Below are 56,950 nucleotides of genomic sequence, written 5' to 3'. Positions count from 1 at the left end.
GGCGCTCCTCACGGAGCTCGACTACCTCCGGGGCAACGAGGTCACGGAGAACGGCAAGCGCCTCGCCCGGCTCTACGGCGAGCTCGATCTGCTGGCCAGCGAATGCCTTCGTGACGAGGTCTGGGAGGGCCTCACCCCGCCCGAACTCGCCGCCTGCGCCTCCGCGCTGGTCTTCGAGGCGCGCCAGTCCGACGACGCCGTCGCACCGAAGCTGCCCAGCGGCGCGGCCAAGACGGCGCTCGGTGAGATGGTGCGGATCTGGGGCAGGCTCGACGCCCTCGAAGAGGAGTTCAAGATCAACCAGGCGGAGGGGGTCGGCCAGCGAGAGCCCGACCTCGGCTTCGCCTGGGCCGCCCACCAGTGGGCCTCCGACAAGAGCCTCGACGAGGTGCTGCGCGAGGCGGAGATGCCCGCCGGTGACTTCGTCCGCTGGTGCAAGCAGGTCATCGACGTCCTCGGCCAGATCGCGGCGGCGGCGCCCAGGGAGAACAGCACCGTCGCCAAGAACGCCCGCAAGGCGGTCGACTCCCTGCTGAGGGGTGTCGTGGCCTACAGCTCCGTGGGCTGACGGACCCTCTGGCCCCTGCCCTCCGCTCGGGGGCGGGCTCTCTGCCTCCTGGCCCGGGGGAGGGGTTTCCGTCTCCCGGGCCGGGGCGGGTCCTCCGTCTCCTGTCCGTGATCTGGTGCCCGTGGCGCATTCGCCACGGGCACCAGGCGTTTCATCGGCGTGGGCTGCTTCCTCCGTACGGGTGGGTTTCGGTGACGTTGTCCACAGGCCGTTGTCCACAGGGGTGGCGGGCGGAGGACGGTTCCGCTTGCATGGACTCACCGGCAGGAACGGCGAGTTGGGGAGGGGACGTTCATGACCACGCAGGCAGGCCATCCGCAGGCCGGGGCACCGGGCGAGGGGCGAGGGCAGGGGGAGGCCGCCGGATCGGCTCCGGAGGGCGCGGCGGAGGCGAAGGGCAGGGTGGTTCCGGGAGAGGGAACGGCTCTGGGAGACCGGGCATTACTGGGGGAGACGGCAGCGCTGGGGGAGAGGGCGGTGCTTCTGGACGACGGGGTGGCGTCGAAGGCGCTCCCGGTCGTCGTCGACGGGCCGCGCGGTGTCCCCTTCCTCGGGAACCTCCCGGCCTTCGGCAAGAATCCGCTCCTCTTCTTCGAACGGCTCCGGGACCGGGGCGACTTCGTCCGCTGGCAGTTCGGCGGCAAGCCCTGTCTCTTCATCGCTCACCCCGACGCCGTCGGCGAACTCCTCACCGAGGTCGAGCGCACCTTCGACCAGGCGGACCTAGGCATCGCCTTCCGCACCCTCCTCGGCGACGGTGTCATCGTCTCCAGAGGGGCCGACTGGCGGCGCAAGCGGTCCCTGGTGCAGCCCTCCGTCCGGCCCAAGCAGGTCCGTTCCTACGCGGCGACCATGACCGAGTGCGCCGTCGCCCTCGCGGACCGCTGGACCGACGGACAGCGGGTGGACATCAAGAAGGAGATGGCCGCTCTCACTCAACTCATCGCCGTCCGCACCATCTTCGGGGTCGACACCGCCGCGGACGCCGATGCCATCAGCCGTGCCATGGACATCGCGCAGAAGGAGATCGGGGCCGAGTTCAGCGGCATCGGAGCGGTGCTCCCCGACTGGTTCCCCACTCCGGGACGCGCCCGGATCAAGCGGGCGGCTGCTGTGATCGACGCCGAGGTCTCCCGTGTCCTCTCGCAGCAACGCGACGCCAGGAGCGAGCGGGACGACCTGCTCAGCCGTCTCCTGGCGGCCACCGACGAGACCGGTTCCTCCCTCTCGGACCAGGAGATCCGCGACGAGACCGTCACGCTCTACGTCGCCGGTCACGAGACCACCAGCTCCACCCTGGTCTGGGCCTGGTACCTGCTCTCCCGCAACCCCCGCGTCCGGGACGCGCTCACCGAGGAGCTCGACCGGGTCCTCGCCGACCATGAACCGGGGTACGAGGACTACGCGTCCCTGCCCTACGCCCAGGCGGTCATCAAGGAGACCCTCCGGCTCTATCCCACGATCTGGCTGATCACGGGCCTGGCGAAGGAGGGCGCCACCCTGGGCGGTATGCCCGTCCCGGTCGGCACCCGCGTCTGGTCGAGCCAGTGGGTGACCCAGCGCGACCCCCGCTGGTACCGCGACGCCGAGACGTTCCGCCCCGAGCGCTGGCTGGAGAAGGAGGGCGGGCCGGCCGAGGAGATACACGAGTACGCCTGGTTCCCCTTCGGCGGTGGTCCGCGCGTCTGCCTCGGCACCCGATTCGCCCTGGTGGAAGCGGTCCTGATCCTCGCGGTCCTGTCCCGCCGCTACCACCTGGACGTCACGGCCGACGAGATCAACCCCGTCCCGAGCCTCACTCTCCAGCCGGACAGAGACGTACGGGCGAGGGTGCGGGCACGGGAGTGACGGCCTGGAGGGGAGACGGCCTGGAGGCTAGGGCTCGGGAGTGACGGCCTGAGGCGAGGGCTTGAGGCGAGGGCTTGAGGTGGGGGCCCGGGAATGAGGGGCGCGGCGCCGGGCTGGGGCGGTCGGGTGGTGTCCGGGGGCGGTGGCCTCGGTCCGGCACCGCCGCTCAGCAGGGTGACGTGGACGCCAGAGCCGTCGCGAGGGCCCGGAGGTCGTCCGCGCGCAGCACCCGGCCGTCGAAGCCGGGCAGCGGGACATGGAGGGAGGAGGTCCAGCGGGCGGGGATCGCCGATGCTCCGTACACGGCGCCCGCCAGCGTCCCGGTGACGGCGGCCACGGTGTCGGTGTCACCGCCCAGGTCGACCGCCGCCACCAGGGCCTCTTCCAAGGAGGCGGTGGTGCGGAGCGCCCAGACGGCCGAGCCCAGGCAGGGCCACACCGCGCCGTTGAACTCGGTGGCGCGGTCCGGGTGCCAGTCGGGGGCGAGGACCGTCGCCCAGCGTTCCCGGTGGGCCGGTGCCACTTCGGCGAGGGTGGCGGGCAGGGCGGTGAGCGGGTCCTCGCCGAGCAGGGAGACACGGACCAGTTCGTGGAGGACGGCCGTTCCCTCCCAAGCGGCGCCGTCACCATGGGTCAGGGCACTGATCCGGCGCCCCGCGTCCATCGTGACCGCGCGGCCGTGGGCCGCGAAGCGCACGGCGGAGGTGGAGGCCCGCATCAGGGCGCCGTTGCCCGCGCCCCGGCCGTTGACCTGGAAGTGCAGGTCGGCCGCCAGGTCCCAGGGGGCCTCGCCGAGGAGCACCTGTTCGGTGAGGAGGCCGATGTCCTTGGGGTCGGCCGCCGCCCAGCGGCGGAACCGGGCGAAGAGGTCCGGCAGATCGAGGCCGCCCCGTTCGAGCAAGGACTCGGCGACGAGGACCGCCATCTGCGTGTCGTCCGTCGCCTCGCCGGGGTCCCAGCCACCGCCTCCGCACAACTCCCCGACGCCGTCGGGGAAACGCTCCCGGAAGACACCGGGGAGGCCGAATTCGAAGGGGGCGCCGAGAGCGTCGCCCACAGCCGAGCCGAGGACGGCGCCCACGGCGCGGTCGGTGTCGAGCATCCCGTCAGCGTAGAGGAACCGTCGACGGACGCACGGTGGATTTCCTGGTCGTCCGTACCGCGCGGACGATCAGGAAGAGAGGGAGGCCGAGGGGCGAGAGGAAGATCGTCAGGAGGAGCAGCGGGGACATGAGGAGGGGAGGAACGGCGAGGCGGCGCGCCTCGCGGTACATCCACTGGCCGATCAGCAGGTCCCAGGCGAGGATCTGCGCCCAGATCGCCCCGGCGCCGTTCCCGAGGGCGGCCAGGTCACGGAAGGTGTCGAGGTCCGGGCTGCTGACCGCCGACCACAGTTCGGGCAGGACGGGTACGGCGAGGACCGCCCAGAGGATCAGGATCGGTACGACGGTGAGGGGTGAGGCCGCGACGCGTTCGGTGATCCGCCAGGTCGGTGCGAAGAGCATCAGCAGCCAGACGGGCGCCACCAGGTAGAAGGCCAGGCTGAAGAGGGAGCTGGTCATGCCGAGACCTCCTCGGTGCGGGCGGGCGCCGGGGCGGGCACGGGAGTGCCGGTCGGCAGTCGGAGCGAGAGGGCGGTGACGGTGGCGCCGAGCAGTGTGATCGTGCCCGCGGCCACCAGTGTCGTGGCGTCGGGGGAGAGCAGGGCCTGGCCGCGCAGTGCCTGCCAGGTCAGCAGGAGGAAGGTCGCGGTGTAGGCGCCCGCCGCCGTGAGGGTGAGCCGGAGCCGGACCCGCTCGTCGGCGAGGCGGGCGAAGCGCGGGGCGAGGGCGGCGAGGACGAGCAGGAGCAGCGGGAGCAGTTGGAGCGCGTGCATCCCGAAGAAGTGCGCCACCCGCAGGTCGCCGCCGGTGTCGGCCCAGCCGGTCAGAGGCATGGAGGGGCCGCCGTCCGGGACGCCGACGGAGTGGGCGCCCACGATGGGGGAGTCGGGCCTGGTCAGTTGTTCCGGGGTGGGTTCCAGCATCAGGAAGCCCACGGCGGCACCGGCCAGGGCTATCAGGGAGGAGAGGCGGACGGACCAGGCCATGGCCCGGTCGAGTATGCGGGCCCGGAGCAGCAGGACCGCGATGGCCAGGGCGCCCAGCCACAGTAAGGCGACGGTGGCGCCCATGAACTGGAAGACGGCGCTGTCGAAGGGGGTGGCCTGGTTGAAGTGGCTCTGGGTGCCCCGGATCACCTGGAGGGTGATGAGGACCATCTCGGCCGTGCCGGCGACGACCACCACCGTCCCGGCCCACCAACCGATCCGTCGGCCCCGGGGGAGCAGCGACAGCATCCAGGCCAGCGAGAACCCGTAGGCGACGAAGGAGACGGAGAACTTGAAGGGTTTGGTCCAGATCGGCACCCCGACCAGGACGCGGTCGTCGACGAGGATGCCGGCGGCGGAGACGAGGGCGAAGACGCCCATCGAGGTGGCGAACCAGGTCAGTGGCCGATGCAGCCGGGTGACCGGGATGAGCGAAGGCATAGGGATTCCCCCCATGGGAAACTATGGATAGTGGAACTAGCCACTATCTGATAGCGCCACTATCTATGATGGGGGTGCCGGTCGGCAAGGCCGGAGCACGACCTGAAAGGTGAACACGCTTTGCGCATCGGAGAGTTGAGTCGTAGAGCCGGGGTTTCGGTGCCGACGATCAAGTTCTATGTACGGGAAGGCCTGCTGCCGGCCGGGGAACTGACGAGCCCGAACCAGGCCTCGTACGGAGAGACGCACCTACAGCGCCTCCGTCTGATCCGGGCGCTCCTCGATGTGGGCGGCCTTTCGGTCGCGGCCATCAGGGAGGTGATCGTCGCCGTCGACGACGTCGAGAAACCGGTGCACAAACTGCTCGGCACGGCGGCCAGTCGCATGGTGCCGCGTTACGACCGTGAGCCGGGAACCGGCATGGACGAGGCGCGGAAGTCGGTCGCCGACCTTATCGAAGCGCGCGGCTGGCGTGCCCACCCGGGCAGCCCGGCGGCCGAGTCGCTGGCGACGGCCCTCGCGGCCCTCGAAGAGGTCGGGCACGGAGCCTTCGCCGAGGTCCTGGGCGCCTACGCCGCCGCCGCGGAAGGCGTGGCGCGGGCCGATGTCGACTATGTGGCCCACCAGGTCGCACGCGAGGAACTCGTCGAGAGCGTGGTCGTCGGCACGGTCATCGGCGACGCGATCTTCTCGGCCCTGCGCCGTCTGGCCCAGATGGACGCCTCCAACCGCGCCTTCGGTCCGGCGACTTAGCGGCGGGGAGAGGGGCGGAGGGGTGTGGGTGATCCGGGGGTGAATGGGGGCTGAGGAGGGGCCTCGGGGGCGGGGAGGGTGACCCCCGGAGGAGGGAGGGAGCGACCGGGGCCCCGGGCCCGGGAGTTGGCGAAGCCCTGAGTGGGGGGTGGGCTACGGACCTCGGGGGCGCGGTGCGGTGGCGGCGTGGTCGGGGATGGGGCGCGAGGGTGACGTGCCCCAAGGGGTGGGGGCTGCCCGGGGAGTGGTGAAGCGCTGCGGGCTGGGCGGCCTGGGATCGCCTGGGAGCGGCCCGGGGCGGGCGGGCGTCTGAGGTGGGGGCGCCTGGGGCGCGCGAGCCTTGTGGGTGTGGGTGTGGGTGTGGGTGTGGGTGGGCGGGGAGGGGGAGGGGGAGGGGGGGAGGGGAGGGGGGGGAGGGGGCCCCTCCCCCTCGTCAGCTTTCCTGCTCCTGCTCCACCTGGTCGTTCCACTCGCGCTTGATCGCTCGCCAGGCCTCGTCCGACTTGCCCAGGCGCCAGTAGCCCGAGATGGACAGGCGGTCGCGGGGGATCTCGCGTTCCAGGCGCAGGTGGTGGCGGAGTTCCTTCACGAGTCCGGCTTCGCCGTGGACGAAGGCGTGGACGTCGCCCGCCGGGAAGTCCAGGGCCCGTACCGCCTCGACGAGTGCCTGGCCCGCGGGGCGCTCGCCCCGGTGCAGCCAAGTGACGTGGATGCCGTGCTCCGTGGCGAACTTCTGCTCCTCGGCGGGGTCCGAGATCTCCACGAGCGCGTGGACCCGCGCACCGGCGGGCATCGCCTCCAGGGCCACCCCGATCGCCGGGAGCGCGCTCTCGTCGCCCACGAGGAGGTGCCAGTCGGCCGCCGGGTCCGGGGCGTAGCCGCCGCCGGGACCGAGGAAGCGCACCGTCTCGCCCGCCGTCGCCCGCGCGGCCCATGGACCTGCGAGGCCCTCGTCGCCGTGCACGACGAAGTCGATGGTCAGTTCCCGGTGGACCTGGTCCCAGGTGCGCACGGTGTACGTCCGCGTGGTCGGCCACTGGTCCCGGGGGAACTCCGCCCGGATCCGCTCCATGTCGAACGGCTCCGGGTAGGAGACCCCCTCGGGGGCGAACAGCAGTTTCACGTAATGGTCGGTGTGGGCGCCGATCTCGAACGCGTCGAGTCCGGGGCCGCCGAGGACGACCCGCACCATGTGCGGCGTGATCCGTTCGGTGCGCACCACGTGCGCTTCGGTGGCCTTCGGTGCCTTGCGGGGCTGCTCCGCCACGGGGGCCTCCTGACTCGACTCACTTAGGTATGCCTAAGACTTAGGTATGCCTAAGCTAGCATCTCCAGGCTACGTCGCCACAGTGCGCCCCGCGCGGCTCAGTGCTCCAGCACCGGCAGCAGGCGTCCCACCGCCCCGCCGAGCCCCCAGCGCTTCACCAGAGCGTCCAGTGCGGCCGGGTCGTGCGGGGCGGCGGGCAGGGCCGGGTCGAACGCGGGCAGCGGTACGTCCTGGGCGACCCGCACCACCGTCGGTGCCACGTCCAGATAGGCGGCGGCCTCCACGATCCCGCGCCGCTTGGCCGGGGTCAGCTTCGACGTGCGGTCCTCGGCGGCGGCCCGGACGCCCGCCAGATCCCCGTACTCCGTGATCAGCTGGGCCGCGGTCTTCTCACCGATGCCCTTCACGCCGGGCAGGCCGTCGCTGGCGTCGCCGCGCAGGGCGGCGAAGTCCGCGTACCGGTCGGGTTCCACCCCGTACTTCTCCCGGATCAGCTCCGCGTCGACCAGGTCGCAGTCGCCGACCCCCTTGCGCGGGTACAGCACGCGTACGCCCCTGGCGTCGTCCACGAGCTGGAACAGGTCCCGGTCGCCGGTGACGATGTCCACGGGCCCCCCGGCGCGCGCGGTCAGGGTGCCGATCACGTCGTCCGCCTCGTACCCGGGCGCCCCGATCCGGGCGATGCCCAGTGCCGCGAGGACCTCCTCGATCACCGGCACCTGCGGGGACAGGGTGTCCGGGACCTCCTCCTCGTCCGGGCCGGTCTCCGTCTCGACGGCGACCCGGTGCGCCTTGTACGAGGGGATCAGGTCCACCCGCCACTGCGGGCGCCAGTCGTCGTCCCAGCAGGCCACCAGGTCGTCCGGGCGGTGGTCCTGGACGAGCCGGGTGATGAAGTCGAGCAGCCCGCGCACGGCGTTGACGGGAGTGCCGTCGGGGGCGCGGACCGAGTCCGGCACGCCGAAGTAGGCGCGGAAGTAGAGGCTTGCGGTGTCGAGGAGCATGAGGCGTCGAGTCACCTCCCCTATTTTATGGCGCGGTCCGACAGCGGGCGCCGGAGCCGTGCCGCCGCGAGCCCCGCGCGGCGGCGGGCGGGGCCGTGTCACCACGGGCGCCGCAGCCGCCACAAGCCCCCTGCCGCAGGCCCCGTGCCCGTCGCGGCCCGTGCCGCCGTGGCCCCCTGGCCGCCCACAGGCCCCGCGCCGCAGTGGGCGGCCCCCATGCCTCGCAGGTTTCGTACTGCCAAGGGAGCCCCTGTCGCCACGGGGGCACTGCCCCGCGCCACGACAAAGCCCCCTCGCCGCCACGGAGTCCCCACCTGCGGCCCTCTGCTCCCCTCGGTGGCCGTCCCCCTGGAATCCCCCAGAGTGACCCACGTCACCTTTGCGTTTGCACCCTGTGAAGGCGGGCAGGCGCGAGCCCGGAGCGGAACCCGGTACGGGATTCAACCAAGGAATCCTCGTACGTGACGGGCCCGCGGGCCGATCCCGCCCGCTCCACGGCCCGGCCGCGCGGGGGTGGCGGGCCGTTCTCGTCGCTACCCGTGAGGTTTATGTGTCCAGGCTCCAGGCCGATCACCTGTTCAAGGTGTTCGGCAGACGACCCGACGAAGCCGTCCGCAGGCTCGTCGACGGTGCCGACCGCGAGGAGCTGCGCGCCGAGGGGACGACAGCAGCCGTCGTGGACGCCGGTTTCACCGTCGAGCCCGGCCAGATCTTCGTCGTGATGGGGCTGTCCGGATCGGGCAAGTCCACCCTGCTCCGTATGCTCAACGGCCTGCTCGAACCCACCGCGGGCCGGGTCCTCTTCGACGGACGTGATCTGACCGCGCTGTCCCCCCGCGACCTCCGTGCGGTCCGCTCCACCAAGATCAGCATGGTCTTCCAGCACTTCGCTCTGTTCCCGCACCGGAACGTTCTGGAGAACGCCGCCTACGGCCTGGAGGTGCAGGGCGTCCCGCGCGCCGAGCGCGAGCCCCGCGCCGCCGAGGCCCTGGAGCTGTGCGGTCTGGCCGGCTGGGAGAAGTCCTGGCCCGACGAACTCTCCGGCGGGATGCAGCAGCGGGTCGGTCTGGCCCGCGCGCTCGCCACCGACGCCGACCTGCTCCTGATGGACGAGTCCTTCAGCGCGCTCGACCCGCTCATCCGGCGGGACATGCAGGACCAGCTGCTCGTCCTCCAGCAGCGGCTGAAGAAGACCATCGTCTTCATCACCCACGACCTCAACGAGGCCATGCGCCTTGGTGACCGCATCGCCGTCATGCGGGACGGCCGGATCGTGCAGCTCGGCACCGCGGAGGACATCCTCGTCCGCCCCGCCGACGACTACGTGGCCTCCTTCATCCAGGACGTCGACCGCTCCCGGGTGCTCACCGCCGCCGCCGTCATGACCGACGGCGCGGTCCCCGCGGAGTGCCCCGCCGACTGCCCCTGCCGTCCCGTCGGACCGGACACGCTCGTCGCCGACCTGTGCGCCGTGGCCGCCCGCACCCCGCATCCCGTGACCGTCGTGGACGCCGACGGCGCCGTTCTGGGAGTCGTCCCCACCGAACGCCTCCTCGGCGTCATGGGCGGCCTCGGCGCCGCCGACACCCCTACGGGTCCCCGTACGGGTCCCCTTACACGTACGAGCACGGGCGCGGATACGAGTGCGCCCCCGCGCCCGGCACGCACGAGCCCCACCGGCCCGGCGAGGAAAGCGGACACCGCGAAGAACACCGGCCCCACAGGAGACACCAGCCCCACCGAAGGCATCAGCCCCACAGAGAACACCGGTCCCACCGACGGCACCGGCCCCGCGAAGAGCGCCCGCGACACGTCCGGTGCCCGGCGGACCACGACCGCCGGGGACGCCCGGGAGCAGGAGGAGGTGACCGCCCGTGCCTAGGCTCCCCCTCGGAGAGTGGGTCGACAGCTCGGTCGACTGGCTCCAGGCCCAGTTCTCCTGGCTGTTCGACGCCATCAGCTCCGGCGTCACCGGCCTCTACGACGGCATCGACGCCGTCCTGTCCGCGCCGCACCCGCTGCTCTTCGCGGGCGTCCTGGCCGTCGTCGCCTGGTGGCTGCGCGGCCTCGCCGCCGGTGTCCTCGCCTTCGCGGGCTTCGTGCTCGTCGACTCGGTCCAGCTCTGGGACGAGGCCATGGCGACGCTCTCCCTGGTGCTCGTCGCCACCCTGGTGACCCTGGTCATCGCCGTGCCGCTCGGCATCTGGGCGGCCCGTTCGAAGACCGTCAGCGCCGTCATGCGGCCCGTCCTCGACTTCATGCAGACCATGCCCGCGATGGTCTACCTCATCCCCGGCATCATCTTCTTCGGCGTCGGCGTCGTCCCCGGCATCATCGCCACCATCGTCTTCGCGCTGCCCCCGGGCGTGCGCATGACCGAGCTGGGCATCCGTCAGGTCGACGGCGAACTCGTCGAGGCCGCCGAAGCCTTCGGCACCACCCCGCGCAACACGCTGCTGCGGGTGCAGCTCCCGCTCGCCCTCCCGACGATCATGGCCGGTGTCAACCAGGTCATCATGCTGGGCCTCTCCATGGTCGTCATCGCGGGCATGGTCGGCGGCGGCGGACTCGGCGGCGCCGTCTACCGGGCCATCGGCAACGTCGACATCGGCCTCGGCTTCGAGGCGGGCGTCTCCATCGTCGTCCTCGCCATGTACCTGGACCGGATGACCGGCGCGCTCGGCCGTCAGGTCTCCCCGCTGGGCCGCCGCGCCGCCGCCAAGGCCCGCGCGGCGGCGAGCGCCAAGCGCCCCGGCGCGAAGCTCTGGGCCCACCGCCCGCAGCCCGTCACCGCGCTCGTCGGTGTCGTCGTCCTCGCCCTGGTCGCCGGTGGTACGAGCCTCTTCGGCGGCCCCGCGGGCACCACGGGACCGAACGGCGCCCACGGCAAGAAGATCAGCATCGGATACATCCCCTGGGACGAGGGCATCGCCTCCACGTACCTCTGGAAGGAACTCCTGGAGCGCAAGGGCTACGAGGTCGACACCAAGCAGCTGGAGGCGGGCGCCCTCTACACGGGTCTGGCCGGTGGCCAGCTCGACTTCCAGACCGACGCCTGGCTGCCCGTCACCCACGCGCAGTACTGGGAGAAGTACCAGGACAAGCTGGAGGACCTCGGTTCCTGGTACGGGCCCACGTCGCTGGAGCTGGCCGTCCCCTCGTACGTCGAAGGCGTCGACTCCCTCGCCGACCTCAAGGGTCAGGGCGACCGGTTCAAGGGCCGGATCGTCGGCATCGAGCCCAGCGCCGGAATGATGGGCATCCTGAAGGACAAGGTGCTCAAGGAGTACGGACTCGAGGGCGAGTACGAGGTCGTCGACGGCTCCACGCCCGGGATGCTCGCCGAGCTCAAGCGCGCGTACGAGCGCAAGGAACCGGTCGTCGTCACCCTCTGGTCCCCGCACTGGGCCTACTCCGCCCACGACCTGAAGAAGCTCGACGACCCCCGGGGCACCTGGGGCGAGGGCGACGGCGTCCACACCCTCGCCCGTAAGGGATTCACCGGGGACAACCCGGAGGTCGCGGCCTGGCTCAAGGGCTTCGAGCTGACGGAGAAGCAGCTCACCGACCTCGAAGCGGTCATCCAGAAGACCGGCAAGAGCAAGGAGCAGGAGGCCGTCCGCACCTGGCTCGACAGCGAACCGGGCCTCGCGGAGAAGCTCACCCCGTAGCGCCCCCGGGCCGGACCGCTCGCCGTACCGCGGAGCGGTTCCTGTCCGAAAAGGGGTGGTCGCCGAGCGTGTCCGGCGACCACCCCTTTCCGGCACGACGCGAAACCCCGCCCCAAAGCTGCGTAAGGTTCAGGTAACCGCCCGGTACGGGACGCGCGAGGCACGAGGGAGGGAGCCGACATGGACGAGAAGGAATCACCCCGGGTGGGCGCGGCCGTCAAGAGGCGACGCAGAGCGCTCCAGCTCACCCTGGCCGTCGTCTCCTCCCGCAGCGGCCTGTCCGTGCCCTTCCTCAGCCAGGTCGAGAACGACCGGGCCCGGCCGAGCCGCCGCTCCCTCGAACTCGTCGCCGGAGCCCTGGAGACCACGTCCGGCGCACTCCTCGCCGCCGCCGAGGCCGCCCGCACCGTCGACGTCGTACGGGCCGACGAGCGCTCCGCCGCACTACCGCCCGGCGTCCGGTCCCTGGTCAGGGGCCGCCACCAGCTGCACGCGATGGAGTTCACCGGGGAGCAGGACGCGGGCCGCGAGTTCCAGCACCGCAACGACGAACTGCTCTACGTGGCCGACGGCGCCGCCGAGGTCGAGGCCGAGGGCCGCGCCCACCGGCTGGGGCGCGGCGACACCCTCTACCTCTCCGGCGGGGTCCGCCACCGCTGGCGCGCCACCGAACCGGGCACCCGGCTGCTCGTCGTGGCGATCGCCGAACACGTCGAGGCCGAGGAGGAGTGAGCCGGGGCCTGGGCCGGGGCGGGAACCGGGACCGGGTGAAGGTCCCGGCGGCCGGACCGGACCGCCGGGAGGCACCACGGGACACCATGAGGGGCGTCGGGGCCGTTCCCCTGGTGCGGGCACCACAGGGGGACACGCTGAAGGTCGTCTCCCCCTCAGGGGCACCACGGGGGACACCATGAGGGTCGTCTCCCTCGTGCCCTCGCTGACCGAGACCGTCGCCGTCACCGTGCCCGGAGTCCTCGTCGGGGCCACCGACTGGTGCGTCCGGCCCGCCGGGCTCGACGTCGCCCGGATCGGCGGCACCAAGAACCCCGACGTCCCCGCGATCCTCGCCCTCCGCCCCGACCTGGTCCTCGCCAACGAGGAGGAGAACCGCGCCCCCGACCTCGCCGCACTGCGGGCGGCGGGCGCCGATGTCCTCGTCACCGGGATCCGGACCCTCGACCAGGCCCTGGACGAACTCGCCCGCGTCCTCGCCGTCTGCGGCTCCCCCCGGCGGCCCCGCTGGCTGGACGAGGCCGCCGCCGCCTGGGCCGCGGTCGTCCCGGAGGAGCCGCGCACCGCCGTCGTCCCGGTCTGGCGCCGCCCCTGGATGGTCCTCGGCCGTGACACCTTCGCCGGTGACCTGCTCGCCCGGCTCGGGGTGCGGAACCTGTACGCCGACCACCCCGAGCGCTATCCGCGCGTCCCGCTCGACGCGCTCCGCGCCACCGCGCCCGACCTCGTCGTCCTGCCCGACGAGCCCTACCGCTTCACCCGCGAGGACGGCCCCGAGGCCTTCCCCGGGACCGCCGCCGCGCTCGTGGACGGACGGATGCTCACCTGGTACGGGCCGTCGCTGGCCGAGGCTCCGGGAGAGCTGGCGCGGGCCCTGCGGGCAGCGCGCCGCTGACGAGCCCGCGCAGGGTGTGCGTCCCGGCCAGCAGCCACGCTGCGACGAGGAGCACGTACAGGCCGACCGCCAGCCACCGGAAGACGGCGAGCCCGGTGTGCTGGGCGAGTCCCTCGGCACCGGTCACACAGGTCCCGACGGGGAAGGTGAACGCCCAGAACGTCATCGCGAAGCCCATGCCCTGCCGCCGCGCCCGCAGCACCATCGCCGAGGACAGCGCGAGCCACAGCAGCGCGAAGCCCATCACGGGCACGCCGTAGAGGACGGCGAAGGAGGCGAAGCCCTGCGCGTACGGGGCGGGCAGCACGCCCGGGGCGACGTCGGCGAACTTGTTCGCGGCGGTCGTCGACTGGCCCAGGGGACCCAGCACCAGGAAGAGCGTGGGGGTCAGCGCGAGCGGCAGCGGCCCGCCGGTCACCAGACGGCCGAACACCAGCGGCAGCATGACGAGGGTCGCGAGCAGACTGACGCCGAACATCGCCCAGCAGGCGATCAGCAGGGTCTGCTGGGCCTGCCCGGCGGGCAGATGGGGCACGAGCAGCGGGCCGAGGGCGGCGGAGACCATCGGCGCGACGACCGGCAGCAGCCACACCGGGGACGCGCTCTCGATCCGGTGGTGCACCACCATCAGGTACGGCACCGCCACCGCCGCCGCCAGCCCGACGGCCGTCCCCGCGGTGAACAGGACGGTGTCCAGCGCCACAGCCGCCGGGAGCCCGATCCAGTCCCGGCCCACGATCATCGCGCCGCCGCCGACCGCGAGCAGCGCCATCGAGAGACAGCCGTAGAAGGGGGCCATCGCCGGGTCGAGGAGGTGGGCGCGGGCCTGGTCGCGGTGGCGGGCCCAGTGGGTCGCGCGGGCGGCGAGCAGGACGAGCAGCATCGCGAGGGAGAGCGCCCAGACCGCCGCGCAGGCCGTACGGAGACCGGGTCCGGCGGCCGGGAGCCCGGCGCCCGCGTTGGCCACGACGGCCGTGCCCATCACGGAGGCGTACCAGTTCGGGCCGAGATGCCGGACGGAACGGACGGGGGACGCGGTGGGCCGGGCGCCGTGGACGGCGGGGAGGGCGGGACGGGGAGGTGCGAGGCTTGCCATGCCTCCACCGTCGCCCCCTTCCGCCGCCCCCACCAGGGATCATGCGGCTATGACGCCATAAGCTGGCTTTATGAGTGCGAACGGGGAGACGCGGAGCGACGGAACGCACGACGGCGGGACACCCCTCACGGGGACGCCCACCACGGGGACACCCGGCACGGGGACACCCGGCACCGGGACCCCCGGCGCAGGGGCGTCCGCCGCCGGGGTGCGGGCCGCCGCCCGGCGGGCCGGGACGTACGGCGGAGCCCACGACGAGGGGGCCGGGCCGCAGCTCCACCACCGGGTCCCGGACCTCGGCGCGCTCGAACTGCTCCTCGCCGTCGCCCGGCACGGGAGCCTCGGCGCCGCGGCCCGCGAGGTCGGCATCACCCAGCCCGCCGCGAGCAGCCGCATCCGCTCGATGGAACGGCAGCTCGGCGTCGCCCTGGTGGACCGCTCGCCGCGCGGCTCGCGGCTCACCGACGCGGGCGCGCTCGTCACGGACTGGGCGCGCCGGATCGTCGAGGCGGCGGAGGCCTTCGACGCGGGCGCCCAGGCCCTGCGCGGGCGCCGGGACTCCCGGCTGCGGGTGGCCGCGTCCATGACGATCGCGGAGTACCTGCTGCCGGGCTGGCTGATCGCGCTGCGCGCCGAGCGGCCCGACACGGCGGTGTCGCTCCAGGCCGGGAACTCGGCGGTGGTCGCGGAACGGCTCCTCGGGAACGAGGCGGACATCGGCTTCGTCGAGGGGCTCGCCGTCCCCGAGGGCCTGGACGGGGTGGTCGTCGCCCACGACCGGCTCGCGGTGGTGACCGCCCCCTCGCACCCGTGGGCCCGTCGGCGCGGTCCGCTGCTCCCGGCGGAGCTGGCCGCGACCCCGCTGGTCCTGCGGGAGCGCGGCTCGGGCACCCGGCAGGTCCTGGACGCGGCGCTGTCCGCGTACGGCGGTCTGGCGCGCCCGCTCCTGGAACTGGCCTCCACCACGGCGGTGAAGGCGGCGGCGGTCAGCGGTGCGGGGCCCGCCGTCCTCAGCGAACTCGCGGTCGCCGAGGAGCTGGCCTCCCGCCGTCTGGTCGCCGTCCCCGTCGAGGGGGTCCGGCTGAGCCGCGACCTCCGCGCGGTCTGGCCGACGGGCCACCGCCCCACAGGACCGGCCCGTGACCTCCTGTCCCTGACCCGGGCCAGGCCGACGGGCTGAGGGGCTGCGGGCCCCTTTCCGGGAGACGGGGGACTCCCGGGGAGACCGAGGGGCCTCCCCGGGAGGGGACCACAGCCCCACCGGGCGCGCGCGGTCCGGCGAGGCCCTCTCAGATCTCCCGCGCCCGGTGCGTGATCCGGCCGTCCAGGACCGTGAGCAGCACCGGCAGGTCCGGCAGGTCCGTGGCCGCCGTGGTCAGCGGGCTGTCCGCGAAGACCGTGAGGTCGGCGCGGTGGCCCACCGCGAGCCCGCCCGCCGTCGCCTCCTCGCCCGCCGCGTACGCCGGTGCCGTCGTCATGCCCCGCAGCGCCTCCAGGGGCGTCAGCGCCTGCTCGGGGCCGTGCGGCGCCTGGCTGAGGTCGCGGCTCGGGCGCCGGTGCCGGGCCCCGGCCATCACGGCCAGCGGCGGGAACGGCGCGATGGGCCAGTCCGAGCCGAGGACCACGGTGGCCCCGGAGTCGGCCAGGTCACGGCAGCGCCACGCGTGCGAGGCCCGCTCCTCGCCGAGGCGGCGGGACCAGTTGTCGGTGTGGTCGGCGCGGGTGAAGTCGCAGCAGTGGGTGGGCTGCATGGAGGCGAGGACGCCCAGTTCGGCGAAGCGGCGCAGGGTGTCGTCGGGCACGGTCTCGATGTGCTCGATCCGGTGCCGTACCGTCCCGCCGTCGTTCGCGCGGGCCCGCTCCACGGCGTCCAGGGCGTGCCGGACGGCCGCGTCGCCGATGGCGTGGGTCGCGGTCGGTACGCCCGCCCGGTGCAGCTCCCCGATGACACGGGTGTACGCGGCCGGGTCGGGCCAGAACGCGTGCGTGGACTCGCCGTGGCAGTCGGGGCGCTCCAGCCACGCGGTGCCGTTGTCGATGGTCCCGTCCATGAAGAGCTTCACGCCCGTGACCCGCCACAGGTCCCCGCCGGTGCCCTGCCGCTCGATGAGGGCCCGTACGCCCTCGGTGTCCGTGCCGGGCTGGCACCAGGGCGCCACCCGGAGCCGCAGCGGCAGCTCACCGGCCGCGTCGAGCTGTCCGTACAGTGCGAGGCTCTCGCCGTTGGCGTCCATGGCGTGGCCGCCGGTGAGTCCGGCCGCCGCCATGGACCGCAGGGCCGCCGCGAGGCGTTCCCGGCTCTCCTCGGGGGTGGGGCGCGGAGCGATCCGTTCGACGAGTTCGCAGGCCGCGTCCTCCTGGAGCAGTCCGGTGGGGCGCCCGTCGGCGTCGCAGACGACCTCGGCGGACGCCTGGTCGAAGGTGCGGGGGCCGTCGACCCCGGCGAGTTCGAGGGCGCGGCGGCTGGCGAGCGCCGAGTGGGCGTCGAAGAGGAGCAGGAAGGCCGGTACGCCGTCGAGGACGGAGTCGAAGGGGGCGGTGCCGACGGGCCGGCCGCCGAAGACGTTCGGGTCGAGGCCCCAGCCGAAGAGCCAGTCGCCCCGGCCGAGGTTCCGCACCTCCCGGGCGAGGGCCTCGCGGACGTCGTCCAGGTCGGCGCAGTACGACAGGTCCAGGCCGTGGGTGAGTTCGGCGCCCGTCACCGGGTGGAGGTGGCCGTCGACGAGCCCGGGGGTGACCACGGCTCCCCCGAGGTCGACGACGGTGGTCGCGGGGTCCGCGAGCGCGCGGATCTCCCGGTCGTCGCCGAGGGCGGTGATCCGGCCGTCGTCGGAGACGGCGAGCGCGGTCTCCGGCAGGACCGCCCCGGTGCCGGGGTCGAGCAGACGGGCGGAGAGCAGGACGAGTCGGGTGCGCACGAGTACTCCAGGAGGGGGACGCGGGGGAGGTTCTCAGAGGATCGGGGCGGGCCGGAGGGAGGGAGATCGGGCGGATCGGGAGGAGAAGGACCGGGCGGATCGGAAGGAGGAGGAGCGGGCGATCGGGAGACCGCCCGCCCGGCTGCGGGAAGGCTTGCGGGGGAAGGGGAAGGGGAAAGGGCAGGTCAGGCGGCCGGGGGCTCGTCCGGCAGCGCCAGGTTCGTGAGCGTGCCGTACGGCAGGCCCAGCGCCTGTTCCGCCGTGGTGACGGGCAGTCGGGTCACGGCGTCCGGACGGTCGGTCCGGTCGGTGTTGGCGTGGGCGCCGAGGCCGTCGAGCACCACCAGGATCTTGATGGCGGCGGTGCGCGGGTCGTCGGTGCGGAACTCGCCGAGCGCGACGCCCTCGCGGATGAGCTGTTCGAGCCGGTCGTCGGAGGCGAGTTCCTGTTCGGTGACCCGGGTGCGCAGGACCGGCCGGTAGCGGCTGAGGTGCCGGGCGTTGATCCAGAGGCGGCTGATGTCGTCGTACGCCTCGCCGCCCGAGAGGGCGAAGTAGCGCGCGAGGTACTGCGCGGGGGTCCCGTGGGGGCGTTCGGCGGGCAGCAGGGCGTTGAGCTCGCCGGTGGCGGCCACGCTGAACGCCTCGCCCACCAGCTCCTCCGCCGAGGGGAAGTAATGGCTGATCAGACCGGGCCGGACGGACAGCTCCTCGGCCGTCCGCCGCAGGGTCACGCATTCGAGCCCCTCCGTGAGGGCCACGCGTGCGGCGGTCTCCACGATCTCGGCCCGACGGGCCTCGGGAGATTTCCGAACTCTCTTCTGCGGAACGCTTGACGGCATACCCGGGATGCTATTGAGTGTGCGACCAATAAGCAACAAGGTGGGCACCACACGCACCCGGAGGGCCGCATGGCTTCCACGATCCCCGATCCGCTCCCACGCAGTCAGGGCGCTCCGGCCGATCCGTCCGCCGTCGACCGGCCCGGCCGGATCGAGGCCCACGGCATCGACCACATCCCCGACTCAGAACGCCACGGACACCCCCGCGAACTGTTCTCGGTCTGGGCGGCGGCGAACGTCAACTACCTCAGCCTCGTCATCGGCGGCACCCTCGTCCTGATGGGGCTCAGCCTCTGGCAGGCCCTCGCCGTGATCGTCGTGGGCAACCTCTTCTGGCTGCTCACGGGCCTGCTCGCCACCTCGGGCCCGGCCGCGGGCGCTCCCAGTGAGGTGATCACCCGGGCGGTCTACGGCGTCCTCGGCAACCGCGTGAACAACGCGATAGGCGGCTGGCTCGTCTCCGTCTGCTACTTCGCCCTCAACCTCGCCGCCGCGGCGACCGCCGCCTTCGCGCTGGTCGAGAAGACGGGCGTCACGGCCACCACCCCCGTGAAGGTGGCCGTGATCGGGGTCATCGCCGCGCTCACCCTCGCCATCAGCGTCTACGGGCACGCTCTGATCATCAGGTTGTACCTGCCGATCACCCTGGTCCTCGCCGGGGCGTTCACGGTCGTCGCGTTCGCGGTCCTGCGGCACGCCGACTTCTCGTACGCCCCCGCCGGACGGGTCTCCGGGACCGCCCTCTGGGCCCTGCTCCTCGCGGGTGTCACGATGATCGCCTCGGGCCCCCTCTCGTACACGACGAGCGCGGACTTCTCCCGCTATCTGCCCCGGACCGCGTCGAAGCGGGCGATCGTCGGCTGGACCGCGCTCGGCGCCTTCCTGCCCAGTGTCGTCGTCTGCTCCCTCGGCGCCCTGGCGGCCACCGTCGTCGACATGAGCGACCCGCAGACCGGACTCCAGGAGATCCTGCCCGGCTGGTTCGCCCCGGTCTTCCTGCTCGCCCTGGTCCTCGGCACCATCGCCATCAACGCCCTGACCGCGTACAGCGCGGGACTCGCCCTCCAGGCCGTCGGCCTCCGCGTCCGGCGCTCCGTCAGCGTCCTCTTCGACGGGAGCGTGGCCGTCGCCCTCACCCTGTACGGGCTGCTCGTCTCCGACTTCCTGGACACCGTCAGCAACGCCCTCCAGGTGATTACCGTGCTGAGCGGCCCCCTGATGACGGTGTACGCCGCCGACGTCCTGCTCCGCCGGGGCCGCTACGACGGTGCCGCGCTCTCCGACGAGACCCGCTCCGGCCCCTTCTGGTACACCGGCGGAGTCAACCCGGCCGGTGCCCTCGCCGTCGTCGCGGGCGTGACCACGGCGGCCCTCTGCGTCGACACCGTCTACACGGGCCCGGTCGCCGCCGCGCTCGGTGGCCTCGACCTCTCCCTGCCGGTCGGCATGACGGTCTCCGCCGCCGTCTACACCCTCCTGGCGCGGAACGAGCCCACCCTGCGCGCCGCCCGCGCGACGGCCTGAGCGGTACGGCCACGGCCACCACCCGGAGCCGTACCGGACCCGCCCCGGCCGCTACCGGCCCGCCCCCGAGGCCGCCGCGACGAGGCCCCGCATCACCCTCGGGTCCTCGCCCATCTCCGGGTGCCACTGCACACCGAGGACCCAGGCGGGGGCGGCCAGTTCCACCGCCTCCACCGTGCCGTCCTCCGCGTACGCCGAGGGCGCGAGCCCCGCGCCCAACCGGTCCACGGCCTGGTGGTGGTAGGTCGGCACCTCGGTGGTCTCCGGCACCAGCGAGCCGTACAGGCTCCCCGGCACCGGCTTCACCACGTGCCGCCCGATCACCCCGACCGCCTCCACGTGCCCGTCCAGATGCTGCGTCAGCGTGCCGCCCCGGGCCACGTTGAGGAGCTGCATCCCCCGGCAGATGCCGAGCAGCGGGGTCCCCGAGACGAGGGCCGCGTCGATCAGGGCCAGCTCCCAGGCGTCCCGCTCCCTGGCCGGGGGGCCGGTACGCGGATCGGGCTCGGCCCCGTACCGCACCGGTTCGACGTCCGCCCCGCCCGCGACCACGAGGCCGTCGAGCCGGGCCACCACCGCCGCCGCGGCCCCGGGCAGGTCCGGCGGCAGCATCACCGCCAAACCCCCGCCCTCCCGGACGAGCCGGGGATACCGCTCCGGCAGCAGCGCGGCCCGCATGTCCCACACCCCCCAACGGGCCCGGTCCAGATAGGTGGTCACGCCGATGAGCGGCTGGGACACGTGCTTCCTCCAGGGGTACGGGACGGGGCCCGGGTCAGTCGCGGCCGAGTTCGGCCTCGGCGGCGGCGAGCGCCGCGAACTCCTCCTCCGGGGCCTTGGCCACCAGACGGTGCCGACTGTAGAACGCGAAGTAGGCGAGGGCGATCACGTACACCCCGAGCGCCATGAACGCGGCCGTCCGGTCCACCAGGAAGGTCGCCACCAGGGCCGACAGCGCGAGCACGAAGGCCACCGACGAGGTCGCCGTCCCGCCGGGCGTGCGGTACGGCCGGTGCAGCCCCGGCTCGCGGCGCCGCAGCACGATGTGCGAGAGCGCCATCAGGGCGTACGAGATGGTGGCGCCGAACACGGCGATGTTCAGCATCCGGGCCCCGTCCCCGGTCCCGGCGGCCAGCGCGAAACCGATCGCGCCCGGGATCAGCAGCCCGAGGTACGGCGACTTGCGGCGGCTGGTCAGGGAGAGGAAGCGGGGCAGGTAGCCCGCCCGGGAGAGGGCGAAGAGCTGGCGCGAACCGGCGTAGATGAGGGAGAAGAACGACGCCACGAGTCCGGCGAGACCCGCGTAGTTCACGAACCGGCTGAGCGCGGTCGGCTCCCCGTCCCCCTGGAGCGCCACCACCAGCGGATTGCCCGCGTCCTGCACCGCCGCCGCGCCGCGCGCGCCCGTCGCGGCGAGGAAGGTCACGACCGCGAGCAGCACCAGGACGCCCATGGCCGTGGCGAGCGCCCTCGGCATCGACTGCACCGGGTCCTTCGCCTCCTCGGCGGCGAGCGGCACCCCCTCCACGCCCAGGAAGAACCACATGCCGAAGGGGAACGCGGCCCAGATCCCGAGGAGTCCGAACGGCAGCCAGGAGTTCGCGCCGAACGCCCCCTCCTCCACCGGGATGTCGTTCAGCCCGTCGAGACGGAAGTCGGTGAGGGCGCCGATCGCGAAGACCACCAGCGCCGTCACCGCGATGGCCGTCACGACCAGACTGAACCGCAGGGCCTCGCCCACGCCCCACAGATGGATGCCGATGAACAGGGCGAAGCACACCAGCTGGACCGGCCAGCCGGACTCCAGACCGAAGAGGCCGAGGGACTCGACGTAGTCACCGATGAAGATCGAGATCGCGGCGGGCGCCAGGATGTACTCGATGAGGATCGCGGTCCCGGTGAGGAACCCGCCCCAGGTGCCGAGTGCCCGCCGGGCGAAGCCGTAACCGCCGCCCGCGGTGGGCAGGATGGCGGAGAGCTCGGCCAGCGCGAAGACCAGACAGGCGTACATCGCGCCCATCAGGACGGTGGCGACGGCGAGACCGCCGAAACCGCCCTTCGACAGACCGATGTTCCAGCCGGAGAAGTCCCCGGACACGACATAGGCGACGCCGAGCCCGGTGAGCAGCAGCCAGCCCGCGCTGCCGCGCCGCAGCGCCCGGCGGGCCAGGTACGCGTCCTGCGGCGGTGCCGTGCTTCCGGTGGTGCTCCCGGAGGTTTCGTCGAGCGTCATGGCAGCGTCAGCTCCCCGTAACGGACCCAATGGATTGGAGGCATACCTTTGCGTCGGCCGCCGGGGGAGCGCAACCCCCGTGCGCCACTTTCGGGTGACGCGGGCCGGGCCCGTGGCGCGTCGCACCGTCCGCCCGGAGCGGGGTCCGCCCCGGGTCCCGCCCGGGTCCTGGCCGAGGCTCGGCCCGGGGTCAGGTCAGGAAGCCCCGCAGCAGCGCCGCCGTGCCCGAGCAGTGCTCCCGCATCACCTCGCGCGCCGCGTCCGCGTCCCCGTCGAGCACCGCCTCGACCGCGGCGGTGTGCTGGTGCTGGGAGTGCTCCAGGTTCCGCACCAGCAGCGGGATGCAGTCGAGCAGGTCGTTCACGGTCGCCCGGACGGCCGCGTACCGGGCGGTGAGCGTCGGCGAGCCGGACAGCTCGGCGAGCGTGAGATGGAGCAGGGTGTCCTGGCGGCGGTAGTCGGCCAGCGGCGCGTCATGGGTCGCCGCGAGCGCGGCCCGAAGTCGCCCGGCGCCCGCCGCGTCGAGCCCGTGGGCCGCGCACAGTCCCGCCGCGCCCACCTCCAGGACCTCACGGAAGCGGAGGGTGTCCTCCATGTCGACCGAGGCGATCCGGCGGCGCAGCTCGCCCTCGTCCGCCGTCCGGGCGCGCGCGAGCACGAACGTCCCGCCGTACCGGCCGCGTCTGCTCTCCACCAGCCCCTGCTCCTGGAGGACCTTCAGGACCTCGCGGAGCGTCACCCGGCTGATCCCCATCCGGTCCGCCAGTTCCCGCTCGGCGGGCAGCCGTTCCCCGCCGGGCACCAGACCGAGCCGCACCACCTGGAGGATCTGTTCCAGCGCCTCCTCGAAGCCGTTGCCCGCCCGCACCGGCCGCAGCACGGGCGTCAGCCGGTCCGCCGATTCACTCGTACTGGCCACCTTCGCGTTTCCCCTTCTCCCACACTTCCCAAGCAATGGTCTCACCCAATACCTTATGGCTTCCGGCAGGCCGAAGGAGGAGCAATCCCGTGGCAGACCGCACACCCCCGCTCGGCGTCGAGGAGCTCAGGGCCCTCGTCGCGAGCGGCGAGATCGACACCGTGGTCCTGGCCTTCCCCGACATGCAGGGACGCCTCCAGGGCAAGCGGTTCGCCGCCCCTTTCTTCCTGGGCGAGGTGCTCGACCACGGCACCGAGGGCTGCAACTACCTCCTCGCCGTCGACACCGAGATGAACACCGTCGACGGCTACGCCATGTCCTCCTGGGACCGCGGCTACGGCGACTTCGCGATGCGCCCCGACCTCACCACCCTCCGCCGCCTCCCCTGGAACGACGCCACCGCCATGGTGACCGCGGACCTCGCCTGGAGCGACGGCACCCCCGTCGTCGCCGCCCCCCGCCAGATCCTCCGCCGCCAGCTGGAGCGCCTCGCGGAACACGGACTCACCGCCCACGTCGGCACCGAACTCGAGTTCATCGTCTTCAGGGACAGCTACGAAGAGGCCTGGGACGCGAACTACCGGGGCCTCACCCCCGCGAACCAGTACAACATCGACTATTCCGTCCTCGGCACCGGCCGCGTCGAGCCCCTCCTGCGCCGCATCCGCAACGAGATGACCGGCGCCGGACTCACCGTCGAGTCCGCCAAGGGCGAGTGCAACCCCGGCCAGCACGAGATCGCCTTCAAGTACGACGAGGCCCTCGTCACCTGCGACCAGCACGCCGTCTACAAGACGGGCGCCAAGGAGATCGCCGCCCAGGAGGGCCACTCGCTCACCTTCATGGCGAAGTACAACGAGCGCGAGGGCAACTCCTGCCACATCCACCTCTCCCTCCAGGACGCCGACGGCGACAACGTCATGGCCGGGGACGACGAACACGGCATGTCCGCGACCATGCGCCACTTCCTCGCCGGACAGCTCGCCGCCCTCCGCGACTTCTCCCTCCTCTACGCCCCCAACATCAACTCCTACAAGCGGTTCCAGCCCGGCTCCTTCGCGCCCACCGCCGTCGCCTGGGGCCACGACAACCGCACCTGCTCGCTCCGGATCGTCGGCCACGGCCGCTCCACCCGTTTCGAGAACCGGCTGCCCGGCGGCGACGTCAACCCCTACCTCGCCGTCGCCGGACTGGTCGCCGCCGGACTCCACGGCATCGAGCGGCGCCTCGAACTCCCCCCGCCCTGCACCGGCAACGCCTACACCGCCGACTACGCGCACGTCCCCCGCACCCTGCGCGAGGCCGCCGAACTCTGGGAGACCAGCGAGATCGCCAAGGCCGCCTTCGGCGACGAGGTCGTCGACCACTACCGCACCATGGCCCGCGTCGAACTCGACGCCTTCGACGCCGCCGTGACCGACTGGGAACTCCGCCGCTCCTTCGAACGCCTGTGAGGAACGCACCCGTGACACCGGAGAGGAACGCAGTGCTCCAGGTACTGAACCCGGCGACCGAGGAGACGGTCGCCACCGTCCCCGCCGCCACCCCCGCCGACGTCGACGCCGCCGTCGCGCGGGCCGTCGCCGCCCAACGCGGCTGGGCCGCCGCCGCCCCCGCCGACCGCGCCCGGCTGCTCCGGCGCTTCGCCGCCGTCGTCGACGGACACGTCGAGGAACTCGCCCGCCTCGAAGTCGCCGAGGCGGGACACACCATCGGCAACGCCCGCTGGGAGGCCGGCAACGTCCGCGACCTGCTCGACTACGCCGCCGGGGGAGTGGAGCGCCTCAACGGACGCCAGATCCCGGTCGCGGGCGGCCTCGACATCACGATCCTCGAACCCCTCGGGGTCGTCGGCGTCATCGCGCCCTGGAACTTCCCCATGCCGATCGCCGCCTGGGCCACCGCCCCCGCCCTCGCCGCGGGCAACGCCGTCCTCCTCAAGCCCGCCGAGACCACCCCGCTCACCGCGCTCCGCCTCGCCGGACTCGCCCTGGAGGCGGGCCTCCCCGAAGGGCTCTTCCAGGTCCTCCCCGGCCACGGCCCCGTCACCGGCCACGCCCTCGTCACCCACCCCGGCGTCGCCAAGATCGTCTTCACCGGCTCCACCAAGGTCGGCAAGTCCCTCATGGCCGCCTGCGCCGACCAGGTGAAACGGCTCACCCTCGAACTCGGCGGCAAGAGCCCCAACATCGTCTTCGCCGACGCCGACCTGGAAGCCGCCGCCGCCGCGGCCCCGATGTCCTTCCTCGACAACAGCGGCCAGGACTGCTGCGCCCGCACCCGCATCCTGGTCGAGCGGAGCGTCCACGACCGCTTCCTCGCCCTCCTCGCCCCCGCGATCGAGGAGATCGTCGTCGGCGACCCCGCCGACGAACGCACCCAGATGGGCCCGCTCATCTCCCGCGCCCAGCTCGACCGCGTCCGCTCCTACGTCCCCGACGCCCTCCCCGGCATCCGGGGCAAGGCCCCCGAGGGCCCCGGCTTCTGGTTCCCGCCGACCGTCCTCACCGACGTGCCCGCCGACGCCCCCCACGCCGTGGAGGAGATCTTCGGACCCGTCGCCGTCGTCCTCCCCTTCGACGACGAGGCCGACGCGGTCCGCCTCGCCAACGCCACCGAGTACGGCCTCTCCGGCTCGATCTGGACCCGGGACGTCGGCCGCGCCCTGCGCGTCTCCCGCGCCGTCCGGGCCGGGAACCTCTCCGTCAACTCCCACTCCAGCGTCCGCTACTGGACCCCGTTCGGCGGCTACCAGCAGTCCGGCCTCGGCCGCGAACTCGGCCCCGACGCCCTGACCGCCTTCACCGAAACCAAGAACGTCTTCATCAGCACGGAGGCCTGACCCGCATGACCACCGAAGAGATCATCTGCCGCCGTCTGGCCGGCCGTACCGCCGTCATCACCGGCGCGGGCAGCGGCATCGGCCTGGCCACCGCCCGCCGACTCGCCTCCGAAGGCGCCCACGTCGTCTGCGGCGACATCGACGAGACGGCGGGCAAGGCCGCCGCCGAAGAGGTCGGAGGCCTCTTCGTCCAGGTCGACGTCACCGACCCCGAACAGGTCGAAGCCCTGTTCAGGACCGCCTTCGAGACCTACGGCTCCGTCGACGTCGCCTTCAACAACGCGGGCATCTCGCCCCCCGACGACGACTCCATCCTGGAGACCGGCCTGGAGGCGTGGAAGCGCGTCCAGGACGTCAACCTCACCTCCGTCTACCTCTGCTGCAAGGCGGCCCTCCCCTACATGCGCCGCCAGGGCAAGGGCTCCATCATCAACACCGCCTCCTTCGTCGCGCTCATGGGAGCGGCCACCAGCCAGATCTCCTACACCGCCTCCAAGGGCGGCGTCCTCGCCATGTCCCGCGAACTCGGCGTCCAGTTCGCCCGCGAGGGCATCCGCGTCAACGCCCTCTGCCCGGGACCCGTCAACACGCCCCTGCTCCAGGAACTGTTCGCCAAGGACCCCGAGCGCGCCGCCCGGCGCCTCGTCCACATCCCCGTCGGCCGCTTCGCCGAGCCGGAGGAGATCGCCGCCGCCGTCGCCTTCCTCGCGAGCGACGACTCCTCCTTCGTCAACGCGAGCGACTTCCTCGTGGACGGCGGCCTCTCCGGCGCGTACGTGACACCGCTCTAGCCCCACCGGACCCACCAGCCCCACCGGCCGCCGGACACCCGGCGGCCGGACCGGTCCCTGGAGGACCGGCCTCCGGACGACCGGGTCCCTAGAGGAACGTGCGGCCCTCGCCCCGGTACGTCGGAACGGTCGCCGTGACCCGGTCGCCCTCCACGAGCCGCAGACTGTCGAACCGCTCGCACAGCTCACCGGCCTTCGCGTGCCGGAACCACACCTTGTCGCCGATCCGCAGATCGTCCGCGGGCGAACCGAGCAGCGGCGTCTGCACCTCGCCCGGCCCCTCCTGCGGGTCGTAGCGCAGCCCCTCCGGCAGATACGGCACCGGCAGCCGGTCGGCCCCCGCCACCCCGGACGCCGGATAGCCGCCCCCGAGGACGGTCACCACCCCGACGCCCGGCCGCCGCACCACGGGCTGCGCGAAGAGCGCCGCCGGACGCCCGCTGAACGAGGTGTAGTTGTCGAACAGCCTCGGCACGAACAGCCCCGAACCCGCCGCGATCTCCGTCACCGCGTCCTCCGCCGCCGTGTGCTGCACACTGCCCGTGCCGCCGCCGTTCACGAACTCCAGGTCCGGCGCCACCGCCCGCACGGCCCGCACCACCGCCGCCCGGCGCTCCGCCAGCTCCCGCCGCGCCGCCGACTGCATCAGCCGGATCGCCCGCGACCGCAGCGGACGCCCCGCGACCGCGTCCCCGACGCCCGCCACATGCCCCTCGTACGCCATGATCCCGACCAGCCGGAAACCCGGCCGCCGGACCACCGAACGGGCCAGCTCCGCCAGTTCGGCGGGCTCCCGCAGCGGGGAACGACGGGCCCCGACCCTGATCCGGCCGCCCAGCAGGCTCAGCGCGGTGTCCAGCTCCAGACAGACCCGGACCTCCTCCGCGCCGCCCGCCCGGGACGCGTCGACCAGATCGAGCTGCGCCACGTCGTCGACCATCACGGTCACGGCGGCGGCCAGTTTCGGATCGCGCGCCAGCTCCCCGAAACCCGCCCGGTCCGCCGACGGGTACGCGAGCAGCACGTCCTCGAAACCGGCGCGGGCCAGCCACAGCGACTCGTCCAGGGTGAACGACATGATCCCCGCGAAACCCTCCCGCGCGAGCACCCGCTCCAGCAGCGCCCGGCACCGCACGGACTTGCTCGCCACCCGGACCGGCTTGCCACCGGCCCGTCGTACGAGGTCCTCCGCGTTCGCGTCGAAGGCCTCCAGATCGACGATCGCCACGGGCGCGTCGAGATGAGCGGTGGCCCGGTCGTAGCGGGCCCGGTCGGCGGCACGGGGAGTCATGGCCCGAGCTTGCCAGACAGGTTTACGGGTGGGTAGCCCCTGGGTTCCCGCACCAGGGGGAACAGCCCGTAGAGTGACGGGCATTGTCGACACCAGCAGGGGGACGGGCATGACCGGCGAGCACCGCCCCACGCCCTCCCGCATCACGGACGCGCTGCTCCCCGCCCCGGAACCGGCCGACCCGGAGACGACCGCCCGGCTCCGCGCGATCCGCCCCGTCGAACGCCCGACGGCCCCGGACGCCCGGACGAAGCCCCCCGGCCCCACGCGCCCGGCCCCGGGACCCGCGCGCCCCGCCCCGGCGAAGCCCCCGGCGCAGGCGGCCCCGAGCCCGTCCCCGACACGAACTGCCCCCGGCACCACCGCGACGCGGGCTCCCTCAGGCCCCGCTCCGGCGCAGACTTCCCCCGGCTCCGCCCCGACGAGGGCTGTGACCGGCTCCGTCCCGGCCCGGACCTCTCCGGGCTCGCCCCCGGCACCGGCTCCCGGGGGCGGCGCCACCACGAAGCCCCCGGCCGGTCCGCCCCCGGGACAGACGCCTCCGCCCCCCGCACCCCTGAGGGCACCGGTCGGCCCCGCCCCGGCGCGGCCCCCCGCCGTCGGTCGCCCCGCTCCGGGTGGCGGCGCCCCCGCGCCCGTACGGCCCGGCACCGGCGCGGCCGTCGAGGCGGGCGACCCGAGGGTCGGCCCCGCGCCCGTACGGCCCGTCGTCCCGCCCCGGCCCGACACCGCGCCTTTCGTCCCGCAGCCCCCCGCGCCCGCCGGGGCCTCCGGCGCCGCGCCCTCCCGGATCTCAGGGCCTTCCGGTCCCGCGCCCGCCGTGCCCCGGGCCGCGCGGCCCTCCCCGCCCTCGTCCGGTGCGATCCCGGCCCCCGCCGCGCCCCGGCCCCTGCCCGTGCCCGGTCCCGTCCTTCCCGGGCGCCCGTCCCTTTTCCCGTACGGACACGGCCAGGACGCTTCTCTCGGGACTCACAACGGCCACGGCCCCCACACAGACCACTCGGGTCGCACCAGCCACGGAACACCCACCAGCCACGGAACGCCCACCGGTCCCACCGGTCCCACCGGTCCCGAAGTCCACGCCAGCCACAGCAACCACAGCAACCACGACACTCACCCAGCTCACGGCACCCCCGTAGCCCCCAGCAGTCACGTGTCCCCCAGCACCCCCACCTACCTCGCCCCCACCCCCCTGCGGGAGCGGAAGACCGGGCGGACCGTCGCGGTCGTCGTCTGCGCGGTGCTCGGCGTCGGGCTCATCGGCGGGGCCCTCGCCGGGACCTGGCTCGCCGCCGCCGAACCCGGCGCCCCCGCCGAACCGGCCGGATACGCCGAGGCCAAGGAGCTGTGGCACAACGCCCCGGTGGACACCCTCTTCCCCCGCACCCTCACCGGACCCGGCGCCGGACCCGGCGGCTCCGCCCGTACCTGGACCAGGATCGTCGTCGCCCCGGACGCCCCCTGCTCGCCCGCCGTCCTCGCCCGGGGCCTGCTCGCCACCCTCCAGCCGCTCGGCTGCGAGCGGGTGCTGCGCGCCACCTACACCGACGCCACCGCCAGCGGCGTCATCACCGTCGGCCTCGTCTTCACCCGCGCGGAGCCCGCCGCGCAGCGCGCCCTCGGCCCCGGCCTCACCGCCCGCCTCGGCCAGGACGTCCCGCCCGCCCTCTCCGGCCCCGGCACCGTCGCGGCCCGCTTCGGCGCCGCCCAGCGCGCCAGCTGGTGGCTGAACGCCCCCGGGGACCTCCCCGTCGTCGTCACCGCCGTCTCCGGCTTCGCCGACGGCCGCCCCGTCGCCCGACCCCGGTCCGCCGCCGATGCCATGGCCCCGGGCCGCACCGACGCCACCGCCCAGTCCGGCCTCGGCCACGAGGCCAAGGGAATCGCCCTCCGCCTCGGGAAGCTGCTGCGCACCACCGCCACCGCCGCGGCGAAGGAGAACGCCCGGTGACCCGAGCCGCCCGCCTCCGCGCCCCCGCCGTCCTGCTCGCCGCCGCCTGCTGCGTCCTGCCCGCCCTGACCACGCCCGCGTACGCCGACTCCATCCGGGCCCGTCAGTGGGGGCTCGAAGCCCTCCACACCGAGGAGGCCTGGCGCACCACGAAGGGCGAGGGCATCACCGTCGCCGTCCTCGACACCGGGGTCGACGCCGAACACCCCGACCTGACCGGCTCGGTACTGCCCGGCCACGACCTGGTCGGCTTCGGCGCCTCCCGGGGCGACCGCGCCTGGGCCCGGCACGGCACCGCCATGGCGGGCATCATCGCCGGTCACGGACACGGCCCCGGCGGCGGGGACGGAGTCCTCGGCATCGCCCCCGAGGTCAGGATCCTGCCCGTACGGGTCATCCTCGAAGGCACCGACAAGGCCCGCGACAAGGCCCGCAAGACCCGGGGCACCGCCCTGGCCGAAGGCATCCGCTGGGCCGCCGACCACGGCGCCGACGTCATCAACCTCTCCCTCGGCGACGACTCCGAGTCCGCCCACGCCGACGCGGGCGAGGACGCCGCCGTGCAGTACGCCCTGGCCAAGGGCGTCTCCGTCGTCGCCTCCGCGGGCAACGGCGGCGAGAAGGGCGACCACGTCTCCTACCCGGCCGCCTACCCCGGCGTCATCGCCGTCACCGCCGTCGACCGCTACGGCACCCACGCCTCCTTCTCCACCCGCCGCTGGTACGCCACCGTCAGCGCCCCCGGCGTGGACATCGCCATCGCGGACCCCGACCAGCGCTACTACGAGGGCTGGGGCACCAGCGCCGCCGCCGCGTTCGTCTCCGGCGCCGTCGCCCTCGTCCGCGCCGCCCACCCCGACCTCACCCCGGCACAGATCAAACGCCTGCTCGTCGACACGGCCCGGGACCGGCCGAAGGGCGGCCGGAGCGACGCCAAGGGGTACGGGACCGTCGACCCGGCCGCCGCCATCACCGCGGGCGCGAAGATCGAGGGCGGCGACCCCAAGGCCGTGACCGCCGGCTATCCGGGCCGCCACTTCGGCCCGGGACCGCTGCCCGCCGCCGAGGAGGGCGACCCGGTCGGTCCGCTCGCCCCGCTGGCCGGGGGCCTCGGCGCCCTCCTGCTCCTGACCGCCGTGGTGCTGCGCCGCACCGGCCGCACGAAGACCTGAGGACATCGGCCTGAAGCCGACCACCCGAAGCCGACCACCCGAAGCCGACCACCCGAAGCCGACCACCCGAGGCCGACCACCCGAGGCCGACCGTCCGGGGACGGCGACCCGAGGACGGTGACCCGGGGTCGGCGGCCGTACCCCGGCGGGCGGGACGCCCCGCCCCGCCCGTTAGGCTCGTTCCGTGGCGCTCAAGAACATTCCGGACCCCGGTTTCTCCGACGACGACGGCACCGCCGACCCGAGGCTCACCGAGGCCCTCGCGGCCTGGGCCCAGGACAGGACCGCCCACGGCCCGGTCCTGGAAGCACTCGGGGACGCCCGGCTCCTCGTCCCCGTCGTCGCCGTCCTCGGCGAGGTCGAGACCGACGAGAACGGTCTGCGCCGCGAGAAGACCAGCGACATGGCCGTCCCCACCCTCACGGCGGGCGACCGGCGCGCGCTCCCCGCCTTCACCTCCACCGCCTCGCTCGCCCTGTGGGACCCGGCGGCCCGGCCCGTGGCCGTCCCGCTCCGCCAGGCGCTCCAGGCGCTCGCGCACGAGAAGGCGGACACCCTCGTCCTGGACCTCGCGGGACCCGTGCCCTACCAGGTGACGGGCCCGGCGCTGCTCGCGCTCGCCGAAGGGCGCTCCAGCACCGACCCGCTCGCCGACCCCGCCGTACGGGAGGCGGTCCGGGCCGTGGTCGCCGCCGAGCCCGCCGTGCTCCGCGCGCATCTGGGGCCCGGCGCCGCCGACGGGACGCTCGCCCTGGTCCTGGCCGGGGACGGCCCGCCCGCCGAGGCCGCCCAGCGGGTGGCCCGCGCCCTGGCCGCCGACGACACCCTGCGGGCCCGCCTGGTGCGGGGCCTCGACCTGGCGCTGCTGCCCGCCTCGGCCACCCCGCCGGGCGAGCCCCTCCACGTCAAGGGGCCGGAGACGCCCTGAGCGGGACGTCTCCGGCCCCGACCGGAAGGAAGACGGAGGACGACCTAGCCGTACACCGGCCCGGTGTACTTCTCGCCCGGACCCTGGCCCGGCTCGTCCGGGACCAGGGAGGCCTCGCGGAAGGCGAGCTGGAGCGACTTCAGACCGTCCCGCAGGGGAGCGGCGTGGAAGGAGGAGACCTCCGTCGCACCCGCGTCGAGCAGACCGGCGAGGGCGTGCACCAGCTTGCGGGCCTCGTCGAGGTCCTTGTACTTGTCGCCCTCCTCGGTGAGCCCGAGCTTCACCGCGGCGGCGCTCATCAGGTTGACGGCGACGGTCACGATGACCTCGACCGCGGGTACCTCCGCGATGTCACGGGTCATGGCTTCGAAGTCGGGGGAGTCCGGGGAGTCCGGGGACTCGTTCTGGGGCGTCTCGCTCATGCCTCATACGATATGCCGGTCCTCGGTTAGCGCTGACCCCCGGGTCCTGCTAACCTTGTGTAACGACCGGCCGGACACGTGTGTGCCCGGCCCACAAGTGGAGGCTCCGCTCTCCCACCTGACCACCCTCACGGGTGGCGGGTCACCGGTCAGGTGGTGCCCATCGTTCCGTACGGACGATGGAGCCGCCCGATGTGCGCCCCGCGGTTGATCGCGGCGGTGCTCCGGTTTTCCATGGAGCCCCGCTTGTGTCCCGTCCGGGGCTTTTTTCATGTTCCGGCCCGGGTGGTCTCAGAAACAGACGTTGCGTGTCCGTCCGCCAGGCGGTCGCGTGGTGCTACCGAGGAGGATCCATCAGCGCCGAGCCCCGCATCAACGACAGGATTCGCGTTCCCGAGGTGCGACTTGTCGGACCCAGCGGCGAGCAGGTCGGGATTGTTCCGCTTGCCAAGGCCCTGGAGCTCGCACAGGAGTACGACCTCGACCTGGTCGAGGTAGCGGCGACCGCCCGTCCGCCCGTGTGCAAGCTCATGGACTACGGGAAGTTCAAGTACGAGTCGGCCATGAAGGCCCGTGAGGCGCGCAAGAACCAGGCGCACACGGTCATCAAGGAGATGAAGCTCCGGCCGAAGATCGACCCGCACGACTACGACACCAAGAAGGGTCACGTCGTCCGGTTCCTCAAGCAGGGCGACAAGGTCAAGATCACGATCATGTTCCGTGGTCGTGAGCAGTCCCGCCCCGAGCTTGGATTCCGGCTGCTGCAGCGGCTGGCGTCGGACGTCGAGGAGCTTGGCTTCATCGAGTCCAACCCGAAGCAGGACGGCCGGAACATGATCATGGTTCTCGGTCCGCACAAGAAGAAGACCGAGGCCATGGCCGAGGCGCGTGAGGCCCAGGCCGCACGCAAGGCCGAGCGCCAGGGCGTCACCGCCGACGAGACGGCCTCCACCGAGGAGACGGCCCCCGCCGCCGAAGCCCCGGTCGTCGCCGAAGCCCCGGCCGAGACCTCTGTCGAGACCCCGGCCGAGACCCCCGAGGCGTGACCCGAGGGGCTGCCATCCAGGCAGCCCCGGGCCCCGCCCGGAACCACCACACGAAGAATTGACGCTCCCCGACAAAGGTGCCCGCACCGTGGGGGAGCGCCACTGACGAGGAGATACGGCGCGATGCCGAAGAACAAGACGCACTCCGGTGCCAAGAAGCGCTTCAAGGTCACCGGCTCCGGCAAGATCCTGCGCGAGCGCGCCGGCAAGCGCCACCTGCTCGAGCACAAGTCGTCCAAGCTGACGCGTCGCCTCTCCGGCAACGCCGAGATGGCCCCGGGTGACGCCGCCAAGATCAAGAAGATGCTGGGCATCTGAGTTGATCTCCCGCCCTCGGCGACGAGGGCATCCGGCCGAGACCGGGTTCCATCCGTTTTCCGGGTCGTGTGAGGACACCCACGACCCCGCTACAAGGAGTTAACAAGTGGCACGCGTCAAGCGGGCAGTCAACGCCCACAAGAAGCGCCGGGCGATCCTCGAGGCGGCCTCCGGCTACCGCGGTCAGCGCTCGCGCCTGTACCGCAAGGCCAAGGAGCAGGTCACCCACTCGCTGGTCTACAACTACAACGACCGCAAGAAGCGCAAGGGCGACTTCCGTCGGCTGTGGATCCAGCGCATCAACGCCGCCGCCCGCCAGAACGGCATGACGTACAACCGCCTCATCCAGGGTCTGAACGCCGCCAACATCGAGGTGGACCGCAAGATCCTCGCCGAGCTGGCCGTCAACGACAGCAACGCGTTCGCCGCGCTGGTCGAGGTCGCGCAGAAGGCCCTCCCGGCCGACGTCAACGCCCCGAAGGCCGCTGCCTGATCTTCCAGGCCGCAGTACTTCTGCCCGGACCCGCAGGCGCGCCCGCGCCTGCGGGTCCGGGTGCTTCCGCCCTCTGAGGGCCCCGGCCCGCCGGGAGACCTCCCCGCCGGGCCCCGTCCGCCGGGCGCCGAGCCCCGTACCAGCGGGTCCGACGCCCGTACCGCCCGCCCGGCCCGCAGCCGTCCGGCCCCGAAGAGAGAACCGCCGCACCCCATGGTCACCCCCGAGCTGATCTCCCCGCGTTCCCCGCGCGTCGTCGCCGCCCGGCGGCTCGCCAAGCGCGCCTTCCGGGGCAAGGACCGCCTCTTCATCGCCGAGGGCCCGCAGGCCGTCCGCGAGGCCGTCGAGCACCGGGGTCCCGGCGGAGAGCCCACGCTCGTCGAACTCTTCACCACCGTCGAGGCCGCCGGACGGTACGCCGCCATCGTCGACGCCGCCCACGAGGCGGGCGCCCGCGTCCACCACGCCTCCGACGCCGTCCTCGCCGAGGTCTCCCAGACCGTCACCCCGCAGGGACTCGTCGGCGTCTGCCGCTTCCTCGACTCGCCCTTCGAGGAGATCGTCGCGGCCCGCCCCAAGCTGGTCGCCGTCCTCGCCCACGTACGCGACCCCGGGAACGCGGGCACGGTGCTGCGCTGCGCCGACGCCGCCGGAGCCGACGCCGTCGTCCTCACCGACGCCTCCGTGGACCTCTACAACCCCAAGTCCGTACGGGCCTCCGTCGGCTCGCTCTTCCACCTGCCGGTCGCCGTCGGCGTCCCCGTCGAGCAGGCCGTCGCCGGACTCCGGGCCGCCGGCGTGCGCGTCCTCGCCGCCGACGGAGCGGGCCAGGACGACCTCGACGACGAACTCGACGCGGGCACCATGGGCGGCCCCACCGCCTGGATCTTCGGGAACGAGGCCTGGGGACTCCCCGAGGAGACCCGCGCCCTCGCCGACGCCGTCGTCCGCGTCCCGATCCACGGCAAGGCCGAGAGCCTCAACCTCGCCACCGCCGCCGCCGTCTGCCTCTACGCCTCCGCCCGCGCCCAGCGCCCCCGAACCTCTCCCTGAGGGCTCCGCTCCGCCTCCCGCGCCCAGTAGAGTGACCGACTCGGGGCCCACAGCGGTCGCGCGGAGGGGTGGGAAACGGGAATGACGGTCGGCACGGACGGTCCCGCACAGACACGGAGCGCCGTCCGGCACTCCCCGGAACCGCCCGGCCACCCGGACCGGCGGCCACCCGGCGACACCGGCTTCCCCGGCATCCGCCCCGACGACCTGCCCGACGGTCTCGTCGTCGCCGACGAGACCGGCCGCGTCGTCTGCTTCAACGCCGCCGCGGGCCGCATCACCGCCGTCCCCGCCCACCGGGCCCTCGGCCTCCCCCTCGACCTGGCGCTGCCCCTCGAAGACCTCAAGGGCCGCCGCTGGTGGACCCTGACCGACCCCTACGGCGGACTCGCCACCCGCAGCGGCCAGCCCGAGCGCAATCTGCTGCTGCCCGGCGGCCGTGAGGTCCTCGTCTCCGCCCGGTACGTCCGCGAGCACCCCACCGGCCCCGTCCGCCGGGTCGTGGTCTGTCTGAGGGGCACCGAGGCCCGCCGCCGCACCGAACGCAGCCACGCCGAGCTCATCGCCACCGTCGCCCACGAACTGCGCTCCCCGCTCACCTCCGTCAAGGGCTTCACCGCGACCCTCCTCGGCAAGTGGGAACGGTTCAGCGACGACCAGAAGCGTCTGATGCTGGAGACCGTCGACGCCGACGCGGGCCGCATCAAACGGCTCATCGCCGAACTCCTCGACATCTCCCGGATCGACTCCGGCCGCCTCGAAGTGCGCCGCCAGCCCGTCGACATCGCCGCCGCCGTCGGCCGCCACGTCCAGGTCCACACCACGGCGGGCCAGTCCCCGGACCGCTTCTTCGTACGGATCAGGCCCGAGCTGCCCCCGCTCTGGGCCGACCCCGACAAGATCGACCAGATCCTCGGCAACCTGCTGGAAAACGCGGTGCGCCACGGCGAGGGAACCGTCACCATCGACGTGGCACCCGCCACCGGACGCGACGACGGAGAAGAAGGGACGGAGGTCACCGTGAGCGACGAGGGCCCCGGCATCCCCGAGGAGTCGATGAACCGCGTCTTCACCCGCTTCTGGCGGGGCAGCAAGCGCGGCGGCACCGGACTCGGCCTCTACATCGTCAAAGGCGTCGTCGAGGCCCACGGCGGCACCATCACCGTCGGAAGGGGCCCCCGGGGCGGGGCCGAGTTCCGATTTATCCTGCCCGTCGGCCTCCCGGCCCACCTCGTCTGACGCGAACGGACGAGATCACGGAGCCGCCCGGCCGCCCACGGGCTCATGCGTGTCCCCCCGCCCCGTTAGACTCGTCCTTTGGCACGTTTGCGCCCTTGACGTCGAAGCGGGGCCGCCCAGCCAAGCCAACGGAAGCACGGGAAGAGATGTCCGCACCCAATAAGTCGTACGACCCGGTCGAGGTCGAGGCGCTGAAACCCGAAGAGATCGAGCGCATCCGGGACGAGGCGCTCGCCGCCTTCGCCGCCGCGGGCGACCTCGACGCGCTCGCGCAGGCGAAGACCGCGCACACCGGCGGCACCTCGCCGCTGGCGCTCGCCAACCGGGAGATCGGCGCCCTGCCCCCGCAGGCCAAGGCCGCCGCAGGAAAGATCGTGGGCCAGGCCCGCGGCGCCGTCTCCAAGGCGCTCGCCGCCCGGCAGACCGAGCTGGAGGCCGAGCGCGACGCCCGGGTCCTCGTCGAGGAGGCCGTCGACGTCACCCTGCCGTACGACCGCGTCCCGGCCGGCGCCCGCCACCCGCTGACCACCCTCATGGAGCGCGTCTCCGACGTCTTCGTCTCCATGGGGTACGAGGTCGCCGAGGGCCCCGAGGTCGAGGCGGAGTGGTTCAACTTCGACGCCCTCAACTTCGTACCGGACCACCCGGCGCGCCAGATGCAGGACACCTTCTTCGTCCAGGGCCCCGAAGGCGCCACGGGCGACGAGTCCGGTGTCGTGCTCCGCACCCACACCTCGCCGGTGCAGGCCCGTACGCTCATCGACCGGGAGCCCCCGCTCTACGTCGTGTGCCCCGGCCGCGTCTACCGCACCGACGAGCTCGACGCCACGCACACCCCGGTCTTCCACCAGATCGAGCTGCTCGCCGTCGACGAGGGCCTCACCATGGCCGACCTCAAGGGCACCCTCGACCACATGGTCCAGGCGCTCTTCGGCTCGGACATGAAGACCCGGCTCCGCCCGAACTACTTCCCGTTCACCGAGCCGTCCGCCGAGATGGACATGCTCTGCTACGTCTGCCGCGGCGAGTCCGTCGGCAACCCCGACCGCCCCTGCCGCACCTGCGGCAGCGAGGGCTGGATCGAGCTGGGCGGCTGCGGCATGGTCAACCCGAAGGTGCTCGTCGCCTGCGGAGTGGACCCCGAGAAGTACAGCGGATTCGCCTTCGGGTTCGGCATCGAGCGGATGCTGATGTTCCGCCACAACGTCGAAGACATGCGAGACATGGTCGAGGGTGACGTCCGGTTCACCCGGCCGTTCGGGATGGAGATCTGATGCGGGTCCCGCTTTCCTGGCTGCGGGAGTACGTCGACCTGCCGTCGGCCGAGACCGGCCGCGACGTACAGGCCAAACTCATTTCGGCGGGCCTCGAGGTCGAGTCCGTCGAGCGGCTCGGCGCGGGCCTCAGCGGCCCGCTGGTGGTCGGCAGGGTCCTCACCGTCGAGGAACTGACGGAGTTCAAGAAGCCCATCCGCTTCTGCACCGTCGACGTCGGCCCGGCCAACGGCACCGGCGAGCCCCAGGAGATCATCTGCGGCGCCCGGAACTTCGCCGTCGGCGACAAGGTCGTCGTGGCCCTCCCCGGCGCCGTCCTCCCCGGTGACTTCCGCATCGCCGAGCGCAAGACGTACGGCCGGGTCTCCCGCGGCATGATCTGCTCCGGCGACGAGCTCGGCATGGGCGACGACGGCACGCACGGCATCATCGTGCTGCCGCCGGAGCACGAGGTCGGCACCGACGCCACGGTCCTCCTGGAACTCTTCGACGAGGTCCTCGACATCGCCGTCACCCCGGACCGCGGCTACTGCCTCTCGATGCGCGGCGTCGCCCGCGAGGTGGCCACCGCCTACGGGCTCCCGCTGCGCGACCCGGCCCTCATCGACGTGCCCGCGCCCAACTCGTACGGCTACCCGGTCCAGATCACCGACCCCTTCGGCTGCGACCGCTTCACCGCGCGCACCGTCGTCGGCCTGGCCCCCGAGGCCCGCTCCCCGATCTGGCTCCAGCGCCGCCTCCAGAAGGCAGGGATGCGCCCGATCTCGCTGGCCGTGGACGTCACCAACTACGTGATGCTGGAGCTCGGCCAGCCGCTGCACGCCTACGACCGCGGCAGGCTCGACGGCCCCATCGGGGTCCGCCGCGCCGAGGCCGGGGAGAAGATCACCACCCTCGACGGCACCGTGCGCGTCCTGGACGCCGCCGACCTGGTCATCACCGACAACCGCGGCCCCATCGGCATCGCGGGCGTCATGGGCGGCGCCGACACCGAGATCGCCGACCCGGTGACCGACCCCGCGACCGGCGCCGTCACCGGCACCTCCGAGGTCGTCATCGAGGCCGCGCACTTCGACGCGATCTCCATCGCCCGCACGGCCCGCCGCCACCGGCTGTCCTCCGAGGCGTCCAAGCGCTTCGAGCGCGGTGTCGACCCGCAGGCCGCCGCCGCCGCCGCACAGCGCACCGTCGACCTGCTCGTGCTGCTCGCGGGCGGCACCGCGGAGGCGGGCGTCACCGAGATCAGCGCCCCGTCCGCGCCGCGCACCATCACCCTCCCGGCCGACCACCCGGACAGGGTCGCGGGCGTCGACTACGGCCGCGAGACCGTCGTCCGCCGCCTCCAGGAAGTCGGCTGCGACGTCTACGGCCAGGACCAGCTCGTCGTCACCGTGCCCTCGTGGCGCCCCGACCTCAACGAGCCGAACGACCTCGCCGAAGAGGTCATCCGGCTGGAGGGCTACGAGAACCTGCCCTCCACGCTGCCGAAGCCCCCGGCCGGCCGTGGCCTCACCGAGCGCCAGCGCTTCCACCGCCGGGTGGGCCGCGCGCTGGCGGGCGCGGGCTACGTCGAGGCGCTGAACTACCCGTTCATCGGCGAGGGAGCCCTCGACCACCTCGGCCTCGACGCGGACGACCCCCGTCGCCACGTCGTCACCCTGGTCAACCCGCTCTCCGACGAGGAGCCCGCGCTCCGCACCACGCTCCTCCCGGGCCTCTTCACCGCGCTCCGCCGCAACGACAGCAGGGGCAGCCACGACCTGGCCCTCTTCGAGACCGGCCTGGTCTTCCGCCCCGAGGGCGCGCCCGGCACCGCCGTCCGGCTGCCCGTCGACCGTCGCCCCAGCGACGAGGAGATCGCCGGGATCAACGCCGCGCTGCCCGCGCAGCCGCGCCGCGCCGCCGTCGTCCTCACCGGGGCGCGCGAGCAGGCCGGCTGGTGGGGCAAGGGCCGTCCGTCCGACTGGGCCGACGCGATCGAGGCGGCCCGCACCGTGGCCGCCGAGGCCGGGGTCGAGCTGATCATCAGCGCCGACCGGCACGCCCCCTGGCACCCGGGCCGCTGCGCCGCGCTGCACGTCGAGACCGACGGCGAGAAGGTCCTCGTCGGCCACGCGGGCGAACTCCACCCGCGCGTGGTCAAGGCCTTCGGCCTGCCGGCCCGCAGCTGCGCGATGGAGATCGACCTGGACCTCCTGGAGCGGGCGGACGGGGGGCCCGTGAAGGCTCCCCGGATCTCCCTCTTCCCGGTCGCCACCCAGGACGTCGCCCTGGTCGTCGCCGCCGACGTCCCGGCCGCCTCCGTCGAGGCCGCCCTCCACGAGGGCGCGGGCGAACTCCTGGAGTCCGTCCGGCTGTTCGACGTCTACACCGGCGACCAGCTCGACGAGGGCACCAAGTCCCTGGCGTACGCCCTGAGGTTCCGCGCCCCGGACCGCACCCTCACGGTCGAGGAGGCCACCGCCGCCCGCGACGCGGCCGTGGCCCTGGCGACGGAGCGCACCGGAGCCACCCTCCGCGGCGTCTGACCACCCCGCCACCACGGCGAAGGGCCGCCCCGACACCCCGGGGCGGCCCTTCGCCGTCTCCCCGACCGGGACCGTACGGGCATGGCGGAGTCGGGCGTACGTGCCCGTGGCGAAGCCCCGGCGGGCATCGGCGGGGAGAAGGACGATCACTCCTTCGGGTGAGATCGTCGGGGGAGGTTCCGTGGTGGGGCGCGCTGTCGGCAGAATCGACGCGGCCCGCAGGGGCGGACCTGTGGGTCGCGGGACCTCCGGGCGGTGTCGGGCTCGGGAAGGGCCGTTCATGATCCGTACGAGGTCGTTGGTCTCCGGTGGCTCCCGGCTCCGCCGGATGGCCCCCTTCGCGTTCCCCGCCGGGTGGGGCGTGATCGCCGTGGCGTGGAAGTTCGGCTGCCCGCTGGCCCGGCACCAGGGGCTGCCCATGAGGGTCACCACCGGCGTCGTCTTCCTCACCGTCGGCATCGGTCTGCTCGTCGCCGCCCGCCGCCGTCTCGTCCGGGAACTGGCGCGGGCGCGCGCCGTCGCGGTCGCCACCCAGCAGGTGCTGCTGCGCCCGCCGCCCGCACGGCTCCACGGACTCGTACTGGCCGCCGGACAGCTGTCCGCCTCCCGGGGGGCCACCGTCGGCGGCGACCTGTACGAGGCGGTCGCCACCCCCCACGGGGTACGGATGGTCATCGGGGACGTCCGGGGCCACGGCCTCGCCGCGCTCGGCGCGGTCGTCGCCGTCCTCGGCAGCTTCCGGGAGGCCGCCCACGACGAACCCGAACTCGGCGGGGTGCTGCGCCGTCTGGAACGGGCGCTCGAACGGCATCTGCGGGAGCGGGCGCGGGACGAGCACCCGGCGCGCGCCGGGACGGCGCCGGAGCATCCGGTGGCGGAGGAGTTCGTGACGCTGCTGCTCCTGGAGGTGCGGTCCGACGGGCGGCTCGCGGTGTTCAACTGCGGTCACCCGGGCCCGTACCGCCTCGGCGCGGGCGTGGAGCGGCTCCCGGTCGGCGAACCGCTGCCACCGCTCGGGGTCCTGCCGCTCCCGGCCGTCCTCACCCCGTACACCGGGGCCCGGCTGATGCCCGGCGAGACGCTGGTGCTGCACACCGACGGAGCCGAGGAGGCCCGGGACGCGCGCGGCCGGTTCTTCCGGCTCGACACGGCCCTGGCGGGGCCGCCGGGCGAGGCGCCCGCCGCTCTCGTCCGGCGCGTCCACACGGAGCTGCTGCACCACACGGGCGGCAGGCTCGGTGACGACGTCGCCCTGCTCGTCGTACGGAACGACCGCGTCCGGGTACCGGCGCAGCCCGCCGAACCCGGGCTGCGCCGTCCACGGCCCGCCCCCTCCTCCCCTCGCTGAGCGGAGGGGACCGGGGCCGCCGCACCCTCCGCCGTGGAGCGTCGGGCAGATCGGCGGGCGGGCGGCGCGGACCGGGCAGCCGCCTGTACGAGGGGGAGCCGGCGGCCCGGTCGTCGCGCCTCACGGCGAGAAGCACAGTCAACCGGTGCGGCGGCGGGCGCGGCAGAGCGCACGGACCGGAAGAACGGGTACTCGGTTCACACCCCGTGCGAAACCGTCCGGCGCGGGGACGGTCCGCCGGAGCCCGTCCCACCGGTCCGTCCCGTACGAAATCGGTCACCGCTACGCTGAGTTCACCGAGCGACCGGAGCGGTCATGCAGCCCAACACCTTGCTCGACGCCCTGCTGGACGAGGCGGGCGTCTCCCACGCCGGACTCGCCGCCCGGGTGAACCGGGCCGGCCGGGCCAGGGGCCTCGCCCTGCGCTACGAACACACCGCCGTGGCCCGCTGGCTGAAGGGCCAGCGCCCGCGGGGGCAGGTGCCGGACCTGATCTGCGAGGTGCTGGCCGCGCGGCTGGGCCGTCCGGTGACCCTGGACGGCATCGGCTTCGGGGTGCCGGGCGGTCCCCCGGACGCCACCGGTTCGCCGCTGTCCGGGTTCGTGGAGCGGGCGGCGGCGCTGTGGCGTTCGGACGAGCGGCAGCGGCCGCACATAGTGGGCGCGCCCGCCGTGACGGGGACCTCCGCGGTGATGCCGGTGTGGGAGTGGGAGAACCCGCCGGAGGACATCGACGTGTCGCGGAGCGGACGGACGGCGGTGTCACCGGCCGACATCGCCGTGCTCACGGCCGCCCGTACCCACTACGAGCAGATGTACCGGAGGGCCGGGGGCGTCGCGACCCGGGCCCGGATCGTCGGCTTCCTCACCGCCGAGACCGCGCCGCTGCTGCGGGGCTCGTACGGCGACGCGCTCGGGCGGCGGCTGCACCGGGCCACCAGCGGGCTGGTCGCGATGGCGGGGATCTGCGCGTACGACGCGGACGCGCACGGGCTCGCCCAGCGCTACTTCCACCAGGCTCTGCGGCTCGCCAAGGCGAGCGGCGACCGGGGGCTCGGCGCGTATGTGATCGCGCTGCTCGTCAACCAGTCGCTGTTCATGGGGGAGCACCGGCAGGCGGTGGCGTTCGCGGAGGCGGCGCTGCGGGCGGCGGGGCCCCGGATCACTCCGGCGCTCGCCGCGGACCTGACGGCGATGCAGGCGAAGGCGTACGCGCGGCTCGGCGACGGGTCGGCGGCCCTCGCGTGCATCGGGCGGGCGGAGGCGGCGGCGGAGCGGATCAGCCCGGGGGAGGAACCGGCCGAGACGGGCTATGTCCAGCCGGGGTTCGTCAACGTCCAGGTCTCCGGGGCGCTGCTCGGTCTGGGGGACTTCGCCGCCGCCCACGAGCACGCCTCGGTGGCGGTGCGCACGCCCTCGCACGACCGGGGCAGGGTGCACCGGCTGGCGACGCTGTGCCAGGTCGAGCTGAGCCTCGGGGAGCCGGACGCGGCGGCGCGGACGGCCGTGGAGATGACGGAGCGGGTGCGGGGGATGGAGTCGCGGCGGCTGCGGGACCGGCTGCGGCAGGTCCGGCGTGAGCTGCTCGCGAGCGGCGGGAGCGAGGCCAGGGAGGCGGCGGAGCTGATCGAGGGGACGCTGTGCGTTCCCCTGTGACCTCGAAGCGCCGCGATGTCGCCATGGCGGACACGGCCGCCGGACCGCTCCCGCTCCACCATCTGCGTCCGGGCAGGGCACGGGGTCCGGGCCGAGCACCGTCCTCGGCCCGCGCGGAGGATACGACGGAGGCGGCGGACACGGCGGACGGCCCGTACCTGTGCGGGTGTACGGGCCGTCCGTCGGCGGGCGGGCGGAGCCGCCGGGAGGATCAGGGGTACGGGTAGAAGCCCGAGCCCGACTTCCGGCCGAGCCTGCCCGCGTCCACCATGCGCTGGAGCAGCGGGGGAGCGGCGTACAGCGGCTCCTTGAACTCGGCGTACATCGAGTCGGCGATCGACGCGATCGTGTCCAGACCGATGAGGTCCGACAGCTTCAGCGGGCCCATCGGGTGGGCGCAGCCGAACTCCATGCCGTTGTCGATGTCGTCACGGCTGGCGATGCCCGACTCGAACATCCGGATCGCGGACAGCAGATACGGCACGAGCAGCGCGTTGACCACGAAACCGGAGCGGTCCTGCGCCCGGATCGCGTGCTTGCCGAGGGTCTTCTCCGCGAAGGCCTGCGCCCGGCTGATCGTGCCCTCGGAGGTGGTGAGGGCCGGGATCAGCTCGACGAGCTTCTGCACCGGGGCGGGATTGAAGAAGTGGATGCCGATGACCTGGTCGGGGCGGGAGGTCGCCACGGCCAGCCGCACCAGCGGGATGGAGGAGGTGTTCGAGGCCAGAATGGCGTCCGGGCGGGTCATCACCTGGTCGAGGATCTGGAAGATCTCGGTCTTGACCTGCTCGTTCTCCACGACCGCCTCGATGACGAGATCGCGGTCGGCGAACTCTCCCAGGTCGGTGGTGAAGCTGAGCCGCGCGAGCGCCGAGTCCCGCTCGTCCTCGGTGATCTTGCCGCGTTCGGCGGCCTTCGCCAGCGAGTTGGTGAGCCGCGTGCGCCCGATCTCCAGCGCCTCGCCGGTGGTCTCGGCGACCTTCACCTCAAGGCCGCTCCGGGCACACACCTCTGCGATGCCCGCGCCCATCTGGCCGCAGCCCACCACTCCGACGCGCTCAATGTCGGCCATGGAGTCCGTCACCTCGTGCCTTTCGCTCTTCTCTGGCGGCGGGGCCCGTGTGATTCCGGTGCGTCCGCCTCGACCCCACGACGTTACCGCTCATTAACCGATGATCGATCGCCCAGGGCGGTCATGCTGTCCGGGTGCGTGTGACGTATCCGACACGGAAGGGGTACAAGTGAGGCCTATCGGCAGAAGAGGATTCGTGGCCGGGGCGGCCGGGGCGGCGCTGGCGGCCACCGCCGCGGGAACGCTCGCGAGCGCGGGAACCGGGACGGCGTCCGCCACCGGGGCGGGGCCGGGGCCGGGGCCAGGGCCGGGGAGCGGGACCGGAGCCGGTGCGCCGGACGGGACGGCGCCGGGGAAGCGGACCGGCCGCGCTCCGCGACCGGGGCGCCGCCGCCAGTTCCGGGGTGTGTGGATCGCCACCGTCACCAACCGCGACTGGCCGTCCCGCGCGGGTCTGAGCGCCGGTGAACAGCGCGCCCAGCTCCTCGCCCACCTGGACACCGCCGTCGAGCGCCGACTGAACGCGGTCGTCCTCCAGGTGCGGCCCACCGCCGACGCCTTCTGGCCCTCGCCGTACGAGCCGTGGGCGCAGTGCCTCACCGGGACCCAGGGCCGCGACCCCGGCTGGGATCCCCTCGGCACGGCCGTCGAGGAGGCCCACGCCCGGGGACTGCAACTGCACGCCTGGTTCAACCCGTACCGGGTCGCCAACCACACCGACCCCACCCGGCTCGTGGCGGACCACCCGGCCCGGCTCCATCCGGAGTGGGTGCTGCCCTACGGCGGCAAGCTCTACTACAACCCCGGGCTGCCCGAGGTCCGGCGGTTCACCCAGGACGCGATGCTGGACGCGGTACGGCGCTACGACATCGACGCCGTCCACTGGGACGACTACTTCTACCCGTATCCGGTGGCCGGACAGGTCTTCGCCGACGACGAGGCGTACGCGCGGTACGGCGGCGACTTCCCCGACAGGGCGTCCTGGCGCCGCCACAACACCGACCTGCTGGTCTCCTCGACCGCTGCCCGGATCAAGGAGATCGACCGGCGGGTGGACTTCGGCATCAGTCCCTTCGGGGTCTGGCGGAACATCGCCACCGACCCGGAGGGCTCGGACACCCGCGCGGGCGTCCAGACCTACGACGACCTGTACGCCGACACCCGCAAGTGGATCCGGGAGGGCTGGATCGACTACGTCGTCCCCCAGCTGTACTGGAACATCGGCCTGCCCGCCGCCGACTACGCCAAGCTGCTGCCCTGGTGGGACGCGGTCGTCCGGGGCACCGGCGTCCGCCTCCACATCGGCGAGGCGCTCTACAAGGCGGGCGACCCCGCCCAGCCCGCCGCCTGGCAGGACCCGGGGGAGCTCTCCCGGCACCTGGACCTCGCCGCCCGGTACCCGACGGTCTCCGGCCACTGCTACTTCGCGGCCAAGGAGGTCGCGGGGGACCCGATCGGGGCGATGGCCGCCGTGGTGGCCGACCACTACCCGACCAGGAGCCGCCCGCCGCGATGACGGGGCCGCGACGACGGGGCCGGGAGGCGGGCGGGAGGTCGGCGGGCGCGGGGGCCGACGGTCCGGGCCGGCTCAGAAGACCGGGCCGGCTCAGAAGATCGGGCCGGCTTCCGTCCCGGGACGGTGGCGTACGACGGTGTCGGGGCCCGGCGACATCAGCGCCTCGTGACCGTCGTCCTCGAACTTCACGCGGTACGGGGGCAGTCCGTTCTCGCCCAGCACCTGGAGGACCGAGGCCGTACGGTCGTGGTGACCGACGGTCCGGCCGTGCACCAGCAGTGTGTCGCCCACGTTCGCCTGCATCGGGAGACCTCCCTCGTGAGCGGGCCTTTCCTCATCAGAGCCTACGCCTGTCCCGGTGCCGCGTCGCGCCCCGGAGCGGCACGCGGACCGACGTCCCCGGCCCGGCGGCGCACGGGCCAGGGGGCTCGTGCCAGGGGGCTCGGGCCCCGGCGTCCGGGCCCCCGGCGTCCGGGCCCCGGTCAGCTCTTGGCCCGCTGGGTCACCGCGATGCAGACCAGGACGGCTCCCGCCGCGAGCGGGGCGGCCAGCGGCAGCTCCTCGCCGAGCAGGGACACCGACCAGAGGAGCGTCAGCAGCGGCTGCGCGAGCTGCAACTGGCTCGCCTTGGGAATCCCGATCGACGCCATGCCCCGGTACCAGACGTACAGGCCGAAGAAGGTGGAGCCCGCGGCCACCCACACCAGCCCGACGACGCCGTGGACGCTCAGCCGTACTGGTTCCAGGGTGAGGGCGACGGCCGAACCGGCCACCATCAGCGGCAGGCACAGGATCAGCGCCCACCCGATGACCTGCCAGCCGGGCATCAGCCGCGCGAGCCGTCCGCCCTCCGTGTAACCGGCGGCGCACACGAGCAGCGCCCCGAACAGGTACAGGTCGCCCCGCGACACGGCCCCGCCGCTCTGCTGGAGCGTGAAGGCGATCACCACCACCGCACCGGCCACGGCGGCGCCCCAGAACGTACGGGACGGGCGGCGCCCCGTCCGCAGCGCGGCGAAGGCGGCGGTGGTCAGCGGCAGCAGGCCCACGACCACGGCGGCGTGCGAGGTGGTGGACGTCCGCAGGGCCAGGGTCGTCAGGAGCGGGAAGCCGACGACGACGCCCCCGGCCACCACGGCGAGGCCCGCCCAGTGCCGCCGGTCCGGCAGCGGCACCCGGCCCACCAGGAGGAACACGCCCGCGATGAGGGCGGCGAGCGTCGAACGCACCGCCACCAGCGACCAGGGGCCGAAACTCTCCAGCCCCCACACGGTCGAGGGGAAGGTGAGGGAGAAGGAGACGACGCCCAGGACGGCGAGCAGGGTGCCCCGGCGGACCGGGTCGACGCTCAGCGGACCGCTCCCGGGAGTGCTCGCGGAAGTACTGGCGGAAGTGCTCGCGGAAGAAGCATCTTCGGCGCCGGTCATGGTGGTCGCGGCCGGAGCGCTGTTGCCGGAAGCTCTCGTAGCTCTCGCCGAGGCGGCACCCCCGGCCGAGGCGGCGGCCGAGGCGCTCGCGGTGGCCGGGGGAGCGGCCGGGGCCGTGGGGAGGGAGGCGGCCGGGTCCGCGCCGGTGGTGCTTTCGCCGCCGACCGTGACCGCTATCGTCGAAAGGCCAGTAGCGCTATTCTTTGCTCTCATGAATGAGCGTAGCAGCGTAGCGGAATTGGCACAGTCCCTGCGTTCCGAACTCAACCGCTACTCACCCGGTGGAAAGCTGCCGTCGAGTCGCGCACTGGTCGAGCGCCACCGGGTCTCCCCGGTGACCGTCACCCGCGCCCTCGCCCAGCTCGCCGCCGAGGGGCTCGTCGTCACCCGTCCCGGCGCGGGTGCCTTCCGCGCCGAACCCCGTACAGCGACCCCCGCCGCCGGGGACACCTCCTGGCAGGAGGTCGCCCTCAGCGCCGACACCGCCACCGAGCTCGTCCCCCGGGCCGTCGACGCCTCCGGAGTCCTCGTCACCCTCGCCGCGCCGCCGCCCGGCGTGATCGAGTTCAACGGCGGCTACCTCCACCCCTCCCTCCAGCCCGAGCACGCCCTCGCCGCCGCCCTCGCCCGCGCCGGACGCCGTCCCGGAGCCTGGGGCCGCCCCCCGACCGACGGCCTGCCCGAACTGCGCGAATGGTTCGCCCGCGAGATCGGCGGCGGCGTCACCGCCGCCGGGATCCTCATCACCGCGGGCGGCCAGTCCGCCATCACCACCGCCCTGCGCGCCCTCGCGCCGCCCGGCACCCCCGTCCTGGTCGAGTCGCCGACCTACCCTGGGATGCTCGCCGTCGCCCGCGCCGCCGGGCTCCGGCCCGTCCCGGTCCCCGTCGACGCCGACGGAGTCCGCCCCGAACTCCTCGAAGCCGCGTTCCGCGCCACCGGAGCCCGGGTCTTCGTCTGTCAGCCCCTCTTCCAGAACCCCACCGGCGTGGTCCTCGCCCCGGAACGGCGCCACGAGGTCGTCCGCATCGCCCGCGCCGCCGGAGCCTTCGTCGTCGAGGACGACTTCGCCCGCCGCCTCGTCCACGCGGACGCGCCCCCGCTGCCCGCCCCGCTCGCCGCCGACGACCCGGACGGCGTCGTCGTCCACGTCTGCTCCCTGACGAAGATCACCTCGCCCAGTCTCCGGGTCGGTGCCCTCGCCGCCCGTGGACCCGTCCTGGAACGCCTGCGCGCCATCCAGGTCGTCGACAGCTTCTTCGTGCCCCGGCCCCTCCAGGAGACCGCGCTCGAACTCGTCGGCGCCCCCGCCTGGCACCGGCACCTGCGGGCCGTCTCCCAGGAGCTCGGGAGCCGCCGGGACGTGCTCACCGCCGAGGTCGCCCGGAGCCTGCCCGCCCTCGTCCTGCCCCGGGTGCCCCACGGCGGCCAGCATCTCTGGCTCCGCCTCCCCGACACCCTGGCCGAGCCCGCGCTGCTCGCCGCCGCCCTGCGGACCGGTGTCTCCGCGGCCCCCGGCCGCCCCTACTTCTGCGCCGAACCGCCCGCAGGCCACATCCGGCTGAGTTTCGCGGGTGTCGCGGGCCCCGCCGAGATCGCCGAAGGCGTCCGCCGCCTGCGCGCGGCGATCGAGGAACTCACCCCCTGACCGCCGGTGCCTCCGGCCGTATCCGCCCCTCCCCGGGCCTCTCCCCGTCCCGCCCCCGCAAATTCACCTGACAAGTCGCTCCGGCGCTGGGAGCCTTCGGCCATGAGCGACTGCGCGACCACGGGTTCCTCCGTCATGCACGGGGTGTACGAGATCTCGACCGACACCGGGAGGATCGACGCCGAGCGGGTCCACCGCTGGCTGTCGACGGACGCCTACTGGGCCCTCGGGCGGCCGAGGGAGACACAGGACCGGGCCATCGCGGGCTCGCTCAACTTCGGCGCCTACCACCACGGGACCGGTGAGATGGCGGCGTACGCCCGGATCGTCACCGACTACGCCACCTTCGCCTGGCTCTGCGACGTCTACGTGGACCGGGCCGCCCGTGGCACCGGTCTGGGCACCGCGCTCGTCGGCGCGGTCCGCGACCACCTCGCGCCGTACGGGCTGCGCCGGATCATGCTCGCCACGGCCGACGCCCACGGCGTGTACGAGAAGGTCGGTTTCACGCCACTCCAGAATCCGGACAAGTGGATGGCTCTCGGGCAGCAGTGACCCGAAGCCCCACCGTCCCCGGGTGACGACCCCTTGACCTGTGATGCCCCCGGCCTCACGATCGCGCCCATGAGTCTCAGGGTGACGCTCGTCACGGCGGCACGCAGCTCCTCCCTGCTCGCCGAACGCTTCGACGACGACCGGCCTCTCGACCAGGCCGGCTGGTACGACGTCCAGCTCGCCGCGCCCGCGCTCATCCCGCTCGGCGCGGCCGAACTGCGCTACTGCTCGCCGACCCCGCGCAGCCGCGCCACCGGCACCGCCCTCGGCTACGCGCCCCTCGCCCAGCCCGCCCTGCGCGACTGCGACATGGGCCGCTGGCGCGGACTGACCCTCGCCGAGGTCGCCGCCCTCGAACCGGGCGCCGTCGACGCCTGGCTCACCGACGCCCGTACCGCCCCGCACGGCGGCGAACCCCTCCTCGCCTTCATCACCCGGATAGGGAACTGGCTCGACACCCGTCCCGCCGACGACTGCGCGGTCGTCGCCGTCGCCGAGCCCTCCGTCGTACGCGCCGCCCTCGTCTACGCCCTGAAAGCACCTCCCGCCACCTACTGGAACGTCGACGTCCACCCCCTCTCCACCGTCACCCTCATCGGCCGGCCCGGCCTCTGGCAGCTCCACCTCGACGCCGCCCTGCGCTGACGGAACGCCGCGACCGGCTAGCCTGAGAGCACGATGAACCGTCTGACCACGCCATGGGGAGCCTTCACGCTCACCCGTCACCCCGAGGACCCGCGCGACCAGCTCCGAGCCTGGGACGCGTCCGACGAGTACCTCCTCGACCATCTGGCCGAGAGCGGCACCGACCTGTCCGGCTCCGTCGCCGTCCTCGGCGACCGCTGGGGAGCCCTCGTCACCGCTCTCCACGCCGCCGGTCCCGGCGAACTCGTCCAGATCTCCGACTCCTACCTCGGCCGCCGCGCCACCCGGACCAATCTGGCGCGCGCCGGAGCCCCCCGGGACTCCGTCCGGCTGCTCACCACCCAGGACCCGCCGCCCGAGCGGATCGACGTCCTCCTCGTCCGCGTCCCCAAGAGCCTCGCTCTCCTGGAGGACCAGCTGCACCGGCTCGCGCCCGCCGTGCACGAGGACACCGTGATCATCGGCACCGGCATGGTCAAGGAGATCCACACCTCCACCCTCCGGCTCTTCGAGCGGATCATCGGCCCCACCCGCACCTCCCTCGCGGTGAAGAAGGCCCGGCTGATCCACACCACCCCGGACCCGGCGCTCACCCCCCGCCCCAACCCCTGGCCGCACCGGTACGACCTCCCGGCCGACACCCCCGCGCCCGGCCTCCCCGGCCTCACGGTCACCAACCACGCCGGTGTCTTCTGCGCCGACCGCCTCGACGTCGGCACCCGCTTCCTCCTGGCGAACCTGCCCGGGAACGTGGGCAGCGCCAAGGTCGCCGACCTGGGCTGCGGCAACGGCGTCGTCGGCCTGGCCGTCGCCCTCCACGAACCCGATGCGGAACTGGTCTTCACCGACGAGTCGTACCAGGCGGTCGCCTCCGCCGAGGAGAACTTCCGCACCCACATCGGTGAGGGACGCAAGGCCGAGTTCCTCGTCGGCGACGGCCTCGCCGACGTCCCCAGCGGCTCCGTGGACCTGGTGCTCAACAACCCGCCGTTCCACACCCACCAGGCCACCACCGACCGCACGGCCCGCCGTATGTTCGCGGACGCGCGGCGCGCCCTGCGGCCCGGCGGCGAACTGTGGGTCATCGGCAACCGGCACCTCGGCTATCACGTCACCCTGCGGCGGATCTTCGGCAACAGCGAACTCGTCGCGAGCGACGCCAAGTTCGTCGTCCTCCGCGCCGTGCGCAACCGGTAGTCCCGTCGCCCGGGAGCGGGGCGCGCGCGGAGGGTCCGACCCCCGCACGCGCCCCGCACCCGTATGTTCCGGACGCGGAAGCACCGGACGGGCCGGATCCCGTACGGCCGTGGGTACGGCGCGGAGGTCAGCCCCGTACCAGCTCGCGGGCGACGGTCCGCCGGGCTCCGGACAGTTCCGCGTCGACCTCGGCCGCGCGCTGCGGGGTGAGGACCACCAGGGCCTCCGCCCGCTCGTCGCACATCAGCCTCCGGTGCCGCAGGTGCGTGGGCGGATGGGTGGAGTCCACCTGGTGCCCGCGCCGCTCCGCCGCCCGGCGCAGCCGTTCGTACTCGTGCTCGGGGACCGCCGCCGCATGGGCGGCGAGGCGCTCCCACAGTCCCTCGGCCGGGTCCTCGCGGCGCGCCCCGCCGAACCGGGTCCGCGCCGCCACCGACTCCCGGCGCAGCTCGCCCGTGACGCCGTCCGAGACGAGGAGCCGGTCCATCAGACCGGCCGCCGCCTCCGTACCCGCCACCCGGGCCGCCGCCGCGTCCGCCCGGTACTCGGCGCGCTGCGCGTCGCGCAGGGTCAGGTGCTCCAGGAGGGCGAGCACGCCGTCGACGAGGAGCCGGGGCGGCGCGGTCACCAGGTTCACGAACAGGTCCATCAGACCGTCGGGCCGCTCCGGGGCCAGCGTGTGGCGCCAGGTGTCGAGCGAGTGCAGCGCGTTGCCGACGACGAACGAGCGGCGGGTGTCGCCGTGGCTGTAGTGCCCGAACTCGTGGCCGAGGAGCGCCAGACGTTCCTGCGGGGACAGGATCTCCCACAGTCCGAGCCCGAGGTGGAGGACGCGGTGCCCGCGCGGGCCGTACGTGGTGACCCCGGCGTTGGTGTCGGCGTCCACGACCACGGCGGACGCCCCCGTGGTGCCGACGCTCCCCGCGACCTCGTCGAGCAGGGCGAACAGGCGGGGCGCGTCCGCCCGCCGCAGGACGACCTTGTGTTCCGTCGCCTTCGAGAGGCTCCCGAACCGGGGCCGGAGGAGGACGGCGGTGCCGATCGCCAGGGCCCCGAACACGGGCAGGGCGCCACGGCCCCAGCAGGCGACGAGCAGCCACAGGCCGCCCGCGAACAGGGCGAGGGTCACGCCGTGCACCAGGGACGCCAGCCCGAGGGCGAGCTTCCTGGCCGCGCCGGACCGCGTGCCGCCCTGCCCGCCCCGCCGCGCACCGGTTCCGGTGCCGCTCTCCGGGCCCGCCGTACCCGGAACGGCTCCTTCCGCCGCCCCGCCCGGAGCGGGCACCGCACCCGTCGGCACCGCACCCGGCGCGAGCCCCGGGCCCGCCGTGGCTTCCGGGCCCGGCACGGGTCCCGTACCCGCCGTGAGTTCCCTGAACAGCTGCTCCCCCGCGTGGCGCGCGATCCGCCGCCGCAGGCGTTCGATCCGCCCCGGCGCCTCCTCGTCCCGCGCCTCGGGGTCCACGTTCCAGTCACAGGCGGCGCACCACGAGACGTACTGCCCGCCGCCCACCACGGTGGTGCCGCAGTCGGGGCAGCTCCGCTCCGCGACGGGCACCGTCCGTGCCGTCCCTGCCGTCTCCGTCATTCCGTACTCCCTCCCCGGCGGGCGGAGCGGGCTTCCTCGGCTCCGTCCCGCCCGATCCACACGCTCCCGCCGACATCGACGGGAGCGCTCGCGCATTGTGGACGACGGCCCGGTCCGCCCGGCGCACCGCCCCCTCGGTTCCGGCGCGGAGCCCTTCGGACGGCCTTCCGCCCGCCCGCCGCCCGGCCGCCGTCCGGCCTGGAAAGGCCGGAGGCCGACCCGACACGGGGGGTGTCGGGTCGGCCTCCGGCTTCCGGTTCCGCGGGTCGGGGCCCGTCGGATCAGTCGTTGCCGAGTTCCATCGCGGCGCGGTCGAGCAGCTCGTCGTCGTCGGAGACCTCGCCACGGGAGGCGATGGCCTCCGCGCCGCCCTCCGGCATGTTGCCGATCAGACCGGTCGCGGCGGCCTGGGCGGCGCCGATGGCCGGGTTGGAGGTGCCGATCAGGCCGAGGCCCGCGTACTGCTCCAGCTTGGCGCGGGAGTCGGCGATGTCCAGGTTCCGCATGGTGAGCTGGCCGATCCGGTCGGACGGGCCGAAGGCCGAGTCCTCGGTGCGCTCCATGGACAGCTTGTCCGGGTGGTAGCTGAACGCCGGGCCCCGGGTGTCGAGGATCGAGTAGTCCTCGCCGCGCCGCAGCCGCAGCGTCACCTCGCCGGTGACGGCCGCGCCGACCCAGCGCTGGAGGGACTCGCGGACCATGAGCGCCTGCGGGTCCAGCCACCGGCCCTCGTACATGAGGCGGCCGAGACGCCGTCCCTCGTTGTGGTACTGGGCGAGGGTGTCCTCGTTGTGGATCGCGTTGACCAGCCGCTCGTAGGCGGCGTGCAGCAGGGCCATGCCGGGGGCCTCGTAGATGCCGCGGCTCTTGGCCTCGATGATCCGGTTCTCGATCTGGTCGGACATGCCCAGGCCGTGACGGCCGCCGATGGCGTTGGCCTCCATGACGAGGTCCACGGCGGAGCCGAACTCCTTGCCGTCGATCGTCACCGGGCGGCCCTGGTCGAAGCCGATCGTGACGTCCTCGGTGGGGATCTCGACCGAGGGGTCCCAGAAGCGGACGCCCATGATCGGCTCGACGGTCTCCACGCCGGTGTCGAGGTGCTCCAGGGTCTTGGCCTCGTGGGTGGCGCCCCAGATGTTGGCGTCGGTGGAGTACGCCTTCTCGGTGCTGTCGCGGTACGGCAGGCCGTGGGCGACCAGCCACTCCGACATCTCCTTGCGACCGCCCAGCTCGGTCACGAAGTCCGTGTCCAGCCAGGGCTTGTAGATCCGCAGGTGCGGGTTGGCGAGGAGACCGTAGCGGTAGAACCGCTCGATGTCGTTGCCCTTGTAGGTGGAGCCGTCGCCCCAGATCTGGACGTCGTCCTCCATCATCGCCCGGACGAGGAGCGTGCCGGTGACGGCCCGGCCGAGGGGCGTGGTGTTGAAGTAGGCGCGGCCACCGGAGCGGATGTGGAACGCCCCGCAGGTGAGTGCGGCAAGGCCCTCCTCGACCAGCGCCGCGCGGCAGTCGACCAGGCGCGCGATCTCGGCGCCGTAGGCCTGGGCGCGACCGGGAACGGAGGCGATGTCGGGCTCGTCGTACTGGCCGATGTCGGCGGTGTAGGTGCACGGGACGGCGCCCTTGTCGCGCATCCATGCGACGGCGACGGAGGTGTCGAGGCCGCCGGAGAAGGCGATGCCGACGCGCTCGCCGGCGGGCAGGGAAGTGAGGACCTTGGACATGGGAAGAGTATGCATCATCTCGCATGGTCATGCAAAGGCCGATTCGTGTGCGGTGCTCGACACGGTGAAGGACACGGCCTCGCCCGGGGCTCCGGCCTCGCGTACGCCCGCGAGCGCGGGGAACGTTCCGGCGCGGGTGGCCCTCCGGAGCGACCGCGACGCGCGCCGGGTGAATGTCCGCCCCCGCGCGGCCGGAGCCTCGGTGGTGTTGCTGATGGGTGAGACCCGGACGTGACCGTGAGCCCGGTCATGACGGAGGCGGGCACTCCTGATTGCATAAATCTGCAAGCACACGTATAGTCATGCCATCCATGAGGAGGGTACTTCGATGACGGTACGAGTGGCAGTGGCGGGTGCGAGCGGATACGCGGGCGGAGAGCTCCTGCGTCTTCTGCTCGTCCATCCTCAGGTGGAGATCGGCGCGCTGACCGGCCACTCCAACGCGGGTCAGCGACTCGGGGCCCTCCAGCCCCATCTGCTGCCGCTCGCCGACCGCGTCCTCGTGCCCACCACCGCCGACGAGCTGGCCGGGCACGACGTCGTCTTCCTCGCCCTGCCGCACGGACAGTCCGCCGCCGTCGCCGAACAGCTCGGCCCGGACGTCCTCGTCGTCGACATGGGCGCCGACTTCCGGTTGCGCGACCCCGCCGACTGGGAGACGTACTACGGTTCCCCGCACGCCGGGACCTGGCCGTACGGCCTCCCCGAACTGCCCGGTGCCCGCGCCGCGCTGGAGGGGTCCAAGCGGGTCGCGGTGCCCGGCTGCTACCCCACCGCCGTCTCGCTCGCCCTCTTCCCCGCGTACGAGAACGGGCTCGCCGAACCCGAAGCCGTGATCGTCGCCGCCTCCGGCACCTCCGGCGCGGGCAAGGCGGCCAAGCCGCACCTCCTCGGCAGCGAGGTCATGGGCAGCATGTCCCCGTACGGCGTCGGCGGCGGCCACCGGCACACCCCCGAGATGATCCAGAACCTCAGCGGTCCGGCCGGGGAGCGGGTCACCGTCTCCTTCACGCCCACCCTGGCGCCGATGTCCCGGGGCATCCTCGCCACCTGCACCGCCACCGCGAAGCCGGGCGTCACCGCCGAGACCGTGCGCGCCGCGTACGAGAAGGCCTACGCCGACGAGCCCTTCGTCCACCTGCTGCCCGAGGGCCAGTGGCCCGCGACGGCGTCCGTCCTCGGTTCCAACGCCGTCCAGATCCAGGTCGCGCACGACCCGGCGGCGAACCGGATCATCGCGATCAGCGCCATCGACAACCTGACCAAGGGCACCGCGGGCGGCGCCGTGCAGAGCATGAACATCGCCCTCGGGCTCCCCGAGGACACCGGACTCCCCACGACGGGCCTCGCCCCGTGAGCGACCTCCGCGGGGCCACCGGCCCACGGACGACGACGAAGCCAGCCCCCGCGCACCGCGCGGGCGGAGAAGCGATCGGAGAAGAAGAGTGAGCGTCACCGCAGCGAAGGGATTCACGGCGGCGGGCATCGCCGCCGGGATCAAGCAGAACGGCAACCCGGACCTGGCCCTCGTGGTCAACACCGGGCCGCGCCGCGCCGCCGCGGGCGTCTTCACCTCCAACCGCGTCAAGGCCGCCCCCGTCGTCTGGTCCCAGCAGGTCCTCGCCGACGGCGAACTGACCGCCGTCGTCCTCAACTCCGGCGGAGCCAACGCCTGCACCGGCCCCCAGGGCTTCCAGGACACCCACGCCACCGCCGAGAAGGTCGCCGAGGTCCTCACCGCCCGGGGCACCGAGACCGGTGCGGGCGAGGTCGCCGTCGCCTCCACCGGCCTCATCGGCCTCCTGCTCCCCATGGACAAGCTCCTCCCCGGCGTCGAGAAGGCCGCGGCCGGACTCTCCGAGCACGGCGGCGAGAAGGCCGCCATCGCCATCAAGACCACCGACACCGTCCACAAGACCTCCGTCGTGACACGGGACGGCTGGACCGTCGGCGGCATGGCGAAGGGCGCGGGGATGCTCGCCCCCGGCCTCGCCACCATGCTCGTCGTCCTCACCACCGACGCCGACGTCGACGCCGCCGGTCTCGACGCCGCCCTCCGGAGCGCCACCCGCACCACCTTCGACCGGGTCGACTCGGACGGCTGCATGTCCACCAACGACACCGTCCTCCTCCTCGCCTCCGGCGCCTCCGGCGCCACCCCCGGGCAGGACGACTTCGCCGAGGCCGTCCGGACCGTCTGCGACGACCTCGCCCGCCAGCTCATCGGCGACGCCGAGGGCGCCAGCAAGGACATCCGGATCGAGGTCGTCAACGCGGCCACCGAGGACGACGCCGTCGAGGTCGGCCGCTCCATCGCCCGCAACAACCTCCTCAAGTGCGCCATCCACGGCGAGGACCCCAACTGGGGCCGGGTGCTCTCCGCCATCGGCACCACGGCCGCCGCCTTCGAGCCCGACGAGCTG

At 73.5% G+C, this 56,950-nt stretch carries 48 protein-coding genes and 1 pseudogene (2 of these 49 cut by a window edge); 31 read left to right on the top strand and 18 right to left on the bottom strand.

Translation table 11 applies throughout. From position 1 onward, the window contains the following. Both ACFXGN_RS16570 and ACFXGN_RS16565 read left to right on the top strand, forming a co-directional pair. Positions 1-568, top strand: partial view of a DEAD/DEAH box helicase gene (locus ACFXGN_RS16570; RefSeq protein WP_384859118.1) — the final stretch only. It extends 2,261 nt beyond the left edge of the window; only the last 568 of its 2,829 coding nucleotides appear in the window; its start codon lies beyond the left edge, outside the window; its stop codon occupies positions 566-568. 477 nt (positions 569-1,045) lie between these two features. After that, on the top strand, positions 1,046-2,416 hold the full coding sequence (locus ACFXGN_RS16565; protein ID WP_384859115.1) for a cytochrome P450: 1,371 nt from the start codon (positions 1,046-1,048) through the stop codon (positions 2,414-2,416). 166 nt (positions 2,417-2,582) lie between these two features. Here the strand turns inward: ACFXGN_RS16565 and ACFXGN_RS16560 are convergent, their stop codons facing one another. Genes ACFXGN_RS16560 through ACFXGN_RS16550 form a run of 3 tightly spaced genes read right to left on the bottom strand, consistent with a single transcriptional unit; the run spans position 2,583 to position 4,946 of the window. After that, positions 2,583-3,518, bottom strand: coding sequence for an ADP-ribosylglycohydrolase family protein (locus ACFXGN_RS16560; RefSeq protein ID WP_384859112.1), 936 nt, complete (start codon positions 3,516-3,518; stop codon positions 2,583-2,585). A gap of 4 nt (positions 3,519-3,522) precedes the next feature. Then, the gene (locus ACFXGN_RS16555) at positions 3,523-3,978 is read right to left on the bottom strand and encodes an ABA4-like family protein (RefSeq protein WP_384859109.1); all 456 of its coding nucleotides are present in this window, start codon (positions 3,976-3,978) and stop codon (positions 3,523-3,525) included. Further along, positions 3,975-4,946 (bottom strand): hypothetical protein, encoded by a 972-nt coding sequence (locus ACFXGN_RS16550; RefSeq protein ID WP_384859106.1) that lies wholly within the window; start codon positions 4,944-4,946, stop codon positions 3,975-3,977. Before ACFXGN_RS16550 ends, ACFXGN_RS16555 begins: the two co-directional genes overlap by 4 nt. Positions 4,947-5,066: 120 nt before the next feature. On the opposite strand from ACFXGN_RS16550, the gene ACFXGN_RS16545 reads away from it, so the two are divergent. Further along, a complete protein-coding gene (locus ACFXGN_RS16545; RefSeq protein WP_384859104.1) occupies positions 5,067-5,699 on the top strand; it encodes a MerR family transcriptional regulator in 633 nt (210 codons plus the stop codon). Positions 5,700-6,132: 433 nt separating this feature from the next. On the opposite strand, the gene ACFXGN_RS16540 is transcribed toward ACFXGN_RS16545, so the two are convergent. Together ACFXGN_RS16540 and ACFXGN_RS16535 are read right to left on the bottom strand one after the other, a co-directional pair. Further along, positions 6,133-6,966, bottom strand: coding sequence for a siderophore-interacting protein (locus ACFXGN_RS16540; RefSeq protein WP_384859101.1), 834 nt, complete (start codon positions 6,964-6,966; stop codon positions 6,133-6,135). A 98-nt stretch (positions 6,967-7,064) separates the two neighbouring features. After that, positions 7,065-7,970, bottom strand: coding sequence for a 5'-3' exonuclease H3TH domain-containing protein (locus ACFXGN_RS16535; RefSeq protein WP_384859188.1), 906 nt, complete (start codon positions 7,968-7,970; stop codon positions 7,065-7,067). Positions 7,971-8,520: 550 nt separating this feature from the next. Here ACFXGN_RS16535 and ACFXGN_RS16530 point away from each other — a divergent pair. The 4 genes and pseudogenes from ACFXGN_RS16530 to ACFXGN_RS16515 all read left to right on the top strand — a co-directional run. Further along, positions 8,521-9,564: pseudogene (locus ACFXGN_RS16530) on the top strand (glycine betaine/L-proline ABC transporter ATP-binding protein); the annotation flags it as partial. A 280-nt stretch (positions 9,565-9,844) separates the two neighbouring features. After that, entirely contained in the window at positions 9,845-11,641 is a 1,797-nt protein-coding gene (locus ACFXGN_RS16525; protein WP_384859098.1) for an ABC transporter permease/substrate binding protein, read from the top strand. A gap of 180 nt (positions 11,642-11,821) precedes the next feature. Then, on the top strand, positions 11,822-12,373 hold the full coding sequence (locus ACFXGN_RS16520) for a helix-turn-helix domain-containing protein (protein ID WP_384859095.1): 552 nt from the start codon (positions 11,822-11,824) through the stop codon (positions 12,371-12,373). Positions 12,374-12,551: 178 nt separating this feature from the next. Next, positions 12,552-13,268, top strand: a complete 717-nt coding sequence (locus tag ACFXGN_RS16515; RefSeq protein WP_384859093.1) for a helical backbone metal receptor — start codon at positions 12,552-12,554, stop codon at positions 13,266-13,268. Here the strand turns inward: ACFXGN_RS16515 and ACFXGN_RS16510 are convergent. Further along, positions 13,195-14,364, bottom strand: coding sequence for a TDT family transporter (locus tag ACFXGN_RS16510; RefSeq protein ID WP_384859090.1), 1,170 nt, complete (start codon positions 14,362-14,364; stop codon positions 13,195-13,197). The two genes, ACFXGN_RS16515 and ACFXGN_RS16510, sit on opposite strands and share 74 nt — an antisense overlap. Positions 14,365-14,434: 70 nt before the next feature. On the opposite strand from ACFXGN_RS16510, the gene ACFXGN_RS16505 reads away from it, so the two are divergent. Continuing rightward, complete coding sequence (locus ACFXGN_RS16505; RefSeq protein ID WP_384859089.1) at positions 14,435-15,544, top strand: LysR family transcriptional regulator; 1,110 nt, start codon at positions 14,435-14,437, stop codon at positions 15,542-15,544. A gap of 109 nt (positions 15,545-15,653) precedes the next feature. Here ACFXGN_RS16505 and ACFXGN_RS16500 read toward each other — a convergent pair whose 3' ends face one another. Then, positions 15,654-17,282 carry an amidohydrolase gene (locus ACFXGN_RS16500; RefSeq protein ID WP_384859087.1) on the bottom strand — a complete coding sequence of 543 codons (1,629 nt, stop codon included), beginning with the start codon at positions 17,280-17,282 and terminating at the stop codon, positions 15,654-15,656. A gap of 185 nt (positions 17,283-17,467) precedes the next feature. Beyond that, positions 17,468-18,124 carry a TetR/AcrR family transcriptional regulator gene (locus ACFXGN_RS16495; protein WP_384859084.1) on the bottom strand — a complete coding sequence of 219 codons (657 nt, stop codon included), beginning with the start codon at positions 18,122-18,124 and terminating at the stop codon, positions 17,468-17,470. Between the two features lie 69 nt (positions 18,125-18,193). Here ACFXGN_RS16495 and ACFXGN_RS16490 point away from each other — a divergent pair, with 69 nt between their 5' ends. Continuing rightward, on the top strand, positions 18,194-19,648 hold the full coding sequence (locus ACFXGN_RS16490; RefSeq protein WP_384859082.1) for a purine-cytosine permease family protein: 1,455 nt from the start codon (positions 18,194-18,196) through the stop codon (positions 19,646-19,648). A gap of 51 nt (positions 19,649-19,699) precedes the next feature. Here ACFXGN_RS16490 and ACFXGN_RS16485 read toward each other — a convergent pair whose 3' ends face one another. The 3 genes from ACFXGN_RS16485 to ACFXGN_RS16475 all read right to left on the bottom strand — a co-directional run bounded on the left by ACFXGN_RS16485 (position 19,700) and on the right by ACFXGN_RS16475 (position 22,800). Beyond that, entirely contained in the window at positions 19,700-20,389 is a 690-nt protein-coding gene (locus tag ACFXGN_RS16485) for a gamma-glutamyl-gamma-aminobutyrate hydrolase family protein (protein ID WP_384859080.1), read from the bottom strand. Between the two features lie 34 nt (positions 20,390-20,423). Next, the gene (eat, locus tag ACFXGN_RS16480; RefSeq protein WP_384859077.1) at positions 20,424-21,881 is read right to left on the bottom strand and encodes an ethanolamine permease; all 1,458 of its coding nucleotides are present in this window, start codon (positions 21,879-21,881) and stop codon (positions 20,424-20,426) included. A 190-nt stretch (positions 21,882-22,071) separates the two neighbouring features. Continuing rightward, entirely contained in the window at positions 22,072-22,800 is a 729-nt protein-coding gene (locus tag ACFXGN_RS16475; RefSeq protein ID WP_366442384.1) for an FCD domain-containing protein, read from the bottom strand. Positions 22,801-22,889: 89 nt separating this feature from the next. On the opposite strand from ACFXGN_RS16475, the gene ACFXGN_RS16470 reads away from it, so the two are divergent. Genes ACFXGN_RS16470 through ACFXGN_RS16460 form a run of 3 tightly spaced genes read left to right on the top strand, consistent with a single transcriptional unit; the run spans position 22,890 to position 26,433 of the window. Beyond that, entirely contained in the window at positions 22,890-24,254 is a 1,365-nt protein-coding gene (locus tag ACFXGN_RS16470; RefSeq protein ID WP_384859074.1) for a glutamine synthetase family protein, read from the top strand. A gap of 32 nt (positions 24,255-24,286) precedes the next feature. Beyond that, complete coding sequence (locus ACFXGN_RS16465; RefSeq protein ID WP_384859071.1) at positions 24,287-25,642, top strand: aldehyde dehydrogenase family protein; 1,356 nt, start codon at positions 24,287-24,289, stop codon at positions 25,640-25,642. 5 nt (positions 25,643-25,647) lie between these two features. After that, positions 25,648-26,433, top strand: a complete 786-nt coding sequence (locus tag ACFXGN_RS16460; protein WP_384859069.1) for a 3-oxoacyl-ACP reductase — start codon at positions 25,648-25,650, stop codon at positions 26,431-26,433. An 88-nt stretch (positions 26,434-26,521) separates the two neighbouring features. Here ACFXGN_RS16460 and ACFXGN_RS16455 read toward each other — a convergent pair whose 3' ends face one another. Then, on the bottom strand, positions 26,522-27,724 hold the full coding sequence (locus tag ACFXGN_RS16455; protein WP_351792171.1) for an amino acid deaminase/aldolase: 1,203 nt from the start codon (positions 27,722-27,724) through the stop codon (positions 26,522-26,524). Between the two features lie 1,153 nt (positions 27,725-28,877). On the opposite strand from ACFXGN_RS16455, the gene ACFXGN_RS16450 reads away from it, so the two are divergent. From ACFXGN_RS16450 to ACFXGN_RS16440, 3 genes are all read left to right on the top strand, one after another. Further along, positions 28,878-29,675: a hypothetical protein gene (locus ACFXGN_RS16450; protein WP_384859067.1), complete on the top strand. Its 798-nt coding sequence runs from the start codon at positions 28,878-28,880 to the stop codon at positions 29,673-29,675. Further along, positions 29,672-30,847: a type VII secretion-associated serine protease mycosin gene (gene mycP / locus ACFXGN_RS16445; RefSeq protein ID WP_384859064.1), complete on the top strand. Its 1,176-nt coding sequence runs from the start codon at positions 29,672-29,674 to the stop codon at positions 30,845-30,847. Before ACFXGN_RS16450 ends, mycP begins: the two co-directional genes overlap by 4 nt. Positions 30,848-31,031: 184 nt before the next feature. After that, positions 31,032-31,775 carry an SseB family protein gene (locus ACFXGN_RS16440; protein WP_384859062.1) on the top strand — a complete coding sequence of 248 codons (744 nt, stop codon included), beginning with the start codon at positions 31,032-31,034 and terminating at the stop codon, positions 31,773-31,775. Between the two features lie 44 nt (positions 31,776-31,819). On the opposite strand, the gene ACFXGN_RS16435 is transcribed toward ACFXGN_RS16440, so the two are convergent. Further along, on the bottom strand, positions 31,820-32,197 hold the full coding sequence (locus tag ACFXGN_RS16435; RefSeq protein WP_384859060.1) for a DUF1844 domain-containing protein: 378 nt from the start codon (positions 32,195-32,197) through the stop codon (positions 31,820-31,822). Between the two features lie 308 nt (positions 32,198-32,505). Between ACFXGN_RS16435 and infC the strand changes: the two genes are divergently transcribed. From infC to ACFXGN_RS16390, 9 genes are all read left to right on the top strand, one after another. After that, positions 32,506-33,243: a translation initiation factor IF-3 gene (infC, locus tag ACFXGN_RS16430; RefSeq protein ID WP_366442397.1), complete on the top strand. Its 738-nt coding sequence runs from the start codon at positions 32,506-32,508 to the stop codon at positions 33,241-33,243. 123 nt (positions 33,244-33,366) lie between these two features. Then, positions 33,367-33,561, top strand: a complete 195-nt coding sequence (rpmI, locus tag ACFXGN_RS16425) for a 50S ribosomal protein L35 (RefSeq protein WP_366442398.1) — start codon at positions 33,367-33,369, stop codon at positions 33,559-33,561. A 106-nt stretch (positions 33,562-33,667) separates the two neighbouring features. Continuing rightward, on the top strand, positions 33,668-34,054 hold the full coding sequence (gene rplT, locus ACFXGN_RS16420) for a 50S ribosomal protein L20 (RefSeq protein ID WP_187622715.1): 387 nt from the start codon (positions 33,668-33,670) through the stop codon (positions 34,052-34,054). 213 nt (positions 34,055-34,267) lie between these two features. After that, complete coding sequence (locus ACFXGN_RS16415; protein WP_384859057.1) at positions 34,268-35,107, top strand: TrmH family RNA methyltransferase; 840 nt, start codon at positions 34,268-34,270, stop codon at positions 35,105-35,107. A gap of 81 nt (positions 35,108-35,188) precedes the next feature. Beyond that, a complete protein-coding gene (locus ACFXGN_RS16410; protein ID WP_384859054.1) occupies positions 35,189-36,346 on the top strand; it encodes an ATP-binding protein in 1,158 nt (385 codons plus the stop codon). 146 nt (positions 36,347-36,492) lie between these two features. Then, a complete protein-coding gene (pheS, locus tag ACFXGN_RS16405; RefSeq protein ID WP_384859051.1) occupies positions 36,493-37,620 on the top strand; it encodes a phenylalanine--tRNA ligase subunit alpha in 1,128 nt (375 codons plus the stop codon). Continuing rightward, the gene (pheT, locus tag ACFXGN_RS16400) at positions 37,620-40,148 is read left to right on the top strand and encodes a phenylalanine--tRNA ligase subunit beta (protein WP_384859048.1); all 2,529 of its coding nucleotides are present in this window, start codon (positions 37,620-37,622) and stop codon (positions 40,146-40,148) included. Before pheS ends, pheT begins: the two co-directional genes overlap by 1 nt. A 280-nt stretch (positions 40,149-40,428) precedes the next feature. Next, a complete protein-coding gene (locus ACFXGN_RS16395) occupies positions 40,429-41,496 on the top strand; it encodes a PP2C family protein-serine/threonine phosphatase (RefSeq protein WP_384859045.1) in 1,068 nt (355 codons plus the stop codon). A gap of 315 nt (positions 41,497-41,811) precedes the next feature. After that, positions 41,812-43,152 (top strand): transcriptional regulator, encoded by a 1,341-nt coding sequence (locus ACFXGN_RS16390; protein WP_384859042.1) that lies wholly within the window; start codon positions 41,812-41,814, stop codon positions 43,150-43,152. A gap of 211 nt (positions 43,153-43,363) precedes the next feature. Here the strand turns inward: ACFXGN_RS16390 and ACFXGN_RS16385 are convergent, their stop codons facing one another. After that, positions 43,364-44,224 (bottom strand): 3-hydroxybutyryl-CoA dehydrogenase, encoded by an 861-nt coding sequence (locus tag ACFXGN_RS16385; RefSeq protein WP_384859039.1) that lies wholly within the window; start codon positions 44,222-44,224, stop codon positions 43,364-43,366. 169 nt (positions 44,225-44,393) lie between these two features. Here ACFXGN_RS16385 and ACFXGN_RS16380 point away from each other — a divergent pair, with 169 nt between their 5' ends. Further along, the gene (locus ACFXGN_RS16380; protein ID WP_384859036.1) at positions 44,394-45,740 is read left to right on the top strand and encodes a glycoside hydrolase family 10 protein; all 1,347 of its coding nucleotides are present in this window, start codon (positions 44,394-44,396) and stop codon (positions 45,738-45,740) included. A 90-nt stretch (positions 45,741-45,830) separates the two neighbouring features. Here the strand turns inward: ACFXGN_RS16380 and ACFXGN_RS16375 are convergent, their stop codons facing one another. Further along, the gene (locus ACFXGN_RS16375) at positions 45,831-46,043 is read right to left on the bottom strand and encodes a DUF1918 domain-containing protein (protein ID WP_384859033.1); all 213 of its coding nucleotides are present in this window, start codon (positions 46,041-46,043) and stop codon (positions 45,831-45,833) included. A gap of 179 nt (positions 46,044-46,222) precedes the next feature. Next, a complete protein-coding gene (locus ACFXGN_RS16370) occupies positions 46,223-47,167 on the bottom strand; it encodes a DMT family transporter (protein ID WP_384859031.1) in 945 nt (314 codons plus the stop codon). A gap of 211 nt (positions 47,168-47,378) precedes the next feature. Between ACFXGN_RS16370 and ACFXGN_RS16365 the strand changes: the two genes are divergently transcribed. The 4 genes from ACFXGN_RS16365 (at position 47,379) to ACFXGN_RS16350 (ending at position 51,212) form a co-directional block, all read left to right on the top strand. Further along, positions 47,379-48,815, top strand: coding sequence for a PLP-dependent aminotransferase family protein (locus ACFXGN_RS16365; RefSeq protein WP_384859029.1), 1,437 nt, complete (start codon positions 47,379-47,381; stop codon positions 48,813-48,815). Between the two features lie 102 nt (positions 48,816-48,917). Continuing rightward, on the top strand, positions 48,918-49,370 hold the full coding sequence (locus ACFXGN_RS16360; protein ID WP_384859026.1) for a GNAT family N-acetyltransferase: 453 nt from the start codon (positions 48,918-48,920) through the stop codon (positions 49,368-49,370). Between the two features lie 69 nt (positions 49,371-49,439). Then, positions 49,440-50,015, top strand: a complete 576-nt coding sequence (locus tag ACFXGN_RS16355) for a histidine phosphatase family protein (RefSeq protein WP_384859023.1) — start codon at positions 49,440-49,442, stop codon at positions 50,013-50,015. Positions 50,016-50,048: 33 nt separating this feature from the next. Further along, positions 50,049-51,212: a methyltransferase gene (locus ACFXGN_RS16350; RefSeq protein WP_384859020.1), complete on the top strand. Its 1,164-nt coding sequence runs from the start codon at positions 50,049-50,051 to the stop codon at positions 51,210-51,212. Between the two features lie 127 nt (positions 51,213-51,339). Here the strand turns inward: ACFXGN_RS16350 and ACFXGN_RS16345 are convergent, their stop codons facing one another. Both ACFXGN_RS16345 and argG read right to left on the bottom strand, forming a co-directional pair. Then, positions 51,340-52,800, bottom strand: coding sequence for a M48 family metallopeptidase (locus ACFXGN_RS16345; RefSeq protein ID WP_384859018.1), 1,461 nt, complete (start codon positions 52,798-52,800; stop codon positions 51,340-51,342). 281 nt (positions 52,801-53,081) lie between these two features. After that, positions 53,082-54,527, bottom strand: a complete 1,446-nt coding sequence (argG, locus tag ACFXGN_RS16340; protein WP_384859016.1) for an argininosuccinate synthase — start codon at positions 54,525-54,527, stop codon at positions 53,082-53,084. 328 nt (positions 54,528-54,855) lie between these two features. On the opposite strand from argG, the gene argC reads away from it, so the two are divergent. Beyond that, the gene (argC, locus tag ACFXGN_RS16335) at positions 54,856-55,884 is read left to right on the top strand and encodes an N-acetyl-gamma-glutamyl-phosphate reductase (protein WP_384859013.1); all 1,029 of its coding nucleotides are present in this window, start codon (positions 54,856-54,858) and stop codon (positions 55,882-55,884) included. Between the two features lie 88 nt (positions 55,885-55,972). After that, positions 55,973-56,950 carry the 5' portion of a bifunctional glutamate N-acetyltransferase/amino-acid acetyltransferase ArgJ gene (gene argJ / locus ACFXGN_RS16330; protein ID WP_384859010.1) on the top strand. 189 nt of this gene lie beyond the right edge of the window, so only the first 978 of its 1,167 coding nucleotides appear in the window; its start codon is at positions 55,973-55,975; the stop codon falls past the right edge of the window.

This window comes from Streptomyces sp. NPDC059247, assembly GCF_042754005.1.
Lineage (GTDB): Bacteria > Actinomycetota > Actinomycetes > Streptomycetales > Streptomycetaceae > Streptomyces.
Note: the sequence above shows the minus strand (reverse complement) of the source record. Positions and strands in the feature narration are given on the sequence as shown.

Coding starts and splice junctions, on each gene's coding strand:
- ACFXGN_RS16560 (WP_384859112.1), bottom strand. CDS start 3,518: ATGCTCGACACCGACCGCGCCGTGGGCGCCGTCCTCGGCTCGGCTGTG.
- ACFXGN_RS16555 (WP_384859109.1), bottom strand. CDS start 3,978: ATGACCAGCTCCCTCTTCAGCCTGGCCTTCTACCTGGTGGCGCCCGTC.
- ACFXGN_RS16550 (WP_384859106.1), bottom strand. CDS start 4,946: ATGCCTTCGCTCATCCCGGTCACCCGGCTGCATCGGCCACTGACCTGG.
- ACFXGN_RS16535 (WP_384859188.1), bottom strand. CDS start 7,970: ATGCTCCTCGACACCGCAAGCCTCTACTTCCGCGCCTACTTCGGCGTG.
- ACFXGN_RS16520 (WP_384859095.1), top strand. CDS start 11,822: ATGGACGAGAAGGAATCACCCCGGGTGGGCGCGGCCGTCAAGAGGCGA.
- ACFXGN_RS16515 (WP_384859093.1), top strand. CDS start 12,552: ATGAGGGTCGTCTCCCTCGTGCCCTCGCTGACCGAGACCGTCGCCGTC.
- ACFXGN_RS16510 (WP_384859090.1), bottom strand. CDS start 14,364: ATGGCAAGCCTCGCACCTCCCCGTCCCGCCCTCCCCGCCGTCCACGGC.
- ACFXGN_RS16505 (WP_384859089.1), top strand. CDS start 14,435: ATGAGTGCGAACGGGGAGACGCGGAGCGACGGAACGCACGACGGCGGG.
- ACFXGN_RS16495 (WP_384859084.1), bottom strand. CDS start 18,124: ATGCCGTCAAGCGTTCCGCAGAAGAGAGTTCGGAAATCTCCCGAGGCC.
- ACFXGN_RS16490 (WP_384859082.1), top strand. CDS start 18,194: ATGGCTTCCACGATCCCCGATCCGCTCCCACGCAGTCAGGGCGCTCCG.
- eat (WP_384859077.1), bottom strand. CDS start 21,881: ATGACGCTCGACGAAACCTCCGGGAGCACCACCGGAAGCACGGCACCG.
- ACFXGN_RS16460 (WP_384859069.1), top strand. CDS start 25,648: ATGACCACCGAAGAGATCATCTGCCGCCGTCTGGCCGGCCGTACCGCC.
- ACFXGN_RS16455 (WP_351792171.1), bottom strand. CDS start 27,724: ATGACTCCCCGTGCCGCCGACCGGGCCCGCTACGACCGGGCCACCGCT.
- ACFXGN_RS16435 (WP_384859060.1), bottom strand. CDS start 32,197: ATGAGCGAGACGCCCCAGAACGAGTCCCCGGACTCCCCGGACTCCCCC.
- rpmI (WP_366442398.1), top strand. CDS start 33,367: ATGCCGAAGAACAAGACGCACTCCGGTGCCAAGAAGCGCTTCAAGGTC.
- ACFXGN_RS16415 (WP_384859057.1), top strand. CDS start 34,268: ATGGTCACCCCCGAGCTGATCTCCCCGCGTTCCCCGCGCGTCGTCGCC.
- ACFXGN_RS16410 (WP_384859054.1), top strand. CDS start 35,189: ATGACGGTCGGCACGGACGGTCCCGCACAGACACGGAGCGCCGTCCGG.
- pheS (WP_384859051.1), top strand. CDS start 36,493: ATGTCCGCACCCAATAAGTCGTACGACCCGGTCGAGGTCGAGGCGCTG.
- pheT (WP_384859048.1), top strand. CDS start 37,620: ATGCGGGTCCCGCTTTCCTGGCTGCGGGAGTACGTCGACCTGCCGTCG.
- ACFXGN_RS16395 (WP_384859045.1), top strand. CDS start 40,429: ATGATCCGTACGAGGTCGTTGGTCTCCGGTGGCTCCCGGCTCCGCCGG.
- ACFXGN_RS16390 (WP_384859042.1), top strand. CDS start 41,812: ATGCAGCCCAACACCTTGCTCGACGCCCTGCTGGACGAGGCGGGCGTC.
- ACFXGN_RS16385 (WP_384859039.1), bottom strand. CDS start 44,224: ATGGCCGACATTGAGCGCGTCGGAGTGGTGGGCTGCGGCCAGATGGGC.
- ACFXGN_RS16375 (WP_384859033.1), bottom strand. CDS start 46,043: ATGCAGGCGAACGTGGGCGACACACTGCTGGTGCACGGCCGGACCGTC.
- ACFXGN_RS16370 (WP_384859031.1), bottom strand. CDS start 47,167: ATGACCGGCGCCGAAGATGCTTCTTCCGCGAGCACTTCCGCCAGTACT.
- ACFXGN_RS16365 (WP_384859029.1), top strand. CDS start 47,379: ATGAATGAGCGTAGCAGCGTAGCGGAATTGGCACAGTCCCTGCGTTCC.
- ACFXGN_RS16360 (WP_384859026.1), top strand. CDS start 48,918: ATGAGCGACTGCGCGACCACGGGTTCCTCCGTCATGCACGGGGTGTAC.
- ACFXGN_RS16355 (WP_384859023.1), top strand. CDS start 49,440: ATGAGTCTCAGGGTGACGCTCGTCACGGCGGCACGCAGCTCCTCCCTG.
- ACFXGN_RS16350 (WP_384859020.1), top strand. CDS start 50,049: ATGAACCGTCTGACCACGCCATGGGGAGCCTTCACGCTCACCCGTCAC.
- ACFXGN_RS16345 (WP_384859018.1), bottom strand. CDS start 52,800: ATGACGGAGACGGCAGGGACGGCACGGACGGTGCCCGTCGCGGAGCGG.
- argG (WP_384859016.1), bottom strand. CDS start 54,527: ATGTCCAAGGTCCTCACTTCCCTGCCCGCCGGCGAGCGCGTCGGCATC.
- argC (WP_384859013.1), top strand. CDS start 54,856: ATGACGGTACGAGTGGCAGTGGCGGGTGCGAGCGGATACGCGGGCGGA.